The organism is Prosthecobacter sp. (assembly GCF_044227185.1).
Lineage (GTDB): Bacteria > Verrucomicrobiota > Verrucomicrobiia > Verrucomicrobiales > Verrucomicrobiaceae > Prosthecobacter.
In genome coordinates, this window is record NZ_JBGAFO010000008.1 from 173014 (window position 1) to 228299 (window position 55286).

General features: G+C 62.1%; 54 protein-coding genes (2 of these 54 only partly in view). 23 read left to right on the top strand and 31 right to left on the bottom strand.

What is annotated here, in order from left to right:
* From ACILSQ_RS19375 to ACILSQ_RS19385, 3 genes are all read left to right on the top strand, one after another.
* Positions 1-374: the final stretch of a sulfatase-like hydrolase/transferase gene (locus ACILSQ_RS19375; RefSeq protein ID WP_395745302.1), read on the top strand. The gene continues 1162 nt to the left of window position 1, outside the view; 374 of the gene's 1536 nt are visible here — the last part of the coding sequence; its start codon lies beyond the left edge, outside the window; it ends in the stop codon at positions 372-374.
* 1 nt (position 375) lies between these two features.
* Positions 376-1911, top strand: coding sequence for an L-serine ammonia-lyase, iron-sulfur-dependent, subunit alpha (locus ACILSQ_RS19380; RefSeq protein ID WP_395745303.1), 1536 nt, complete (start codon positions 376-378; stop codon positions 1909-1911).
* A 154-nt stretch (positions 1912-2065) separates the two neighbouring features.
* A complete protein-coding gene (locus ACILSQ_RS19385) occupies positions 2066-4423 on the top strand; it encodes a DUF1592 domain-containing protein (protein WP_395745304.1) in 2358 nt (785 codons plus the stop codon).
* 11 nt (positions 4424-4434) lie between these two features.
* On the opposite strand, the gene ACILSQ_RS19390 is transcribed toward ACILSQ_RS19385, so the two are convergent.
* Together ACILSQ_RS19390 and ACILSQ_RS19395 are read right to left on the bottom strand one after the other, a co-directional pair.
* Positions 4435-4740 carry a hypothetical protein gene (locus tag ACILSQ_RS19390; RefSeq protein ID WP_395745305.1) on the bottom strand — a complete coding sequence of 102 codons (306 nt, stop codon included), beginning with the start codon at positions 4738-4740 and terminating at the stop codon, positions 4435-4437.
* Positions 4737-4967, bottom strand: coding sequence for a hypothetical protein (locus ACILSQ_RS19395; protein WP_395745306.1), 231 nt, complete (start codon positions 4965-4967; stop codon positions 4737-4739). The genes ACILSQ_RS19390 and ACILSQ_RS19395 overlap by 4 nt, the downstream gene beginning before the upstream one ends.
* Before the next feature lie 125 nt (positions 4968-5092).
* Here ACILSQ_RS19395 and ACILSQ_RS19400 point away from each other — a divergent pair, with 125 nt between their 5' ends.
* Together ACILSQ_RS19400 and ACILSQ_RS19405 are read left to right on the top strand one after the other, a co-directional pair.
* A complete protein-coding gene (locus tag ACILSQ_RS19400) occupies positions 5093-6193 on the top strand; it encodes an MGDG synthase family glycosyltransferase (protein WP_395745307.1) in 1101 nt (366 codons plus the stop codon).
* 12 nt (positions 6194-6205) lie between these two features.
* Complete coding sequence (locus tag ACILSQ_RS19405) at positions 6206-6601, top strand: (deoxy)nucleoside triphosphate pyrophosphohydrolase (protein ID WP_395745308.1); 396 nt, start codon at positions 6206-6208, stop codon at positions 6599-6601.
* 52 nt (positions 6602-6653) lie between these two features.
* Here the strand turns inward: ACILSQ_RS19405 and ACILSQ_RS19410 are convergent, their stop codons facing one another.
* The 4 genes from ACILSQ_RS19410 to ACILSQ_RS19425 are packed head-to-tail and all read right to left on the bottom strand — an operon-like array spanning position 6654 to position 9638.
* A complete protein-coding gene (locus tag ACILSQ_RS19410; RefSeq protein ID WP_395745309.1) occupies positions 6654-7277 on the bottom strand; it encodes a thermonuclease family protein in 624 nt (207 codons plus the stop codon).
* Positions 7274-7969 carry a 7-carboxy-7-deazaguanine synthase QueE gene (locus ACILSQ_RS19415; protein ID WP_395745310.1) on the bottom strand — a complete coding sequence of 232 codons (696 nt, stop codon included), beginning with the start codon at positions 7967-7969 and terminating at the stop codon, positions 7274-7276. Before ACILSQ_RS19415 ends, ACILSQ_RS19410 begins: the two co-directional genes overlap by 4 nt.
* Entirely contained in the window at positions 7963-9306 is a 1344-nt protein-coding gene (locus ACILSQ_RS19420; protein WP_395745311.1) for an aspartate aminotransferase family protein, read from the bottom strand. The genes ACILSQ_RS19415 and ACILSQ_RS19420 overlap by 7 nt, the downstream gene beginning before the upstream one ends.
* Positions 9307-9329: 23 nt before the next feature.
* Positions 9330-9638 carry a Dabb family protein gene (locus ACILSQ_RS19425; protein WP_395745312.1) on the bottom strand — a complete coding sequence of 103 codons (309 nt, stop codon included), beginning with the start codon at positions 9636-9638 and terminating at the stop codon, positions 9330-9332.
* 280 nt (positions 9639-9918) lie between these two features.
* On the opposite strand from ACILSQ_RS19425, the gene ACILSQ_RS19430 reads away from it, so the two are divergent.
* Together ACILSQ_RS19430 and ACILSQ_RS19435 are read left to right on the top strand one after the other, a co-directional pair.
* Entirely contained in the window at positions 9919-10182 is a 264-nt protein-coding gene (locus tag ACILSQ_RS19430) for a twin-arginine translocase TatA/TatE family subunit (protein ID WP_395745313.1), read from the top strand.
* A gap of 22 nt (positions 10183-10204) precedes the next feature.
* Positions 10205-11128 (top strand): endonuclease/exonuclease/phosphatase family protein, encoded by a 924-nt coding sequence (locus tag ACILSQ_RS19435; RefSeq protein WP_395745314.1) that lies wholly within the window; start codon positions 10205-10207, stop codon positions 11126-11128.
* A gap of 34 nt (positions 11129-11162) precedes the next feature.
* On the opposite strand, the gene ACILSQ_RS19440 is transcribed toward ACILSQ_RS19435, so the two are convergent.
* A complete protein-coding gene (locus tag ACILSQ_RS19440; protein WP_395745315.1) occupies positions 11163-12215 on the bottom strand; it encodes a hypothetical protein in 1053 nt (350 codons plus the stop codon).
* A 37-nt stretch (positions 12216-12252) separates the two neighbouring features.
* A complete protein-coding gene (locus tag ACILSQ_RS19445; RefSeq protein WP_395745316.1) occupies positions 12253-13338 on the bottom strand; it encodes a hypothetical protein in 1086 nt (361 codons plus the stop codon).
* A gap of 123 nt (positions 13339-13461) precedes the next feature.
* Between ACILSQ_RS19445 and ACILSQ_RS19450 the strand changes: the two genes are divergently transcribed.
* Positions 13462-15420 (top strand): sialate O-acetylesterase, encoded by a 1959-nt coding sequence (locus ACILSQ_RS19450; RefSeq protein WP_395745317.1) that lies wholly within the window; start codon positions 13462-13464, stop codon positions 15418-15420.
* Between the two features lie 55 nt (positions 15421-15475).
* On the top strand, positions 15476-16876 hold the full coding sequence (locus ACILSQ_RS19455; protein ID WP_395745318.1) for an MBL fold metallo-hydrolase RNA specificity domain-containing protein: 1401 nt from the start codon (positions 15476-15478) through the stop codon (positions 16874-16876).
* Positions 16877-16939: 63 nt separating this feature from the next.
* Here the strand turns inward: ACILSQ_RS19455 and ACILSQ_RS19460 are convergent, their stop codons facing one another.
* From ACILSQ_RS19460 to ACILSQ_RS19485, 6 genes are all read right to left on the bottom strand, one after another.
* Positions 16940-17638 carry a hypothetical protein gene (locus ACILSQ_RS19460; protein WP_395745319.1) on the bottom strand — a complete coding sequence of 233 codons (699 nt, stop codon included), beginning with the start codon at positions 17636-17638 and terminating at the stop codon, positions 16940-16942.
* A gap of 39 nt (positions 17639-17677) precedes the next feature.
* Positions 17678-18427, bottom strand: coding sequence for a Bax inhibitor-1/YccA family protein (locus ACILSQ_RS19465; RefSeq protein WP_395745320.1), 750 nt, complete (start codon positions 18425-18427; stop codon positions 17678-17680).
* Between the two features lie 302 nt (positions 18428-18729).
* A complete protein-coding gene (locus tag ACILSQ_RS19470; RefSeq protein ID WP_395745321.1) occupies positions 18730-20349 on the bottom strand; it encodes a CTP synthase in 1620 nt (539 codons plus the stop codon).
* Positions 20350-20384: 35 nt separating this feature from the next.
* Positions 20385-21140: a 3-deoxy-manno-octulosonate cytidylyltransferase gene (gene kdsB / locus ACILSQ_RS19475; protein WP_395745322.1), complete on the bottom strand. Its 756-nt coding sequence runs from the start codon at positions 21138-21140 to the stop codon at positions 20385-20387.
* 383 nt (positions 21141-21523) lie between these two features.
* Positions 21524-21805, bottom strand: coding sequence for an SWIB/MDM2 domain-containing protein (locus ACILSQ_RS19480; RefSeq protein WP_395745323.1), 282 nt, complete (start codon positions 21803-21805; stop codon positions 21524-21526).
* A gap of 121 nt (positions 21806-21926) precedes the next feature.
* Entirely contained in the window at positions 21927-23090 is a 1164-nt protein-coding gene (locus tag ACILSQ_RS19485; protein WP_395745324.1) for a nitrogen regulation protein NR(II), read from the bottom strand.
* 12 nt (positions 23091-23102) lie between these two features.
* Between ACILSQ_RS19485 and cutA the strand changes: the two genes are divergently transcribed.
* A complete protein-coding gene (gene cutA / locus ACILSQ_RS19490) occupies positions 23103-23429 on the top strand; it encodes a divalent-cation tolerance protein CutA (RefSeq protein ID WP_395745325.1) in 327 nt (108 codons plus the stop codon).
* A gap of 406 nt (positions 23430-23835) precedes the next feature.
* On the opposite strand, the gene ACILSQ_RS19495 is transcribed toward cutA, so the two are convergent.
* A complete protein-coding gene (locus ACILSQ_RS19495; RefSeq protein ID WP_395745326.1) occupies positions 23836-25158 on the bottom strand; it encodes a glutamate--tRNA ligase in 1323 nt (440 codons plus the stop codon).
* A gap of 117 nt (positions 25159-25275) precedes the next feature.
* Here ACILSQ_RS19495 and ACILSQ_RS19500 point away from each other — a divergent pair, with 117 nt between their 5' ends.
* Positions 25276-26733, top strand: coding sequence for a hypothetical protein (locus ACILSQ_RS19500; RefSeq protein WP_395745327.1), 1458 nt, complete (start codon positions 25276-25278; stop codon positions 26731-26733).
* 75 nt (positions 26734-26808) lie between these two features.
* Here the strand turns inward: ACILSQ_RS19500 and ACILSQ_RS19505 are convergent, their stop codons facing one another.
* Complete coding sequence (locus tag ACILSQ_RS19505; RefSeq protein ID WP_395745328.1) at positions 26809-27555, bottom strand: hypothetical protein; 747 nt, start codon at positions 27553-27555, stop codon at positions 26809-26811.
* Complete coding sequence (locus ACILSQ_RS19510) at positions 27552-28331, bottom strand: hypothetical protein (protein WP_395745329.1); 780 nt, start codon at positions 28329-28331, stop codon at positions 27552-27554. Before ACILSQ_RS19510 ends, ACILSQ_RS19505 begins: the two co-directional genes overlap by 4 nt.
* 275 nt (positions 28332-28606) lie before the next feature.
* On the opposite strand from ACILSQ_RS19510, the gene sppA reads away from it, so the two are divergent.
* A complete protein-coding gene (gene sppA / locus ACILSQ_RS19515) occupies positions 28607-29641 on the top strand; it encodes a signal peptide peptidase SppA (RefSeq protein WP_395745330.1) in 1035 nt (344 codons plus the stop codon).
* A gap of 6 nt (positions 29642-29647) precedes the next feature.
* Positions 29648-30472 (top strand): type II CAAX prenyl endopeptidase Rce1 family protein, encoded by an 825-nt coding sequence (locus tag ACILSQ_RS19520; protein WP_395745331.1) that lies wholly within the window; start codon positions 29648-29650, stop codon positions 30470-30472.
* 54 nt (positions 30473-30526) lie between these two features.
* Here ACILSQ_RS19520 and fabG read toward each other — a convergent pair whose 3' ends face one another.
* Positions 30527-31273, bottom strand: a complete 747-nt coding sequence (fabG, locus tag ACILSQ_RS19525; RefSeq protein WP_395745332.1) for a 3-oxoacyl-[acyl-carrier-protein] reductase — start codon at positions 31271-31273, stop codon at positions 30527-30529.
* 83 nt (positions 31274-31356) lie between these two features.
* Here fabG and ACILSQ_RS19530 point away from each other — a divergent pair, with 83 nt between their 5' ends.
* On the top strand, positions 31357-32331 hold the full coding sequence (locus tag ACILSQ_RS19530; protein WP_395745333.1) for an endonuclease/exonuclease/phosphatase family protein: 975 nt from the start codon (positions 31357-31359) through the stop codon (positions 32329-32331).
* 30 nt (positions 32332-32361) lie between these two features.
* On the opposite strand, the gene ACILSQ_RS19535 is transcribed toward ACILSQ_RS19530, so the two are convergent.
* From ACILSQ_RS19535 to ACILSQ_RS19545, 3 genes are all read right to left on the bottom strand, one after another.
* Positions 32362-33822, bottom strand: coding sequence for a DUF1501 domain-containing protein (locus tag ACILSQ_RS19535; RefSeq protein WP_395745334.1), 1461 nt, complete (start codon positions 33820-33822; stop codon positions 32362-32364).
* Between the two features lie 106 nt (positions 33823-33928).
* Complete coding sequence (locus ACILSQ_RS19540; RefSeq protein WP_395745335.1) at positions 33929-34747, bottom strand: hypothetical protein; 819 nt, start codon at positions 34745-34747, stop codon at positions 33929-33931.
* A 63-nt stretch (positions 34748-34810) separates the two neighbouring features.
* The gene (locus tag ACILSQ_RS19545) at positions 34811-35545 is read right to left on the bottom strand and encodes a hypothetical protein (RefSeq protein ID WP_395745336.1); all 735 of its coding nucleotides are present in this window, start codon (positions 35543-35545) and stop codon (positions 34811-34813) included.
* Positions 35546-35671: 126 nt separating this feature from the next.
* On the opposite strand from ACILSQ_RS19545, the gene ACILSQ_RS19550 reads away from it, so the two are divergent.
* The 3 genes from ACILSQ_RS19550 to ACILSQ_RS19560 all read left to right on the top strand — a co-directional run bounded on the left by ACILSQ_RS19550 (position 35672) and on the right by ACILSQ_RS19560 (position 37973).
* A complete protein-coding gene (locus tag ACILSQ_RS19550; RefSeq protein WP_395745337.1) occupies positions 35672-36955 on the top strand; it encodes a sulfatase in 1284 nt (427 codons plus the stop codon).
* Between the two features lie 4 nt (positions 36956-36959).
* A complete protein-coding gene (locus ACILSQ_RS19555; RefSeq protein WP_395745338.1) occupies positions 36960-37643 on the top strand; it encodes a class I SAM-dependent methyltransferase in 684 nt (227 codons plus the stop codon).
* A 102-nt stretch (positions 37644-37745) separates the two neighbouring features.
* Positions 37746-37973: a hypothetical protein gene (locus ACILSQ_RS19560; RefSeq protein WP_395745339.1), complete on the top strand. Its 228-nt coding sequence runs from the start codon at positions 37746-37748 to the stop codon at positions 37971-37973.
* A 63-nt stretch (positions 37974-38036) separates the two neighbouring features.
* On the opposite strand, the gene ACILSQ_RS19565 is transcribed toward ACILSQ_RS19560, so the two are convergent.
* Genes ACILSQ_RS19565 through ACILSQ_RS19585 form a run of 5 tightly spaced genes read right to left on the bottom strand, consistent with a single transcriptional unit; the run spans position 38037 to position 43224 of the window.
* Complete coding sequence (locus tag ACILSQ_RS19565; protein WP_395745340.1) at positions 38037-40889, bottom strand: DUF1553 domain-containing protein; 2853 nt, start codon at positions 40887-40889, stop codon at positions 38037-38039.
* A gap of 41 nt (positions 40890-40930) precedes the next feature.
* The gene (locus ACILSQ_RS19570; RefSeq protein ID WP_395745492.1) at positions 40931-41476 is read right to left on the bottom strand and encodes a class I SAM-dependent methyltransferase; all 546 of its coding nucleotides are present in this window, start codon (positions 41474-41476) and stop codon (positions 40931-40933) included.
* 30 nt (positions 41477-41506) lie between these two features.
* Positions 41507-41638 (bottom strand): hypothetical protein, encoded by a 132-nt coding sequence (locus ACILSQ_RS19575; RefSeq protein ID WP_395745341.1) that lies wholly within the window; start codon positions 41636-41638, stop codon positions 41507-41509.
* Complete coding sequence (locus ACILSQ_RS19580) at positions 41635-42942, bottom strand: MFS transporter (RefSeq protein WP_395745342.1); 1308 nt, start codon at positions 42940-42942, stop codon at positions 41635-41637. The genes ACILSQ_RS19575 and ACILSQ_RS19580 overlap by 4 nt, the downstream gene beginning before the upstream one ends.
* A 57-nt stretch (positions 42943-42999) precedes the next feature.
* Positions 43000-43224 carry a hypothetical protein gene (locus ACILSQ_RS19585; RefSeq protein ID WP_395745343.1) on the bottom strand — a complete coding sequence of 75 codons (225 nt, stop codon included), beginning with the start codon at positions 43222-43224 and terminating at the stop codon, positions 43000-43002.
* 151 nt (positions 43225-43375) lie between these two features.
* On the opposite strand from ACILSQ_RS19585, the gene ACILSQ_RS19590 reads away from it, so the two are divergent.
* On the top strand, positions 43376-44437 hold the full coding sequence (locus tag ACILSQ_RS19590) for a hypothetical protein (protein WP_395745344.1): 1062 nt from the start codon (positions 43376-43378) through the stop codon (positions 44435-44437).
* A gap of 101 nt (positions 44438-44538) precedes the next feature.
* Here the strand turns inward: ACILSQ_RS19590 and ACILSQ_RS19595 are convergent, their stop codons facing one another.
* Entirely contained in the window at positions 44539-44856 is a 318-nt protein-coding gene (locus ACILSQ_RS19595; protein WP_395745345.1) for a hypothetical protein, read from the bottom strand.
* 201 nt (positions 44857-45057) lie between these two features.
* On the opposite strand from ACILSQ_RS19595, the gene plsX reads away from it, so the two are divergent.
* The 4 genes from plsX (at position 45058) to purU (ending at position 49011) form a co-directional block, all read left to right on the top strand.
* On the top strand, positions 45058-46080 hold the full coding sequence (plsX, locus tag ACILSQ_RS19600) for a phosphate acyltransferase PlsX (protein WP_395745346.1): 1023 nt from the start codon (positions 45058-45060) through the stop codon (positions 46078-46080).
* Positions 46067-47083 (top strand): beta-ketoacyl-ACP synthase III, encoded by a 1017-nt coding sequence (locus ACILSQ_RS19605; RefSeq protein WP_395745347.1) that lies wholly within the window; start codon positions 46067-46069, stop codon positions 47081-47083. Before plsX ends, ACILSQ_RS19605 begins: the two co-directional genes overlap by 14 nt.
* 223 nt (positions 47084-47306) lie before the next feature.
* Entirely contained in the window at positions 47307-48083 is a 777-nt protein-coding gene (proB, locus tag ACILSQ_RS19610; protein ID WP_395745348.1) for a glutamate 5-kinase, read from the top strand.
* A gap of 67 nt (positions 48084-48150) precedes the next feature.
* The gene (gene purU, locus ACILSQ_RS19615; protein ID WP_395745349.1) at positions 48151-49011 is read left to right on the top strand and encodes a formyltetrahydrofolate deformylase; all 861 of its coding nucleotides are present in this window, start codon (positions 48151-48153) and stop codon (positions 49009-49011) included.
* A gap of 196 nt (positions 49012-49207) precedes the next feature.
* Here purU and ACILSQ_RS19620 read toward each other — a convergent pair whose 3' ends face one another.
* From ACILSQ_RS19620 to ACILSQ_RS19630, 3 genes are all read right to left on the bottom strand, one after another.
* Positions 49208-50908, bottom strand: a complete 1701-nt coding sequence (locus tag ACILSQ_RS19620; protein WP_395745350.1) for a prenyltransferase/squalene oxidase repeat-containing protein — start codon at positions 50906-50908, stop codon at positions 49208-49210.
* Positions 50909-50963: 55 nt separating this feature from the next.
* Positions 50964-52385 (bottom strand): M81 family metallopeptidase, encoded by a 1422-nt coding sequence (locus ACILSQ_RS19625; protein ID WP_395745351.1) that lies wholly within the window; start codon positions 52383-52385, stop codon positions 50964-50966.
* Positions 52386-52657: 272 nt separating this feature from the next.
* On the bottom strand, positions 52658-53629 hold the full coding sequence (locus tag ACILSQ_RS19630; RefSeq protein ID WP_395745352.1) for a L,D-transpeptidase: 972 nt from the start codon (positions 53627-53629) through the stop codon (positions 52658-52660).
* 91 nt (positions 53630-53720) lie between these two features.
* Between ACILSQ_RS19630 and ACILSQ_RS19635 the strand changes: the two genes are divergently transcribed.
* Positions 53721-54563, top strand: coding sequence for a class I SAM-dependent methyltransferase (locus ACILSQ_RS19635; protein WP_395745353.1), 843 nt, complete (start codon positions 53721-53723; stop codon positions 54561-54563).
* Positions 54564-54589: 26 nt separating this feature from the next.
* Here the strand turns inward: ACILSQ_RS19635 and ACILSQ_RS19640 are convergent, their stop codons facing one another.
* On the bottom strand, positions 54590-55286 hold the 3' end of the coding sequence (locus ACILSQ_RS19640) for a trypsin-like peptidase domain-containing protein (protein WP_395745354.1). It continues 1532 nt past the right edge of the window; the window shows 697 of its 2229 coding nt (coding positions 1533-2229); its start codon lies beyond the right edge, outside the window — the gene reads right to left on this strand; the stop codon is at positions 54590-54592.

Below are 55286 nucleotides of genomic sequence, written 5' to 3' on the forward strand. Positions count from 1 at the left end.
AGCTGCCACACGATGCGGCAGAAGACAGCTTCAATCTGCTGCCCGTGCTCGAAGGCAAAGCGTCTGCGCCTGTGCGCCCATATCTGCTCATGCAGGCCTTCAGCGGGCAGCGCACGCTTTCCATCCGGCGCGGAAACTGGAAGTACATCGACCATCGAGGCTCCGGTGGAAACAACTATGCAAATGGCGAACTGAAACCGTTTACGCTGCCTGAAGCCGCGCCCGAAGCGCCGGGGCAGCTTTACGATTTGGCGAATGATCCGGGTGAAACTACCAACCTTTATTCGAAGAAACCAGCAATCGCCGCGGAGTTGAAGGCGCTGCTGGAACAATCCAAACGCGAAGACCGCAGCACGGCCCCACCGCAGCCCTGACATGAGCACCGTTTCCATTTTCAATGACGTCATCGGCCCAGTGATGCGCGGGCCATCCAGCTCTCACTGCGCGGCCGCGCTGCGCATTGGCAGGCTGGCCCGGGATTTGATGGAGGGAGACATCGCCGAGGTGCTGGTGGAGTTTGACCGCAGCGGCTCACTGCCCACCACGCATGAGAGCCAGGGGAGTGACATGGGGCTCCTTGGCGGATTGCTCGGCTGGGACGCGGATGATGAGCGGCTGCCGGAGTCTGCGGAGTCGCTGGCAGAGGCAGACATCAAGCTGCGCTTTGAAACGGTGGACGTGGGAGATCCGCATCCGAACACCTATCGGCTGACGCTGCGCAATGCGCGTGAGGAGCACTCGCTCATCGCCATCTCCACGGGTGGCGGAATGATCGAGGTGCTAAGCATCGACGGCACGGCGCTGAGCATGGATGGCGGGTATCATGAGACGCTCATCTGGCTGCCCAAAGCGGTGCAGGCAGAGTTTGAGGCGGACGAGGTAATCCGGCATGATGCGGGAGAATGCCAGCTCATCCAGGTGAAGGCGGCGGCGTTTGTGGAGCATCCTGCTGCGATTGCAGTGAGACGACTCGCCCCTGTGCTGCCGGTGCCCTCGCGCAAAGACATGAGCGTGCCCTTCACCATCTGCGCGGAAATGCTGGCGCATGATGGTGAACGCAAGACGCCGCTCTGGCGGCTCGCGGTGGCGTATGAAATGGCGCGGGGTAGCTTTACAGAGCGCGAAGTCATTGAGAAGATGATCGCCATTGTGCGCATCCTGCGGAAGTCGGTCGCCAGTGGCATTGCGGGGACTCATTATGAAGATCGCGTGTTGGGGCATCAGAGCGGGCGGTTTCAAGAATTGATGCAGGCTGGAAAGCTGCTGGATGGAGGAGCGCTCAACCGCATCGTGCTGTATGTGACTGCGCTCATGGAGGTGAAGAGCTCCATGGGTGTCATCGTTGCCGCGCCCACAGCGGGTGCCTGCGCGGCGCTGCCGGGTGCGGTCATCGGCATGGCGGAGGCGATGGGAAGATCCGAGGAGGAAATGGCGCAAGCGATGCTGGCCAGCGGGCTCATTGGAGTGTTTATCGCCACCCGCTGGACCTTTGCAGCGGAGGTGGGCGGGTGTCAGGCAGAGGGAGGTGCTGCAGCGAGCATGGCGGCTGCGGCGCTGGTAACGTTGGCAGGCGGCACACGGGATCAGGCCATCGCGGCAGCCTCACTGTCGTTTCAGAGCATGCTGGGGCTGATCTGTGATCCCATCGCGAACCGTGTGGAGGCGCCCTGCCTGGGCAAGAACGTGATGGCCGCCAGCAATGCGCTCTCTTGCGCGAACATGGCGCTGGCAGATTTTGATCCGCTCATTCCGCTGGATGAAGTCATCGACGCGGCGAAGAGTGTGGCGGAGAGGATGCCGAGGGAGCACCGCTGTACTTCACTGGGCGGACTGGCGGTGACACCGACATCCTTGGAGATTGAACGAAAGCTGGGGGAGAGGAAGGCGTGCGGTGAGTGTCGGAGTTGCTGAGATTCCGCCTCCTCCTCTGCCTTCCCCGGTCTGGAGTTCCAGCCCCATGTAAGGGAGGAGGAGTAAGAGCAGGAGGAAGAGGAAGATTACTGGCATCCATGAAAGAGGGTTGCGATGAAGAGATTATTCTCTTAGCCAAGTTTCACCCCCATTCATGGCCCGCACATTCCCCCATTCTCTCCTTCCCAGCCTCGCGCTGGGACTGCTCACGGCGTACGCTTCTGCGGCCGCGCCGGCGGAGCATCCTGGTGCCGTGATTTACAAAAAAATGTGCCAGGAGTGCCATGGCGGGAAAGGCCAGGGTGTGAAGGACAAGTATGACGATCCGCTCACGGGAGATCTGACGCTGGACGCCCTGGCGCGCAAGATCGAGCGCACGATGCCGGAGGACAAGGAAGGCACCTGCGTGGGCGAGGATGCGAAGCAGGTGGCGGCTTATATCTACGAGGCGTTTTACTCCGCGGCGGCGCAGGCGCGCAGCCATCCGCCGGATCAGGACCTGAGCCGGCTGACGATTGCGCAGTATCGCACGTCGGTGATGGACCTGATCGGCCGTTTTCGCATGGGGCCGGGGTTTGACCGGCCGGTGAATGCGGAGGCGGGGCTGAAGGGCAACTATCGTGGCGTGGAGCTGCCGAAACCGGGCGAACCTGCCGTGGACACCACGCCGAAAAATGGCATCAAGGCGAAGCGGCCGAACTACAAGTTTGACCGCGTGGACCCGCAGGTGGCCTTCCATTTTGGTGCGGACAGCCCGGACAAGGAGAAGATGGAGGCGGAGCAATTTTCGGACACGTGGGAAGGCAGCGTGGTGGCGGAAGAGACAGGCATGTATGAATTCATGCTCAAGACTGAAAACGGTGCGCGCCTGTGGATCAATGACACCACAGAAAACGATGCGCTGATTGACGCCTGGGTGAGCGCCGGGCCAACGGTGCGTGAAGAGAAGAAGAGCATGTATCTCGTGGGCGGACGCGCGTACCGCCTGAAGCTGGACCACTTCAAATTCAAGGAAAAGTCCGCCTCCATCGAGCTGTGGTGGAAGACGCCGCATGGGGTGATGGAGATCATTCCGCAGCACGCACTGCGCACGGACAGACCGCGCGAACTCATGATCGTGCGCACCAGTTTCCCGGCAGATGACCGCAGCGTGGGCTACGAGCGCGGCACCTCCATTTCCAAAGCCTGGGATCAGGCCACCACGGAGGCCGCCATGGCCACCGCCGAGCATGTGGAGGAAAACCTCAACGAACTCGCGGGCACGAAAGACGGCGCACCAGACCGGGTGGAGAAGCTGAAAAAATTTGCCTTCACGTTTGTCGAGGCCGCCTTCTGCCGACCGCTGACGGAAGAGCAAAAGCAGATTTACGTGGAAAGGCTGTTTGCCTCCGCCAAGAGCCCGGAGCAGGCGGTGAAGCGTGTGGTGCTCTTCACGCTGAAGTCACCCCAGTTTCTCTACCCGGAGCTGCGCGAGATGGAGAAGCCGGACGACTTCGCCTTTGCCTCGCGGCTGGCACTGGCACTGTGGGATTCCATTCCCGACAGGAAGCTCATCCAGGCCGCCACCTCCGGGAAGCTGCACACGCCGGAGCAGATTCGCGCGGAGGCGCAGCGCATGCTGGGCGATGCGCGCACCAAGGCCAAGCTGCACGGCTTCTTCCACCAGTGGCTGGAGCTGGAGCGCGCGGAGGGCAATGCCAAGGACATGAAAATCTTCCCCGGCTTTGATGACAGTGTGCTGGCGGATCTGCGCGAGTCGCTCTTCGCCTTCCTGGATCAGGTGGTGTGGAGCCCGCAGTCAGACTACCGCCAGCTTTTGCAGGCGGATTACCTTCTGCTCAATGACCGCCTCGGCAAATTCTACGGCAAACCCGTGCAAGGCGGCGAATTTCAGCAGGTGGCGTTTGATCCGAAGCAGCGCGCGGGGGTGGTGACGCACCCGTATCTGCTGGCCTCGCTGGCCAGCAGCCGCGCCACCTCGCCAATCCATCGCGGCGTGTTTCTCACGCGCAACATCGTGGGCCTCTCGCTGCGGCCGCCGCCCATGGCGGTGACGTTTGATGAGAGCCACTTCAATCCCAAGCTGACCATGCGCGAGAAGATCACCGAACTCACGCGCAACAAGACCTGCATGTCCTGCCATTCAACGATCAATCCGCTGGGTTTCAGCCTGGAGAACTTCGACGCCATCGGCCGCTGGCGCACGAAGGACAACAACAAACCGGTGAACGCAGATGGAGAATTCGCCGATGACGAAGGCCGCGTGGTGCATCTGACCGGGCCACGCGATATCGTGAACTACGTGGCCGGCAGCCCATACGGGCACCGCGCCTTCATCCGCCAGTTGTTCAATCACTTCGTGAAGCAGCAGCCGCTGGCTTATGGAGCGCAGACGCTGGAGGACCTGCAGAAGACCTTCGCAGCATCCAGCTGCAACGTGCAAAAGCTGCTGGTGGACATCGCGCTGGTGGCGGTGATGAACGGGAAGAATCTGAGCGCCGGATCGCAGTAGAAGACTCTATTTCACGCGAAGGTCGAGAGCAGCTCGCCGAGGACGATGATGATCAGAAGAATGAGCGCGATCCAACGCCAGGTATTGTTGACGTGGGGAATTTTGAGCTTGTGGCCGTTTTCACCGCCGAACTCGCGGGCAACATAGGCGTCGTAATCAAACGGTTCGTCCTCGGGGAGATCCAGGCCGTCCTCGTGGGTGTCGCCGCTCCAGCCGGATTTGGCGCAGGCACCACAGTCGTCGCAGGCGGCGGCTCCCCGGGGCACCCATTCACCACAGACGGGGCACTGGCCGGGGGGCTTGAAGCGTGTGCTCATGGCACCAGGTTCGAAGGTTTCCGGCAGAGAGGCTCGGTGCTCGTGGCAAAGGCGGAGGGAGAGGCGTGCACGCGGTGGAAGGCTGCGGAGTCGGCCATGCCGCCGAGGCTGAGCAGCGGCGTCCACCCCGCCTGGCGGGACGGGCTTTCCACCGGGCCGCGGCGCAGGGGGGAGAGCATGATGAACACCACAGCGAGGATCACGGTGGCGGCGAGCGTCTGGCTCATGGTTCTGGCACGTTGCCGGGTCATGAAGGGATGCCGATTATTAACACATATGAAATAATGTCAACCCACGAGTTTGCCCACCCTTTTTGCTTGTTTTCAGGCGTTTCTCAGCCAGCGATTGCGCCGTGATTTTGATCCTAACCGCAGGTTTTGGCGACGGGCATAACACCGCCGCGCGCTCTGTGGCGGAGGCTCTGACCCGCCTGTGCCCGGAAGAGAAAATCGAGACCAGCGACCTCATCAGCGACGCCCTGCCGCTGATCTCCGATGTGTGCAAAAGCCTGTATCAGTTTGCCATCACCCACTGGCCGGCGGCCTGGCGCATGACGTATGACCTCATGGGCAGGCAGTCCGTCACGGGTCCGGACGCCATGTGGCAGAGCGCCATGGTGAACGCGCTGAAGGACCGGATCGAAAAGCAGAAACCACGCCTCATCATCAGCACCTACCCGCTGTATGCCATCCTGCTGGAGTCTCTGGCAAAGTACCAGGCCGTGCCGCCGCTGTGCACTGTCATCACCGACTCCATCAGTGTGAACCGCGTGTGGGTCATGTCTGGCAGTGACCTTTTCTGCGTGGCGGACGAGGAGACGAAAAAGGTGGTGCTGGGATTTGGCGTGCCTGAGTCCAAAATCCGCGTCACGGGCTTCCCGGTGGACCTGGCCTTCACGGAGCCGCTGCCGCAGCTGCCGCCGGCATCCCAGCCGCGCATTCTTTACCTGCCCTCCACCACTGGCCGCCGTGTGGCCCAGACGCTGGAAGCACTGAAGCCGCTCTTCCGCAGCGGCGTGAAAATGACGCTGCCGGTGGGCAAGCACGACAAGCGCCTCTACCATGTGCTGCGCCGCTTCACGGACTCCATGCCGCCGGGCACGGTGGAAATCATTGGCTGGACCAAGCGCATTCCCGAATTCCTGCGCACACATGACGTGGTGATCTGCAAGGCGGGCGGCGCGATTTTGCATGAGGTGCTGGCGGCGAAGATCCCTGCCGTCATTGACTACGTGGTGCCCGGCCAGGAGGAGGGGAATGCGGAGATGGTGACCAAGCATGACGGCGGCATTGTGACGAAGAGCGCGAAGGAAACCGCAGCCGCTGTGGAAAGCATTCTCACCAACAATGGCGCCGTGGGGCGCCGCATGCGCGCCAGCATGGCGAAGATCAGCATGCCGGATGCAGCGGTGCGCACGGCAAAGGCCGCGCTGACCGTGGCAGGACCTGCCTGAGAGACGAAGCCCATGGAAACGAAGCCGCCCATGCCCGTCGTGTGCGCCATCATCATGCGTGAAGGGCGCATCATGCTCGCCCAACGTCCGCCGGGCAAAAAGCTGGGCGGGATGTGGGAGTTTCCCGGTGGGAAAGTGGAGCCGGGAGAGTCCGCGGAAGCGGCGCTGCATCGGGAACTGGCGGAGGAGCTGGGCTGCAGCGTGCGCGTCACGAAAACGCTCGCACCGTTTGTGCATGCGTATGACTGGGGCAGCATTGAGCTGATTCCGTTTGTGTGTGAGCTTGCGGCTGAGAGCGCCGAGCCGCATCCGCACGAGCATACGGCGCTGGTGTGGGTGGAGCGGGAGGATTTGAAGAGCTATGAGCTGGCGCCGGCGGATGTGCCGCTGTTGGGAGCGTTGGCGTAAGGAGGGGCCGACGCCGCAGAAGAGAGGGCTTCCTTGTTGCACAGCAACAAGGCTACTTGGGGATGCCCCAGGCACCGCGGTGGGCGGCTTTGGCTTCGCGTTCCAGCAGGCGCAGGTGATCTTCGAAGTCGTATTCGCGGCGGCCGTCGGGCATCCAGGTGCCTTTGGTATGGATGCGGCAGAGGCCGGCCCTCACGAGCTTTTCGGAAAGCTCTTCACCATCGGGAAAGAAAACGAGGGCGTAGGAGCGGGCGCTGTCAAACACACGCTCCCAGCGGGTCTGGATGGTGAAAGGCTGCTCATTAAGCAGCCTTTCGGTGAAGACCTTGGCCTCATGGCCCAGAGCGAGCGTCTGCTCAATGCTCAGGCCGCCGAAGTAAGCGGCCTGGTCCTTCAGCCGGTTTTTCACCAGCGCATACTGGCGTTTTTCGGGGCAATCCACGAAGTAAAGACGCAGGACGTGCGCACTGCCTCCGTGCTCGATCTTGAAGCTGTCGCCGTCGTTGCTGGCATCTTCGACAAGCCGGACATCGGTCAGTTTGACAAAGCGGGTCTCCTTTGGCGGCGGGAGTGATGGAGGCTTGTCCCGATAATGATTCCACACCTGCAGCAGCGCGAGGGAGAACCACAGGAGCCACCAGAGAAAACGCGACCCGCTCGACGACCGCCGTTTCATGTGCCGCGCTTGTTGCCAAAGAGATCAATGTGCAGGCGCGGGGAGTAGCGCCAGCCAGTGCGTTTGCACACGTCCACCAGCCAGGATTGCCGCGCGCGCAGCGCCTCCTGCGTGATGCCCTCCGGCATGAGAAGGATTTTTTCTGGAGGCACGGGAACACCGATGGAAGCCACCACGGCGCGCACCTCCTCGACATCGGCCTCGGTGGCGATGACGAATTTGAGCTGATAGTCGTAGCTGCTGCACCAGGCGCGCAGCACCTCGGGCTGGAGGCGGGTGCGCTCGTGCTTCTCCACCCAGGCCTTCCCTGCCCTGGCTTCATCGGGCGTGGAATGGGCGAGCTTTGGGCTGATGGAGGCGAGATCACAGGCCACGCCGTCCGGCGCGATGGTGCCCGCAGTCTCGATGGTGATGTGTTTTCCAGCAGCACGCAGTCCCGCGAGAAGCTCCGGCATGCCTTTGGCCACCATGGGCTCGCCACCGGTGACGACTACGTATCGCGTGGGCTCGCGCTGCACGATGGCCATGATTTCCTCCACGCTCATCTCGGTGCCTTCCGGCTTCCAAGAGGCATAGGGTGTGTCACACCAGGCGCAGCGCAGATTGCAGCCGGAGGTCCGCACAAAGACGGAAGGCACGCCCACGAGCGAGCCTTCGCCCTGAACAGAGTAAAAGGTCTCGGAGATCAGCATGGGGCTTTCCACTCCGCCGCGTGGCGGGCAAAGGCGGGGACGGCGCGGCGCAGGGCTTCATCGATGTCTGCCTGCGTATGGGCGAGGCTGATGAACCACAGGCCGCGTTCGATGGCGCGTACGCCTTCCTCCAGCAGGCAGCGGCGCAGGTGGGCCCAGCGGGGTGCGTCCTGGCGCTGCACGTAGTCGCGGTAGCTGGTGACGGGGCCTGCGGCCGCGCCGGGCTTCAGCATGGTGGCGTGGAAGACGAGGCCGGGCCCCTGGGGCTGCAGCGGAATGTTGTGCTGCGCAGCCAGCTTGCTGAGGCCGGCCATCAGCTGCTCGCCAAGGGCGATCATGCCGGCGGGGTGCTTATCACCCAGGGCGATGACCTGATCGAGGCACCACTTCGCGGCGGAGAGGCAGAGGGGATTGGCATTCAAAGTACCCGCATGCACGACCTCACCGCTCATGATTTTGGCGAACATTTTTTCTTTGCCCACGAGCGCGGCAAAGGGGACACCGCCACCGATAGCCTTGCCCAGGATGGTGAGGTCCGGGGTGAAGCCGTAATGCGTCTGCGCGCAGCCGGCACCAAAGCGGAAGCCGGTGATGGTTTCATCGGCGATCATGACGATGCCGTTTTCATCGCACAACTCGCGGATGGTGTCGAGCATGCCGGGTGCGGCGGGCATGCAGCCGGTGTTGCACAGAACGGGCTCAAAGATGATGGCGGCAATCTGGTTGTGATGTTCAGCCACGCGCTGACGCAGGTGCGCAGGATCATTCCAGCGGGCGACGACGAAGGTGTTCAGCACCTCCGGGATGACGCCCTTGCTGGGGTGCAGGCGCGTGGGGTCGTCCTCCGTGCCCCACTGGTCCGGCGGCGGGGCATAGCCCACCAGGCCTTCATCTCCCCAGCCGTGGTAGTGGCCTTCAAATTTCAAAATCAGCGGCCTGCCCGTGTGGGCGCGCGTCAGGCGCAGGGCGGAGAGCACCACTTCGGTGGCGCTGTTGTTGAAGCGCACGCGTTCGGCGCCGGGAATCATCTTTTGCAGGCGCTCGGCCACGTCGATTTCCAGCTCGCTCTGCGCGGCCCAATGCGTGCCCTTGTGCGCCTGCGCGCCAATGGCATCCGCCATGCCTTCTGGGGCGTGGCCGTAGAGGATGGCCCCCTGCCCGATCTGGAAATCGATGTACTCATTGCCATCGACATCGAAGAGGCGGGAGCCTTTGCCGTGGTCGAAGTAGAGGGGCACGGGCACCTCCATTTTGCGGATGCCGCTGTTCACGCCACCTGCGATGCTGCGCTGCGCACGGGCGAAAAGCTCGGCGGATTTCGGGAAAGTGTAGGACATGGCCGTGGAAGGGTAAGGTAAGATCAGTGGAGGGGCGAGCTGTCGTAAACGGTCACCCGTTCCCAGAAGGTCTTGCAGGTGTCCACGAAGCGTTTGTGCTTGGGGCAGTCCTTCTGGTAGAACTCGTGGTCGGCCATGTCTTTGAAATGAAGGGTCAGCGAGTAGCTGAAGGAGTGGTCGGTCACAGGCCGCTTCTCGGTGGCCGCCGGCTTGCCTGCAAAGGCGTGCACGAGGTAGTCGATTTCGAGCAGATGCATCAGCTCCGTCTCGAAAGTGGCGCGTTGTTCGGCGGAAAGGTCAGGCTTGAGCCAGAAATAAACGTTGTGAATCATGGTGGAGGCATTGGTACGCGAGGAGGGGGCGTGTGCAATCGGCAAAGTCTGGTCCCTGGACTGGACCAGACTGAGGTGGGGCACGCCGAAACAAAATCATCAAAAAAACCCTGCTTTTTTGCTAACCTTCAGGCCCAGGCTGCGTTAGAATAGGCAGAAGACAACACCATGGCGTTCCTGCCGGGTCGTTTTCAACTGCGCAAAGGACGATGGCCCCACTGGGAACGACTTCAAAGTCCGCGTTGCACGTCACCACGAACAATGCAAACCTAGTATCATCATGAACCCCACATCCATCCTTGCCCTCGGTCCTCTCGGAACCCCCGAGATGATCATCATTGCCATCATCATTCTCGTGCTTTTTGGCGCGAAAAAGCTCCCCACCTTTGCCCGCAGCCTGGGCAAGAGCATGAATGAATTCAAAAAGGCCCGCACGGAGTTCGAACAGGAACTTCAGAACGCCCAGGAAGAAGTGGAACGCCCGAAAATTCCGGCGCAGCCGGCGGAAAAACGCCAGCCCGTGGCCAACGTCGAAGATTCCTAGCCGAGTCCCCCCATTGGCAGGCATGCAGCCACTCCTTCAACTCACGCGGCGGGTCCTGGGACCCGCCGTTTTTTTTGCCCTGGCGGCGCTGCTCTCCGCCGCCGAGCCGGAACGCCTGACCTTCTGCTCCTACAATTTGAAGAACTGGCTGACGATGGAGCGGTCTGCCGGCAGGCCCGCCGCACCGAAGCCCGAGACGGAGCGCGCGCAGGTGGTGAAGATGCTGGCCGCTATTCACCCAGACATCCTCGGTGTGTGTGAGATCGGCACGGCCGATGATCTGGCGGAGCTGCAGCAGCGCCTGCAGGCGGCGGGCGTGGATCTGCCGTACACGGAACTGGCTCATGGCGGCGATGAGACCCGCCGCCTGGCCCTGCTCTCCCGGCTGCCGATCAAAACGCGGAATTCGCAGACGGCGCTCAGCTACCACATCGGCGCGCAGACGCTGCCGTTTCAGCGTGGCATTCTGGACGTGACGATCGCCGTGACGCCCACCTTTGACCTGCATCTGCTGGGCGTGCACCTGAAGTCCATGCGCATCGTGACGGAGGCGGACCAGGCCGAGATGCGCCGCAATGAAGCGCGGCTGCTGCGCCAGCACATTGAAGCTATCTTTGCCCAGGAACCCGGGGCCTGCATCCTGGCCTACGGGGACTTCAACTCCCACCGCAACGATCCCGCATTGGCCGAAATCATGGGTGGTGTGCGCGGTGGCGAGACATCTCTCAGCGACGTGCTCCTGCGCGATGCGAATGGCGAGGTATGGACCCATTTCTGGGACGCGGCAGACACCTATTCACGTCTCGACTACTGCTTCACCAGCCGCCTGCTGCGCCCGCACATCGACACGCGAAACTCCCACGTCCACGCAGACCGCGATTTTTACAAGGCGAGCGATCACCGGCCGCTGGTGCTGAAGATCAGCGCGGAGCCGATTTTAAAGTAGTTACGAAGGGAACTCTACCGGTGGCTTCTTCCGCCTACTGCTTCACGATCTTGAGCACGCGGTTGTTGTAGCTGTCGGTGATATAAAGCTCTCCAGTGTCGGGCTTGATGGTGACGCCGTGGGGGCGGGAGAGCTGGCACTGGGCGGGGGTGCCGTTCAGTCCTGCATTGCCCTGCTTTCCGGTGCCGGCAATGCGCTCGATCCTGCCTGTTTTCGGCACATACCGGCGCACGAGGTGGGCTTCCGCGTCAGCGATGATGACGCTGTCGTCCACATCCACACAGAGGTGCTTGGGGCCGTTCATGGTGGCTTCCAGCGCGGGGCCACCATCCCCTTCCCCGCCCTTCTTGCCGCTGGCATTCACGACGGTGCGGATGCGACCGGTTTTATCGACGACACGCAACGCGTTGCCGCCGCGTTCGAGGATGTAGATGTTTCCCTGGCGGTCTGGAGCCACGGCACGTGGGTCGGAGAGCGGGGCCTCAGTAGCCACGGCACCATCCTCGGGTCTGCCTTTTTTGCCATTGCCGGCGACGACGCGGCTCTGGTGGGTGGCGAGGTCGAGCTCGTGCACGCGCAGCAGATCGGCGATGTACAGCTTCGTGCCTTCGAAGTTCAGCGTGATGCAGTAGGGGCCGTTGCCCTTGGCCTTGCCCTCGGGAGCGCGCCAGCCTTCGAGCGTGGAGACGATGCGCGCCTTCACATCCACCACACGCACACGACCGTTCCAGGTGTCCGCGATCAGCACATTGTCATTGGGCAGGATGGCCAGGTTGTGCGGGCCATTGAACTGCGCGCGGATGGCCTGGCCGCCATCCCCGCTGTCCCCAGGCTTCAGTTGTCCGGCCACATGCTGGATGGTGCCGCCGCCATCCACCTGCAGCAGGCGGTTGCCAGAGACCATCTCCACGATCCACATGTGACCACCCGAGTCGAAGGCGGTGCCGAAGGGCTCCTTCAAAACGGCGTCCGTGGCCGCGATGTTCATTTCATCCTGCGTGCCGCCGCCGGCCACGAGGACGATTTGATCTGCGTGCGCGAGAAGAGGCAGGCCGAGGAAAAGAAGGCAGGTACGAAGGGAGATCATGAGCTTGGTGGGAGAGGTTTGGAGGAAACTTAGAATCTTATTTTTTCTTCAGCACGCGCACACGGTGCGCTTCGCTGTCGCCGATGAAAACGGAGCCGTCCGCATCGCAATAGATGCCGTGGAGGCGGGCCATTTTGCATTTCAGCGGATCGCCATCGGGTCCGTCGCCTTTTTCTCCGGTGCCGGCGATGAGCTCAAGGTTGCCGGTTTTCGCATCGATCATACGCACGCTGTGGCTCTCCGTGTCGGCCAGCCAGGCATTGCCTGCGGCGTCGATGGAGATGCCCTTGGGGCCGCTGAGGGTGGCGAGTTTCGCGGGGCCGCCGTTGCCTGTGAAGCCTTTGGCACCGGTGCCGGCCACGTGGTGAATCGTGCCCGCTTTGAGGTCGAATTTGAAGACCTGGTTCCCTTCGCGGGTGGCGAGCCAGAGATTGCCGTCTTTGTCAAAGTCGATGCTGCGCGGGCCTTTGAGCGGCGTGCCGGAGATGGGTGCGCCATCCGGAGTCGCACCGGGTTTGCCGGTGCCGGCAAAGGTGGAGATGGTGCCGGTCTTCATGTCGATCTTGCGGATCACGTGATTGCCGATGTCGCAGACGTAGAGGCTGCCATCCGGGCCAAACTGAATGCTGTGCGGCTGCTTGAACTGCGCCTGCGCCGCGGGGCCGCCATCGCCGCTGTAGCCTGCGACGCCGGTGCCGGCAAAGGTGGTGACGACCTTGGTCTTCATGTCGATCTTGCGCACGACGTGGTTGGTCATGTCCACCACATAGAGGTCTCCATTGGCGTCAAAGCGCAGCTCGTGGGGAAGATTGAAGGTGGCCTGCAGGGCGGGGCCGCCATCGCCGCTGTAGCCTTTTTTGCCCGTGCCGGCGATGGTGCTGATGGTTCCGTCCGGCGCCACGCGGCGGATGCGCTGGCCGGTGTACTCGCAGAACCAGATGGCACCGTCCGGCCCGCGCACGACGCCAAAGGGATTGTCAATCTGCGCGGCGGTTGCGGGACCGCCATCACCGCCGCCGCCTTTGACGCCCGTGCCCGCAAAGGTCGAAATGGTCCACTCGGCAGCGGTGGCGGATTGAACAAGGATGGCGAGGGTGAGGGTGAGGAGGAGGAGGAGGCGCATGGTTGGGAGAGCAGCGAGGATGAAGGACGGCATGACGAATGCCAAGCGGGAAAATGAGTACGCAATCATTCCACCGTTTCAGTGGCGCAATTTCTCAATCCTGCCAGAATCCGCGCACTCACCATGAAATTATTTTCTCTTTGTGCCTGTCTTGCTGCTCTGACCACCGCCCATGCGGCCGTGCAGATGCCCTCCATTTTCACCGACCACATGGTGTTGCAGCGCGAGCTTCCTGTGCCCGTTTGGGGCAAGGCGGCACCGGGGGAAGAGGTCACCGTGGAGTTTGCCGGGCAGAAGAAATCCACGAAGGCGGACGCCAACGGCCGCTGGATGGTGAAGCTGGACCCGCTCACGGCGAATGCAGAGCCGCAGGTGCTGAAGGCAGGCAACGTGACGATCCAGGATGTGCTGGTGGGCGAGGTATGGCTGGCCTCCGGACAATCCAACATGGAATGGGAGATGCAGATGAAGCCGGACAGCGCCGCGGACATTCCGAAGGCCGATCATCCCAATCTCCGCCTTATCGAAGTGCCGAAGACGGTGGCGCTGAGTCCGCAGGACAACGTTCCCACCGCCTGGGCACGCTGCACGCCGGCGAGCGCCGGCCCGTTCTCCTCCGTGGGCTACTACTTTGGACTGCGCCTGCTGGAGGAGCTGAAGGTGCCGGTAGGGGTGATTCAAAGCGCCTGGGGTGGCACACGCATTGAGCCCTGGACGAGCCTGGAGGGCTTTGATGCGGTGCCCGCTTTGAAGGATTTCACCGCCGATGTCCGTGCCAAACTTCCCGGCAGCGATGCCTACCGTGCGGCGAACGAGAAGTATCTGGGAGCCGTCGAAGCCTGGACCAAGACCGCGCGTGCGGCGCTGGAGCAGAAACAGGCCGTGCCCGCCCTCCCCGCGCAGCCAGCGGCCCTGCCGGCCAACCCGGGAACTCCGACCTGTCTGTACAATGCGATGATCCACCCGCTGGTGCCCTTCGCTTTTCGTGGTGCCATCTGGTATCAGGGAGAGTCGAACCATAACGAAGGCTTTGCCTACACAGACAAGACGCGGGCACTGCTGGCCTCCTGGCGCAGCGTGTTTCAGCAGCCAAACCTGCCGTTCTACTTTGTGCAGATCGCCCCATGGCAGTATGGGGCGGAGGATGTGCAGATCCTGCCGCAGTTCTGGCAGGCGCAGCGCGAGTGCCTGGGCATTCCAAACACCGGCATGGCCACCATCTCGGATATCGGGGAAGTGGCTGACATCCACCCCGCGCACAAGAAGGAGGTGGCACGCCGCCTTTCACTCTGGGCGCTGGCCAGAAACTACGGCCACAGCGAGATCGACCCCAATGGCCCGCTGTTCGCTGGCTACGCCGTGGAGGGCAGCACCATCCGCGTGAAATTTGACCACACGGGCGGCGGTCTCGCCTCCCGCGATGGCAAGCCGCTTTCGCATTTTGAGATCGCCGGCAAGGACGGCATTTTTCACCCCGCAGAGGCGAAGATCGACGGCAGCAGCGTGCTCCTCAGCGCCGCCGCAGTGCCGCAGCCGCGTCGTGCGCGCTTTGCCTGGAGCAAGCTGGCCATCCACAATCTGATGAACAAGGAGGGCCTGACCGCCACCGCCTTCCACACACACTGGCCTGTCGATCCCGATCTGGGGGACAACCTGGCCCGCGGCTGCACCTGGGAAAGCAGCGACAAAAACACCTACGGCTGGGACACCGGTCTCACGGACGGCTCGCTCCTGGAGTACCCGCCGAACTGCTACGCCACCAGCAACACAGACAAGTTTCCAAAGCATGTCACGATTGATCTGAAAAAGGCGCAAACGATCAACCTGGTCCGCGTCAGCGTGCCGAACGTCGGCTCGACCAAAACCGTCTCCGTTTCCCTCAGCACGGATGGCAAGGCCTTCCGTGAGGTGGGCAGGCATGCCTTCTCTCTGGCTAAATCTGAAACGGCGGGGCTGACCTTCGCGGATGCCGAAGCGCGCTACCTGCGCATCACGTATCTGGATCATCACGACAAGCTTTCGGGCGAATATCCCAACACGTTCTCCTTCACCACGGAGGTGGAGGCGTATCGGACGAAGTGACAAGCCTCTGCAAACCTCTCCAGTTGCGGCGCAACCGGACCACCCTTTTCCAACCATGAAATTGACTTTCTGCGGTGCCGCGGGCACCACCACCGGATCGAAGCATCTCATCACCGTGAACGGCCGGCGCATCCTGCTGGACTGCGGGCTCTACCAGGGCAGACGGCAGGAGGCTTTTGAGCGCAACCGTGACTTTCCTTTCAATCCGGAGGAGATTGATGTGGTGGTGCTCTCCCATGCGCACATCGACCACAGCGGCAACCTGCCCCACCTGTGCAAGCGAGGTTTCACGGGGAACATCTTTGCCACGCCCGCCACGCGTGACCTGTGCAGCATCATGCTGCCGGACGCGGCGCACATCCATGAAAGCGACATCCGCTGGCTGAACCGGCACCGCAAAGACCAGGATCTGCCGCTTCTCGAAACCAGCTACACCATGGCGGATGCGGAGCGCTGCATGCGGCTGTTTGTCTCAGTGGGGTACCATCGTCCCATGATCATCGCCGACGGCGTGCAGCTCACCTTTATTGACGCCGGGCACGTGCTCGGCTCCGCGCAGGTGGTGCTGGACATTGATGACCGCGAGACAGGCAAAAAATCACGCCTGCTGTTCTCCGGTGACATCGGCCGCCCGGACAATGACCTGCTCAGCGATCCAGAGCCCTGTGAGAATGTGGACCACGTCATCATGGAGAGCACCTATGGCGGCAGGCAGCATGAGCTGGCCACGGATTCAAACGAGCACATCTGCCGCATCATCCGCCGCGTTTTGCAGCAGAAGGGCAAGCTGATCATCCCCGCCTTTGCGGTGGAGCGCACGCAGCAGCTTCTCTACACGCTGGATCAGCTCCGTCATGAAGGTTGCTTTCCTCTGATCCCCACCTTTGTGGACAGCCCCCTGGCGGTGAAGGCCACGGAGATCTTCCGCCTGCATGTGGATGAGCTCAAGCCCACCGTGCACGAGGCTGCGTTCATGCGCGCCGATCCCTTCGGCTTCGAAGGGCTGCAACTGGTGCGGGATGTGAACGAGTCCAAAAACCTCAACAGAGTCAAGGGCCCCGCCATCATCATCTCCGCCTCCGGCATGGCGGAGTCCGGGCGCATCCTGCACCACCTGCGGAACAACGTGGGCAATGACCACAACATCATTCTGTTTGTGGGCTACTGTGCGGAGAACACGCTTGGCTGGAAGCTACGCGAGGGGCACAAGCACGTGAACATCCTCGGCGACGAGTTTGAAGTGCATGCGGAGATTGAAATCCTCGACTCCCTCTCTGGCCATGCGGACCACGATGAACTGCTAGGCTGGTTTGACCGCGTGCATGGCCCGAAGAAAAACGTCTTCCTCGTCCACGGCGAGCCCGAACGCTCCACCGCTCTAAAAACCGCGCTGGATGCCCGCCATCCGGAATGCAGCGTGAAGATTGCGGTGATGAATCAGGCGGTGGAGCTTTAAGCGAAACGCAGCCTTGCGGCTCTGCAGCAAGGCTGCTTTTATTTCACAGGAACAGGACTGCTCTCAATTGTCGCCCTTGAAGAGGCGTTTGAAAAAGTGGCCGACTTCGAGGCCGGTGTCGCCGGTCCATTCCCAGGCGCGGCGGGCGGCGCGTTTGACGTTGTCGGCGGCTCTTTCGCCCTTGGAGCCGGGTTCGGGCGGGGAGACCGGAGCGCCGGGGGTGTTGCTGGCGAGGCCATTGTCCCACTGCTGATGGATGACGGCACCGGTCTCCGCGGAGATGACGATGAAGCCGACTTCATCGCCGCCGTTGTCATTGAGCGCCAGGCCCCACTGGGGCGCTCCGGTCGCGGCGTCCGCGGCGAGCTGGTAGGAGGCGGTGACGAAGTTCGTCTTGGCGAGCACCGCGTTCTGCTGGGCGATTTTGAGCGCGTCCGCGGAACGGAATTTGATCCGGTTGAAAGCAATGGGCTGCGGCGGCACGCGGCTGAGCAGCTTGGGGCCGGCGCCGGCGGCCTTGGGAGCCCAGCCGCCTTTTCCAAAGGTGAGGGCGGCTCGCACGAGTTCGCCGGGGCGGAAGGGATCACGTGCATAGACGGCCCACTGCGTGGGATCACCGGCGGAGGCCGGGGATTGCAGAAGCAGCACCCCTTCGGAAGTGGCCGCACCATATTCCTGATCGATGATGGTGGCGATTTCAGGATTGGCGTGGCCCAGGGAGGCGCCGGCGAGCAGAAGACTGAAGATGAGGGAGGTTTTCATGGCAAAGAGCGGGTTGGAGTGCGCGGAGCAGATGAATGTTCAATCGCGGCTGCGCAGCTTGGCCAGCAGGCGGAGAATCTCGAGGTAGAGCCAGACGAGCGTGACGAGCAGGCCAAAGGCGGCGTACCACTCCATGTGCTTTGGCGCACCGGCGGCGCAGCCGTTTTCGATGAAGTCGAAGTCGAGCACCAGATTCAGCGCGGCGAGGATGACGACGAAGGCGGAGAATGCGATGCCGACCCAGCCGTTGCCAAACAGGCCGGGAATTTGAATGCCAAACATGCCCATCACCCAGGCGGCGAGGTAAAACAGGCAGATGCCCCCGGTGGCGGCGGCGATGCCGAGCTTGAAATTTTCCGTGGGTTTGATCATGCCGGTGCTGTAGGCGGCGAGAAGGGCAAACAGAATGCCGCAGGTGAGCGTGACGGCGGTCAGGACAATGCCGCCAAAGGCCTTCTCATACATGGCGGAGATGAGGCCGATGATGACGCCGTTGCCCAAGGCGTACACCGGGGCAAGCGCCGGCGCCGTCACAGGCTTGAAGGTGATGATGAGCCCCAGCACCACGGGAACGATCCAGCCAAAAGTCAGGGCAGAACCAAACCACGCCGGAGGAGTACCTTCCGCCATGACAATCTTCCAGCTAAAGCTAGCGGAAGTGACCAGCAGCAGGGTGAGGATGGCGGTTTTGAGCACGGTGCCGTTCAGCGTCATGACGCCGTCGGCGGAATTTCCGGTACGGGACCGGTCAAAGACATGGTCATTGAGTGTGGGATTGGAGGTGCGCATGGTGGGTGAGTGTGAGTTCACCCGCAGATTACAAGACATCCAGCGGGGTGGTCAATCAGCGCTTTGGGGCGAATTTTGGAAGAACGCGGCGGGATCGGCGACGATTTTTGCGATTTGGGCGCGCATGAGTGCCTGCGGGACTTTCCAGAACCAGCTCAAGCCGGTGCTACCATCCATCGAGTCAGAGCACGACCGTGCGCCGCACATATGCCCTCGCGAAAACGCGGTGATCAAAGACAGGCCAGCCCCTGCGGCGCGGCGCGCCGGCTTGCCCACCTTGACCTTCTTGACAGTCCCTCCGTTCAGCACACCGGATCCGCCACCGCATGGTGCTGCATGGCGGCGCGGACGAAGCCGTAAAAGAGCGGGTGGGGATTGTTCGGCTTGGAGAGGAACTCGGGGTGGAACTGGCAGCCGACAAAGTAAGGATGCGAGGGCAGCTCGATGATCTCCGCGAGGTCGCCCTTCGGGGACGTGCCGGAGATGAGCATGCCTTTCTGCTCCATGAGCTCCTTGTAGTCGGAATTGAACTCGAAGCGGTGGCGGTGGCGCTCGGTGATGGTGGCGCTGTGGTAGAGCTCGAAGGCTTTGCTGCCGGGGACGAGATCCGTGACCCAGGAGCCAAGGCGCATGGTGCCGCCGAGCTGCTTCACCTTCTTCTGCTCCTCCATGAGGCTGATGACGGGATGCGGGGTGGTCTTGTCAAACTCGGTGCTGGTGGCGCCCTGCAGGCCGCAGACGTTGCGGGCAAACTCGATGACGGCGATCTGCATGCCGAGGCAGATGCCAAAGTAGGGGATGCCCTTCTCGCGGGCGTAGCGGGCTGCGGTCACCTTCCCTTCCGTGCCGCGGTCGCCAAAGCCGCCGGGGATGAGGATGCCCTGCAGGCCGGCGAGATAGAGATCGGGGCCGGCTTTCTCGATGCTCTCCGCATCCACGCGGACGATGTCCACCTTGCAGTCGTGGGAGGCGCCTGCATGGGTCAGGGATTCGTAGATGCTCTTGTAGGCGTCCTGCAGCTCGATGTACTTGCCGACGACGCCGATGCGCACATGGTGCGTGGGGTGGATGACGCGCTGGACGAAGTTGCGCCAGCGGCTGAGATCGGGCGGCTGGGTGTTGAGATTGAGCAGGCGGCAGACATTGTCGTCCAGGCGCTCTTCGTGCAGCTTGAGGGGCACCTCGTAGATGGTGTGCTTCACATCGCGGACTTCGACGACGGACTCGATGGGCACGTTGCCAAAGAGGGAGATTTTCTCGCGCACGTCGAGATCCAGGGGGTGCTCGGTACGGCAGAGGATGATGTGGGGGGCAATACCGATCTCCCGCAGCTTGGCGATGCTCTGCTGCGTGGGCTTGGTCTTGAGCTCCTGCGCGGCCTTGATGTAGGGCACGAGCGTGGCGTGAATGTAGAGGACATTGCCGGTGCCGACCTCATGGCCAAACTGGCGGATGGCCTCCAGGAAGGGCAGGCCCTCGATGTCTCCCACAGTGCCGCCGATTTCGGTGATGATGACGTCGCCGCCCATCTTTTCGGTGACCTCGTGCATGCGGGCCTTGATCTCATTGGTGACGTGCGGGATCACCTGCACGGTGCGGCCCTGGTATTTGCCGGCGCGCTCCTTGTCCAGCACGCTTTGGTACACCTGGCCGGAGGTGAGGTTGTTGAGGCGGGAGAGATTGGTGTGGGTGAAGCGCTCGTAATGGCCGAGGTCGAGGTCCGTCTCGGCGCCGTCGTCGAGCACATAGACCTCCCCGTGCTCGTAGGGGTTCATGGTGCCCGGGTCGATGTTGAGGTACGGGTCAAACTTCTGCATGATGACCTTGAGGCCACGCAGTTCCAGCAGCGTGCCCAGGGAGGAGGCGGCAAGGCCTTTGCCAAGTGAACTGACGACGCCGCCGGTGACAAAAATGTATTTCATGGATGGTGTTCGGTTGGAGGGTGTGGAGGCGCAGTTCAAGAAGATTGTTTTTGAAGATGCTTTTCAATGGCATCTGCCTGCTCCGGGGTGTCCACACCGGGGGAGAGTTCGTCCGTCAGCACCACACGGATGCGGGTGCCGTTTTCCAGGGCGCGGAGCTGCTCCAGGGACTCCGTCTGCTCCAGGCGGGAGGGAGGCCAGGCGACGAACTGGAAGAGGAAGCTGCGCTGGAAGCCGTAGATGCCCAGATGGCGGTAGCTGCGGGGCCAGGCCTCGGGATTGCGCAGGTAGGGCAGCGGGGAGCGGGAGAAGTAGAGGGCGTCTCCGTGGGTGTCGAAGATGACTTTGACGACATTGGGGTCGCTGATCTGCACGGCGTCCTGAATGGGGGCGGCGGCGGTGATCATGCGCACGCTAAGGTCGTCGCGCAGGGTGCGGGCCAGTTCATCGATCAAAGCCGGTGAGATCAGCGGCTCATCCCCCTGGACATTGATGATGACGCGGTGGTCGGGGAAGGCATTGGCGGCCTCGGCAATGCGGTCAGTACCACTTGGGTGGTCCGGCGAGGTGAGGACATATTTGGCCCCAAAAGCGGTGGCCGCCTCGGCAATGCGGGCGTCATCCGTGGCGATGATGACGTCGTCGATCTCCTTGCACTCCCGGCAGCGCTCCCAGACGTGCTGAACGAGGGGTTTTCCGGCGATGAGGTGGAGCGGTTTGCCTGGGAAGCGGGTGGAACCCCAGCGGGCAGGAATGGCTACGAGGGTACGGGAGGAGTCGGTGGTGGCCAAGGCGGTGGTATGACGGGCAGGTTCCCTTGAGATGACGCGGAAGCGAGGGCGATGCAAGGGGGAAATGAGCACCCACTTGAGGGGCCTTCTCTTCGTTTGCAGCGCTTTCTAAAACACGTTTCAGGAAAGCGCAGGCACGGCAACGTTCGGCGGCGCCCCGGGGGCTGCGCTGGCTGGGCCGAAGCCTGTTCGTACTTCGGTCGTTTTGGACGGCAGCAGCGGCTTAGTGGGAGAGAGACTCGAATGTTTCGAGTGGTGGTGCTGTGCGGATGCCCTGGCTGCGGAGAGAGGGCTGAAGACTGAGACCGGGCCGAAGGCGGGCGCGCGGTGTCCGCAGTGATTCCCCTGGGAGGAAGGCCCAGGGGAATCAGCGGAAGGGGGAGTTACTTGACGTGCTGGTTCACCAGTTTGGTCATTTCAAACATGGTCACCTGGCTCTTGCCGCCAAAGACGGCCTTCAGCGCCTCGTCGGCGTTGATGTTGGTCTTCTTGGCCTGATCCTGGAGACCGTGCTGCTTGATGTAGTCCCAGAGCTTCTTGGTCAGCTCCCCACGGGAGAGGGGCTCGGAACCCACAACCTTGGCAAGGACTTCGTCCGGCTGGACGGGCTTGCTGAGGGCGGGATTGGCTTTACGGGCGGGTTTGGAGGTAGGTTGGTCAGACATGGGAGGTAGAGGCTGGCAGCTTAACGAGACTTGGTCAACCTTGGGGATGCACGGGGTTGATTTAAATCGCCAAAAATAGCAAATGGAACCAATTTATATAAAAACCATATAGGCAACGGGCTCAATGTTCGAGCTTTCCTGCTGGTTCTTCCCCGGCTTCGAGCATGCGGACGTTCTTTTCCACCAGGGGGAGCCAGAGGCTGACGCGGGTGCCGAGTCCCTCGCGGCTCTCGATGTCGATCTCGCCGCCGTGCTCGCGGACGATGCGGCGGACGATGAGGAGACCGAGGCCGGTGCCGGTGGTGCGGGTGGTGGAAAAGGGCTGGAAGAGGCGGCCCATCTGCTCGGCATTGATCCCCTTCCCCGTGTCTTCAAAGCTGAGGCGCACCTCGTAGTCGGTGAAGGTGCCGTTGATGGTGAGGGTGCCGCCCTTGGGCATGGCCTGGCAGGCATTGCGGATGAGGTTGTACACGGCCTGCTTCATCTGGCCGGGGTCCAGCGGCATGGCGGGGAGGTCGGGGCGGAGGTCGAGCTTGAGCCGGACGTGGGAGGCTTCAATCTCGGGCTGCAGGAAACGGACGCACTCGTCCAGCAGCTCGCGCAACTGCACGCGCTGGAGCTGGGGCTTGGTGGGGCGGATGGCGGCGAGGAACTGGCCGATGATGAAGTCGAGGCGTTTGATCTCGCCGGTGGCCACGTCCAGGTGCTCGCGCAGGCTGGCTCCTTTGGCCCCCATTTTCTTGAGACGGCGCTCCAGGAGCTGGAGGTGGATGGTGAGAGAATTGAGCGGATTTCCCAGCTCGTGCGCCACACCGGCGGCCAGGAGGGTGAAGGCATTGAGACGCTCGCTTTCGAGCTGCTCCTCGGTGCGCTTGCGGGTCTCGGTGACGTCGCGGATGAGCATGACGAAGCCGAGCGCAGTGTCGTCATCGATGCTGGTGATGTAGAAATTGAGGTAGCGGTTTTCGGGGTAGAAGACCTCCAGGTCGCGGCTGACGACGGTGCCGGGTTTGAGCAGCTCGTTCCAGTCCAGCCCGCGCACGCCCTGGGCCAGGCGGCCGCCCACGACCTGATCTTTTTCAAGACCGAAGAAGGTGCAGGCGGCGCGGTTCACGTAGGTGACCTTGGCTTCCGTATCGAGGAGGATGACGCCCTCCTGCAGGGCCTCGAAGACCTTTTCCTGAAACTTCTTCTCCCGCGCCAGCTCGAGCACGATGCCCTGGACCTCGCCGGGCTCCAGGCGGTCCATGCGTTTGATAAGCTTGTCGATGAACGCAGATCTCATAGGTTGGCGGGAATGAACGACCTCCTCATTGTCCTTTGCACCTTCCCGGATCACGGGAAAGCCCGCGAGACTGGCACGGCGCTGGTGGAATCGCAACTCGCCGCCTGCGTGAATCTCATCCCCGCCGTGGAATCCATCTACCGCTGGGAGGGCAAGGTGGAGACCTCCGCCGAGGTGCTGGCCGTGTTTAAAACCACCCGCGAGGCGTGGCCGAGGTTTGAGCGGCGGCTGAAGGAACTCCACCCGTATGAGGTGCCGGAGATCGTGGCGCTCAGGCCGGAAGAGGTGGGCGCGGAGTATGCGCGGTGGGTGGGGGGAGTGTGTGCGGTGACAGAGTAGAGGCTGGAACGCCGCAGATGAACAGGGTTGGACCGGAATTCAGTGGTGCAACTCGCAAACAATGACAGGAACTACATGTCGTCTGCTCCACTCGGAAGCAAAGTGCCAATAGCTGTCAGGGACATCATTGAGTGAAGTTCGACTCTCTGGTACTGCCAAATGCGGCTGGACTTCTCGTTTCCAGAATTCATAGCACTCATCGAGCGGAATCCAACGCGGCATATCACCCACCTCAACAACGACAAAATGAACCTGGCCAGAGCGCAGCAAGCAAGTGATGTCATCTGCGGTGAGCGATCTGGCACGCGACGCCGTCGTGAATCCGTCGTCACTCCACAACTCTGTGAGTGGCAGCTGAGTTACAACTCTGCGTGTGGCATCCCTGCAGGCTGACCGCTTGATTGAACTACGCTCCCAGCAACTCAGTCAGCGCCCGCTGTATCCGCGCCAGCGTCTTCTCTTTGCCGATGAGGTGCGCGATCGTCGTCACACCCGGGCCGCGGGACTGGCCGCTCAGCGCAAAGCGTAGCAATGGCATCATCGCACCCGGCTTCACGCTGAGGGCTTTCGCAGCGGCTTCGACAGCGTCGTGCACGCTTTGCTCGGTCCAGTCGGTGGACTGGGCGAGATGTTCGGCGGCGGCCTTCAGCAGGCCGGGGTTTTCGGGTTTGGCTTTGAGCTTGGTGACGACATCGGCTTCAAAGGGGTAGTCTTCGCGGAAGAAGTAATGCACCCACTCGGGGAACTCGGTGAGGAGGCTCACCTTTTCGCGCACGCTGTGCACGGCGGCGGCGGCCATGGCGTCGTCGGACCAGGAGAGGCCGGCATCGGTGAGGAAGCGGCGGGCGCTTGCCAGCAGAGCCTCGGGGCTCAGCTCGCGGAGGTACTGGGCGTTGAACCACTGCGCTTTCTTGAGATCAAACTTGGCGTTGCTGCTGTGGATGGCGCTGGCGTCAAAGAGCGCGGTGAGCTGCTCGCGGCTGAGCTTTTCGCTCTCGGCCTTGGGTGTCCAGCCGAGCATGCAGAGGTAGTTGAAGACGGCGTCAGGAAGGAAGCCGGCGTTCATGTAGCTGTGCTCGATGGCACTGCCGGCATCGCGCTTGCTCATCTTGGTGCCGTCCGGGTTGAGGATCAGCGGGATATGAGCGTAGGTGGGCGGCGTGGCACCGAAAGCATTGAAGAGATCGATGTGCTTCCAGGTGTTGGAGAGGTGGTCCTCGCCACGCAGCACGTGGGTCATGCGCATTTCGATATCATCGACGACATTGACGAAGTGGAAGATGTAGCTGCCATCTGGGCGGCGGATGGTCATGTCCGGCTCTTCGGTGGGGGCGAAGGTGACATCGCCACACACGAGGTCGTGCACGGTGATGGCGGTGCGGCTGAACTTGAAACGCTGTGCTCCATCCGGCTCGGCATAGACGCGGCCTGCGTCTTCCAGCTTCTTGAAATAGGCGTCGTAGATGTCCTTGCGCTGGCTTTGGAAATAGGGACCGCAGTCGCCGCCGGCTTCGGGGCCTTCATCCCAGTCAAGCCCCAGCCAGCGCAGGCCTTTGATGATGCCGGCGGCGGCTTCGGCGGTGTTGCGCGCACCATCAGTGTCTTCCACGCGAAGGATGAAGGTGCCGCCCTCCTTGCGGGCCATGAGCCAGTTGAACAGGGCCGTGCGGGCCCCTCCGACGTGAAGATCACCGGTGGGGGAGGGAGCAAAGCGAACGCGGATGGACATGAGAGGAAGACGACGGGTTGGGGAAAAAACAGGGGGAAACGACAATAGCCGGGATTCGGCAATGCAAATTTCAAATCTCAAATTTCAAATCGCGCAGGACTGCTTATGCTCACGGGCATGAAGATCACCCGCATCCTCCTCATTCTTTTCGGTCTTGGGCTGCTCGTGGCCGTGGCGGCGCCGCTGGCCGGCGTGTGGTGGCTGCGCCGGTATGTGAGCCGGGAGCGGCTCACGCTGGAGACGGAGAAAAACATCAATGCCCGCGTCCAGCTTGATGAGGTGAGTCTTTCGATCTTTTCCTGGCCGCCGAGCCTGCGCCTGTCCGGGCTTAAAATCGGCCCGCGTGACCAATACGCCGGGACGCCCGTGGAAGCACGTCCGCCGATGCAGCATGCGCCGGTGAAGATCGAGATGGCCTACCTGGAACTGATGCCCGAGGGGCTGTGGAACCGGCACTTTTATCCACGAGTGCTGCGCATCATCGGCCTGGATATGACGGAGGTCATCAGCCCCCAGGAAGGCAGCTCTTTGCAGAGGCTGTTTCAGCCGCCACCGGAAAAACTGGCGCTGATGCAAATGCAGGACGGGGGGCCTCCAGGGGTGCCACCACAGTCTGCGCCCCCACCCACCGCGGTGCCGGCCCCAGGCGCGCCGCCGCCGGCTTTGACCACGCCGCCTGTGAGTCCGCCTAATGAGCCAAAGTCCGGCCCCGAACGGCTGGCGCTGCAGGAGATCAGCATCGAGCAGGCGCACTTCCGCATCACCAATCAAGGGGTGGATTCACAGTTCAATGCGGACATCAGCAACTTCAGTTTTGCACTGACAGACATCGACATTGATCCGGCGGACCTCACGGCGCACAACCGGCTGCACGCACGCCTGGCCGCCAAGGTGGTGGTGGATGGTGTGGCGCAGATCGGCGGCCAGCCGCGGCAGGTGCGCTTTGCAGACATGGTCATGCATGGCGAGGGCGATGTGAATCCGGTGGATCCGGCCACGCTGCTTTGGTCTCCCGCGGCGGATTTGAAACTCGTCGTCGACCACGGTTCCTCCATCGGTGGAAACATGACCATTGGCGAGACGGCGGGCCAGCATCTGGACAAGCTGATGAAATACGGCATCGATCTCAGCGCCATCCGCATCGGCGGCATGCTGGCGCAGGATGTGAACGTCCACATCCTGTACCGGGAGCAGTCCATGCGGTTTCTGGAGGATGCCCAGTTTGCGCTGCCGGATTATGAGTACACGATCAAGCGTGACTCGTGGATGGACTTTGCCAAAGACCAGCAGGGGCTGCTGACGCGGCTGTCCTGCGGCGAAGCGCTGAAGCAGAGCGTGATGCAGGGCATCGCCAGCCGCGGCATCAACCGGACGGTCTCGCAGCTCATCGTGGAAGGCCTTTCAGACAGCCGCGGCCGTCTGACCTTTGACCTCACCGTCAGCGGTTCGCTGTCCCATCCGGAGGTCAAGCCAGACCTCCAGATCAAGCTGGAGCACCTCCTGGGCAACGACATCGAGGACAAGGCCAAGGGGCTGATCAACACCTTCAAGGGGCTGAAGGGGCTCTTCAAGTAAGCAAGCAAAAGCAAGACCTGCGCCGGAGTGTTTCTGACCACGGCGGCCTTCCAGAGGCCACGCTCGTGCCGCCATTCAGTTGCCGCCGGGTGCCGGCGCGACTTTGACCTCGGCATACACGTTTCCCCTTTCGTCAGGGTCCTTGAAGCGGTTGAGGATCACATACTGCCCAGCACGGATGATGGGATCATCTTTGGACCGTGCGAGCTTTCCCTGGGCGTCGAGCTTTCTGAGAATGAGCGGGAAGTCCGCGCGCAGCAGCTTTCCCAGGGCATTGCCTTCCACGGCGGCCTTGGTGCCGGCATTGCCCGCATAGAGAAGCGCTTTGGGAGGAAGAACGAGATAGAGGCTGTCCCAGCGCTGACCATCCAGGGACAGACCAGCCGCGCCAGCCGGCGGCATGCTGATGCGGCCAAAATAAACCCAGCCGGTGTCATCCGGCCGGGCCCCTTTGGGAATATCGCCCTTCACTGTGCGGGACAGAACGGCCACTGAGAGGCCTTTCTCATTTTGTGCGACGGTGGGAGCCCCCAGCTCGACCAAGGTGGTGCCCACGGCTTCAAGCTTGAAGGGCAGCGTGGCAAGCTCCCCGACCTTGATCCGCGCCGCCTTGGCTTCATCGGGGATGTCCAGCCAGTCAAAACTCTGACTGCCGGTGGCCTGCGTCTTCACGATCATGTTCCCAGACTCGTCCGAGAGGAAATCCACCGTCGCGTTCAGACTGTGGGCATCGCTGGTGATCTCCAAAACCCTGATGTCATTCGCGCAAGCAAAGCCCGCCAGGCCGAGGATGAGAAAGAGGGGGCGAATGAACGGAATCATGGAGGAGCGAGATCTGGATTGGAGGCTACGGGAACGTCCGACGGTACTGAAGAAGGCAGAGAAGGAGGCGGACTGTTTTTGATGTTGGTCGCGTTCACCACCTTCTGAATTTCAGTTTCGAGGTGCTGATTGGCTGCGTCATGGATTTCTTTGGCCTTGGCCTTGAGCTCCATTTCGCTCGCTTTTTGCACGCTCTCAATTTTTTTGTTGGCGGCCACATTGCCCACACCACTGAGAAACATGCTCAGCACCACCGTGGGTCCCGCCACACCATAGGTAAAAATGGTGCGCAGGCGGTTTTCAGCCCAGAAAAAAGCCACGGCCCCGCCGACGAGCGCGGATGAAAAGAGAACGCCAAGAGCGGACCACAGGGTGCCGGGGCCGCTGGTATCGAGCACGCCCGACTGGTCGGGGGTAAGAAACCGGGCAAGCGACATCACGGAAAGCGCCGGCAGCAGCCCCGCCAGTGCGCCCAGCTTGAATGCCGTGCTGTTGCGCACCTTCTCCGGATCAATGTCGTCAAGCGCCGTCAAAGTCACCCATGGGCCCAGACGGTACCACAGTCCCCGGGTCGGCAGTGGCGCACCTGTCTCCGCAGAGGCGGGCGCCGGTAGTATGATGGCCGCAGGGGTGGCAATCGGGGAAACCTCTTCTTGGGAGCCCTGGACAGCCTGTGCGGAAGGCTGCGACGAGATGGGGCCTTCGCGAGGTTTTTCTTCACCCTCGTTTGGGTCAACCACCACCGGGGTGCGTGGGTCTGGGAGAGAGTCACTCATGGCCGGATGTGTGGGTTTGAGACGAAGATTCTACGGACAGTTCTGGCACTAAAAGATACTGCACACCATTTGAGTTAAGTCAGAAGGTTAAGTTTAGTCAATGAATTGTTTAATTCCGGGTTGTTGAAGAGCCATCGCACCCCGTTTTCATTGGCCGATGCCTTGTGCCTCGTTGTGAGGCAAAGGTCTCGGAATTGTAAGATGCTTTAAAAAGGTGGCAGACTATGGCGGGAGTGCTTGGCAAGGCCCGGGGCGCCGCGTAGCATGGCCTCATTATGAGCAACAAATCTTATGGATGTCTGATCGCCCTGCTGCTGCTGGCGCTGGTGGTGAGTCTGGGCCTGAACGTGGGGCAGTTTCTGGGCAAACTGAACATTGATGTGGGCACGGAAGCAGGCATCTCATCCGCACGCCCGAAGCGGCGCCTGCATGAAGTGACCGTGGAGTCGCCGAAGCAGGCCACGCACGACAAGATCGTGCACATTGACCTCGAAGGCGTGATTTCATCGATGCACGTGGGCGGCCTTTTTGCCGAGGCGATGCCGAGCGTGGACACGATCAAGGATTCACTGGAGCAGGCGGTGAATGATAAAAACGTGAAGGCCATCGTCCTGCGGGTGAACTCCCCGGGGGGCGAGGTGACGGCCTCGGACATCATCTACAATGCGGTGAAAAAGGCGGCCAAGGTAAAGCCGGTGGTGGTCTATATGGACGCGATGGCGGCCTCCGGCGGCTATTACGTGGCCTGCGGCGCCAGCAAGATCGTGGCGAGCGAGACGACTCTGACCGCGAGCATCGGCGTGATCATCGAGACGATGAACTACAGCCAGCTCTTTGACAAAGTAGGGCTCTCCATGAACGCCTTCACCAGCGGCGCCTTCAAGGACTCGCTGAGCGGCGCGCGCCCCATGCGCGACGACGAGAAGGCCTATGTGCAAAATCTGGTGACGCAGATGTACGACCGCTTTCTGGGCATCGTGTCCGAGGCGCGCGGCGTGCCGAAAGAGCAGCTCAAGAACACCGTGGCAGACGGCCGGGTGGTGACGGGCCGTGAAGCCCTGAATGCGAAGCTGGTGGACCAGATCGGCTACGTGGAGGACGCCTACGCGCTGGCGCGCACCCTGGGCAAGACGACGGACGCCGGCGTGGTGAAATACCGCCATGAAGTGGGTTTCTTTGAAGTGTTCGGAGGAGCCTCCGCCCAGGCGGCCACACCGCCGGCCAAGGTGCAGCTGGATGTGAGCAGCGGCCTGCTGCCAAAGCTGCTGCCAGGTGTGCCCTATTACCTGCCTCCAAGCTTCGCGCATTAATTGATCATGGTGGATGCCAGCACATTCGGGGTCCTGCATGATCTGTCCATCTTTGTGAGCATCGCCACGGCGCTGTCGCTCGCAGGGTACTACATGATGCGGCACCTGAGGCCCGAAGTTTCGTGGAACCAGGAGGGGCAGGTGCTGTCGCGGCCCTATGGTGCGGCGGATCTTCTGGTGCTCGCAGTCATGGGCCTTGCGTACATCCTGACCATGCAGCCGCGGGAAGCGGACGCTGGAAACGTGACCAGCGAGAGCGGTGTGATCGTGAGCATGGCGTTTCAGCTCATTGTCTGCGTGGGGCTGCTGCTCTACCTGTTTCAGATTCGCGGCCTCAATCTGGCGGAACTTTTCGGCCTGGAGCATCTGCCCTGGCGCTCGCTGCTCCGCACGGTGGCCGTCTTCACCGTGATCATCCTCGTCTCCGTGAATCTGCTTTCCGCGCTCAGCACGGACTGGCTGCGGGACATCTGGCCGAATGTGCAGCCGCAGGACATGGTGAAGGCCTTCAAAGGATCGAGTGGCATCGGCTACAAAATTCTGGTGATCATCGCCGCCGTGGTGATCGCGCCGCTGGCGGAGGAGACGCTGTTTCGCGGCTTTGTGTACGGCGTGCTGAAACGCTACACAGATGCGCCCTTTGCCGCGCTGAGCTCGTCGCTCATGTTTGCCATTATCCACATGCATGTGGGCGCCCTTCTGCCGCTGTGCGCGCTCGCGGTGCTGTTTTGCGTTGCCTACGAACTCACCGGCTGCCTGCTGGTGCCCATGCTGCTGCACGCCATTTTTAACGGCGTGAGCATCACGTGGATGATGTTTGGCGAAAGCTAATCCTAGATGCTGGATGCGGACATCTAGATGCTCGATCCGGAATCCAGCGTCCAGTTACATCACCATGCCGCCATCGACAGCGAGGACCTGGCCGGTCACGTAGCGTGCGGCCGGGCTGGCGAGGTAGAGGGCGGCGGAGGCGATGTCTTCGGCGGCTCCGAGCTCGCCAAGGGGGATCTTCTTGAGGATTTCCGCTTTGAGCGTGTCATTGAGCACATGCGTCATGTCCGTGGCGATGAAGCCCGGGCAGATCGCATTCGCGGTGACGCCGCGGCCGGCAAACTCGCGGGCGAGGGATTTGGTGAAGCCGATGAGGCCGGCCTTGCTGGCGGCGTAGTTGGCCTGCCCGGCATTGCCGATGAGACCGATCACGGAGCTGATATTGATGATGCGCGCGCCCTTCTGCTTCAGGAGGCTGCGCTGGAGGGCCTTCACCATGTTGAAGGCGCCCTTGAGATTGGTGTCCAGCACGGCATCCCAGTCTTCCTCGCTCATGCGCAGCAGCAGGCCGTCCTTGGTGACGCCGGCGTTGTTCACCAGAATGTCCACATGATCGAAGTCGGCGAGGATCTGCTTGCCCACTTCGGCGCAGGCGGCGCCGTCGGCCACATCCAGCGCGTAGGCCTTGGCAGCACCGGGATGGGCGGCATTGATGGCGTCCGCGGCGCTCTGCGCATTGGCCTGTGTACGGCTGACGACGGCCACTTTCGCGCCCTCGGCGGCGAAGGTTTCAGCGATGGCTTTGCCGATGCCGCGTCCGGCGCCGGTGACGACTGCGATCTTGTCTTGAAGGTTACCCATGGCGTCATCCATGAACGGCATGCACCTCCGCGCAAGAAGAAGGTGCATGCCCACCCCTGCATGCGTATGGTTTCACATTGCCAATGACTGACGACGCGCCGCCAGCCGCCCCCCCCCTCCCCCTCAAGCCGTTTGTGTCCATCGGCGGACTCTGCGAGGTCATTGCGTTTTTGTCGCTCGGCTTCACCTGGCTGGGCAGTTTGGGAAGGTATGGCTGGATGTGCGATCTCCTCTCGCACTTCCGCCTCCAGTACGTGGTCGCCTGCGCGGCAGTGCTGCTCTTCGCATTGATACGCCGCCGCTCCTGGCTGGGGCTGGCGGCGCTGATTTCGCTGCTGTGGAATGTACAGATCGTTTATGCCTTCCATCAAACAGCAGACACGACAGGGATGGCGCATGAGAAACCGCTGCGTGTGATGACCTTCAATGTCATGACGGACAATCACAACCCGGTGGCAGCCGTCAGCCATGCGATGCAGTCAGATGCAGACATCATCTGCCTGCCGGAGGTGGATGACACCTGGCGCGTGGCCTTGCAGCCGCTGCGGGTGAAGTACCCGCACCATGTGGAGGAGATGAACAGCGGACATTTTGGCATCGCCTGCTACACGCGCCTGCCGGTGAAGAGTCTTGAAGTGCGCTACTACACCGTCTGGCGGCTGCCCACCATCGTGATGAATCTCGACCACCTCGGCAGGCCGCTCACCTTCATCGGCACCCACCCCATCCCCCCCATGGGAGAACAGGACACGCGGGAATGGCGCGCGCAGTTGTCAGGCATCGCGGCGCTCGTGGCGGGCCTGAGCGGTGAAGTGATCGTGGCGGGTGATTTGAACGCCACCCCGTGGTGCGAAGGCATGCGCCTGCTGCGCAAGAAGGGCGGCGTGGATTTCCATTCACTCGATCCCGTCTGGCCGCCCACCTGGGGCCTGAACCTGCCAATGATGATCCCCATCGACCATGTACTGACCAAAGGCGGACTGACAGTGCAGAAACGCCTCCTCGGACCCGAGATGGGGTCAGACCACCGTTCGGTGACGGTGGAGATTATGCGGTGAGGATGCGGCAGATCTGCGAAGAGTGCTGACTCACGCCAGCACGCCCTTCACCGGCTCATGGTGCTCCACGCCGGTGAGCCGCTGGTCAAGGCCCTGGAATTTGAAGCTGAACTTGCGGTGATCGATGCCCATCAGGTGGAGGATGGTGGCGTTGAGGTCGTTGATGTGCACGGCGTCCTTGACCACGTTGTAGCTGAAGTCATCGGTCTCGCCGTATTCCACCCCGCCTTTGATGCCGCCGCCGGCCATCCACATGGTGAAGCAGCGCGGGTGGTGGTCGCGGCCGTAGTTCTCCTTGGTGAGGGTGCCCTGGGAATAAACGGTACGTCCGAATTCGCCGCCCCACACGACGAGGGTGTCCTGCAGCAGGCCGCGCTGCTTGAGATCCATGATGAGGGCGGCGCAGGCGCGCTCGCTGTCCTCCACCTGGCCGCGCAGGAGCTTGGGCAGGTTGTTGTGCTGGTCCCAGCCGCGGTGGAGGATCTGCACCACGCGCGTGCCGCGCTCGATGAGCCGCCGCGCCATGATGGCGCTGTGGGTGAAGCTGCCGCTGCGGTGCACATCATCCCCATACATCTCCAGCGTGGCCTTGCTCTCCTTGCTCAGGTCCGTGAGCTCCGGCACGCTGGTCTGCATGCGGAAGGCCATTTCGTACTGCGCGATGCGGGTCTGGATCTCGGGATCGCCAATGCGGTCGTGGTTGATGGTGTTGAGCTGGTTCAGCGCATTGAGCATCGTGCGGCGGTCGGTGGGATCCACGCCGGGCGGATTCTTCACATACAGCACGGGGTCGCCCTGGCCGCGCAGCGCCACGCCGGTGTACTTGGTGGGCAGAAAGCCGCTGCTCCACATGCGGGTGAAGAGGGCCTGCGCCTGGCTGGCGGCGGGGAATGTGGGCGTGAAAACCACAAAAGAGGGCAGGTCATTGCTCTCGCTGCCCAGCCCGTAGGAAAGCCAGGAGCCGATGCTCGGCTTGCCGGGCACTTCGCTGCCGGTCATGACAAAGGTGCAGGCCGGATCGTGATTGATGGCGCTGGTGCTGACGCTTTTGATCACCGCGATCTCATCCACGATCTTCGCCGTGTGCGGCAGCAGCTCGCTGACAAAGCGCCCGCACTGGCCGTGCTGGGTGAACTTGAACATGGAAGGCGCCACCGGAAAGCGCGCCTGCCCGCTGGTCATGGTGGTGATGCGCTGGCCGTTGCGGATGCTGTCCGGCAGGTCCTTGTCGTAATGCTGCTGGAGCTGCGGCTTGTGGTCCCACAGATCGAGCTGTGAAGGCGCGCCGTTCATGTGCAGGTAGATAAGGCGCTTGGCCTTCGGCGCAAAGTGCGGCAGGCCGGGCAGGGCCGGCTGTACGAGTGTGGAGGCACCGCTGGCAAACTGATTTCCCAGCATGCTGGCCAGCGCCACACTGCCCATGCGCAGCCCCGTCTGGCCGAAGAACTGGCGGCGGGTCTGGCTGCGGTGATATTCGAGGAAAGGATCCATGATGGAGAGAGAACGCTGTGGAGCGGTGAAGGCTTGCGAAGGAGAAAAAAATGCAGGTTCGGAAACAGCCAGGCCGGCCGCTGAGCCAGCGGGAATACCCTGGCTCTCAGCGTGTCTTTTCCTGCCGCAGCTTGCCATCAGCCGTAAATGGAGGGGGATATTTGAACCGCGGCCCTGAAGGAAAGTAATCCTCCTTCGTTCCAGAACAGGACAGGGTGCGCTTCACAAAGTTCAGCACCGCCCCTTCATCCCGGCTCTTCGGCCCAGTTAACTGAACGTCTGTGATGAAAATACGGGCCGGCTCGAGCAGCACCGCATCCGCCCCAGGCCCGCGGTAGTGGATGGCGGATGCACTCATTCGATAGGAACCGTCAGGCGTGATGACGGTAATCCAGGCGTTTTTTGCTTTGGCGAGAAGCACCGGACCGTCTTTTTCTCCGCGGGTATAGCGGATGTCATCGCCCTGCAGCATCACAAAAGGAGTTTCTCGAAGAATCAGCCGCCGCTGCGGTGTGGAGGGCTTCACCCGCCACGGATCGTTCATGATCCAGGTGAAAGGGTCCGCCCAGGACAGGGTATTGGTCAGACCATCCACGATGGCGGAAGCTCCGTTGCCCACGAGTGTTCCAGGCCGTGACGCATTGCGCCCGCCGTTCGCGACAGACAGCTCCGCGTCCATGACCCGCATGCCGGGAGGGATGGGCTGATTTTCGCGCACTTTCAGTGCAGGCCCTTGCTTCGCCTGCCATTCCTTGAGCTGTGGCGTCGGCGGCTTGTTGTTCCGCTCATCCCTGTGCGTGACCTCATTATGCACACTATCCACCACCGCCGCCGACCAGATGCCCACGCACGACGTCAGCCCCAGGAAGGAAAGCAGGCATACCGCGAACACGACCAGAAAACGGCGGAGGTTCCCTCTCTTCATGGGCCGAGGATCACGTTCCAGCCCGCGAAGCGCAAGCCTGCATTTGGGTCCAGCCCCGAGCGATCAACGAAACAGCTTCTTCTCCACCACCGGCCCGTTCACCAGCACCTTTCTCTTTGCGAAGTCCAGGATCATGAGAGCGTCGGGCTTCGCGCCTTTGATGTGCTGCTGGCCGGACTGCACGGTGGGGTCGCCTTCGAGAACCACTTCGGATGAGGAGCTGCGGAAGTGGATGCGCTGGGCGATGCCAAAGAAGGTGCCGTCCTTGGTGATGACGGTGATCTTGCTGCGGTTGCTGGCGCGCGCCAGCCTGGGCCAGGGCTGCTTTTCCTGCTTCACGTACACCAGGTCCTCCCCCTGCAGGAGCACGAAGGGAAATTCGTTGAGGGCGAGCTGGCGGCGCGTGTCGTCGATGGAGCCCAGCTTGCCATCCGAATGAGAACCGGCGGCGATGGCGAGGAGGGAGGTGACCATTCCCATGAGATCCCCTGCCCTGCCGGTGATGCCCGAGCTGGCCCGCCGGGCCTTGGGCGAGCCTTTTGGCAGTTCGGCATCCGTGATAAAAAGACTGCGCGAGACGAGCCTGTTTCCCTGCACCTCCAGCATGGGTCCGGGCAGCGCCGCCCACTGCTTCAGGTCCGGAAAGGGCAGATAGTCCAGCGTCTCTGAGGTGAGCGGCTGCGTCATGCCGCGAAAGGCTTTATGCGCCAGTGAACCCACGTGCATCCTGCACGACGAAAGAGAAAGCACGCAGAGGGTGAGCGCCAGCAGCCAGTGCCGGAGGTTTTTCCAAATCATGGCCCTAGGCTGTCGCTCCCGCGTGGCTCTGCAAGCGTGGATTGTACTCATCCTTGTGTGGAGAGCTCGGCGGCGGCTGATTTTGTCCGGCAAGATGATCGGGAGGGCCGGCGTTTTCATGCGCCCATGATGCGCCGACTCTTTCTCTCACTGCTCGCCCTGCCCTGCTTTCTCGCCGCCGCTGATGCACCGCCGAACATTGTACTGATCATCTCGGATGACCACCTGTGGAGCGACTACGGTTTCATGGGCAGTCCCGTCGTGCAGACGCCGAATCTCGACAGGCTGGCGTCGGAGAGCCTGACTTTCACGCGCGGCTATGTGCCATGCAGCCTGTGCTGCCCGAGCCTGGCCACGATGATCACCGGCCTGTACCCGCACCAGCACAAGGTGACGAGCAATGACCCGCCCATTCCCGCCGGCATGAAGCCGAAGGCATTTTCGGGCAGCCCGCAGTTTGAAGAAGGGCGCGAGGTCATGAGCAAGCACCTGGAAGAAGCAGGCACGCTGCCGACGATGCTGAAACAAAAGGGCTACCTGAGCCTGCAAACGGGCAAATGGTGGCAGAAGAGCTATGAGCGCGGCGGCTTCACCCACGGCATGACGCACGGCGGCCGCCACGGGGACGAGGGCCTTAACATCGGCCGCAAGACCATGCAGCCCGTCTATGATTTCATCAGCGAAGCCAAAAAGCAGCAGAAGCCGTTTTTCGTGTGGTATGCGCCCATGATGCCGCACGACCCGCACACGCCGCCGCAGCGCCTGTTTGACAAGTACAAGGACAAGACACCGAGCGAACACGTGGCCAAATACTGGGCCATGGTGGAGTGGTTTGACGAAACCTGCGGCGAGCTGATCAAGCACATCGACGACCAGGGCCTGAAGGAGAACACCATCTTTGTCTATCTCAGCGACAACGGCTGGATCACGAACCCCAAGAGCGGCCGCTACGCGGAGAAGTCCAAGCAAAGCCAGTATGACGGCGGCCTGCGCACGCCCATCCTGATCCGCTGGCCCGGCCATGTGCAGCCGAAAAAGAGTGAGGAGCTGGCGCAGTCCATCGACATCGTGCCCACGCTGCTGAAGGTGACGGGCATTGCGCCAACGAAGACCTTCCCGGGCATCGACCTTTTGGACGCCGCCGCCGTCAGCGCACGCAAAACCCTCTACGGCGAATGCTTCACGCACAATTTCGTGGACCTCAACGTGCCCGCCGCCAGCCTGCGCTGGCGCTGGGTGATCGATGGCCATGACAAGCTGATCGTGCCTGACAAAAAGAACCAGCCCGATGACGTGGTGGAGCTTTACGAGCTGAAAGACGACCCTTCCGAAGAGAAGAATCTGGCCGCCGAAAACGCCGAAAAAGTGAAGGCACTGAACGCGAAGCTGGACGCGTGGTGGAAGCCGTGAGAGGATGACCACGCCAGACTGTGACAATCCGCTCCTTGAGCCTGACGGCGAAATTTTGACTGCGCTCAGAGATCATGAGTTTGACCTGAACTATCCGGAGCACATCCGCGCACAGTCCGAATGCCACTGGACCCCCGTGGATGTGTGCGAGATGGCGGCGGCATGGCTGGTGGAGAAACCGGGAACGCGGGTGCTGGACATTGGCTGCGGCCCCGGAAAATTCTGCGCGATCGGCGCCGCCACGACGCAGGGTGTCTTTACCGGAGTGGAGCAGCGCGGCAGGCTGGTGGAAGCGGCGCGTGAAATGCTGGAGCACCGGTGCATCACAGGCGTGGAGATCGTGTATGGCAACATCACAACCGTGTCATTTGCGGCCTTCGATGCCTTTTACCTCTTCAATCCCTTTGAAGAAAACATCCTGCCCATGCTGCGGATTGATCGCGAGGTGGAGATGGAGGCGCGGCTCTATGATGACTACACGCTGCATGTGCAGACGGAGCTGGAGCGGAAGCCGCTGGGCACGCGGGTGGTCACTTACTACGGCAGCTGTGCGGAGGTGCCAGACTGCTATGAGTGCGTGAAAACGGCGGATGGCGGCATGCTGAAGCTGTGGGTGAAGACACGCGTGGAGGTGGCAGACGATGACGTCAAGGACCCGGGGCCGTGCCGCTTTCCACATCTGATATAGCGCGCCTGCCTGCACCGCAGGAACAGAGCTACTTTTCTTGATGCGCGCTTGCAGGCGTGGTAGGTGGAGGCACACCTCCCCCAAAAAACACGACCCACTTCTATGATCGGCTGGCTGATTGCCCTCATCAATTTCGCGATCGGACTTTTCAACATCAGTCTCCTCAAGGGCTGGCTGCTGGTGCATCCACTTGATGCGGAGTACTCGGAGGCGTGGATCAAGAAGCATCGAACTTCCACTCTAATCATCGCCATCCTCTCCACAGGGGGAAGCATTGTCTGCGTGCTTCAGATGCTTGGGGTGGTCCGGCTGCCTGTGTTGGTGAAGTAGCCGGAGCGGGCTCCATGAGCGTTTGCAATAGCGCTGACCGAGGGGCATGAGCGCCCTTGAACTTCAATCCAGAAAACGAAACTCCGGCGTGGACCAGAGGGTCTGGATGAAGCGGGCCCAGAGGTCGCGGATGTCTTCGGCCGTGGCATTGCCAGAAAGGCTGGACTCAAGGTAGTCACGAACGTGGTCCTGTTCTTTTTCCGTGGGCGGACGCTGCAGGGAGTTCTGGAAGGCGGTGCTGATGCGCTTGTCGGTGTCAGGAGACGACTTGATCACGAGGTCGGCGGCGCTGCGGGCCTGCTCGATGACCTTCGGCGAGTTCATGAGGAAGAGGGCCTGCGTGGCCACGGTGCTGGTGGTGCGCTGGGCGATGGGCTGGTTGATGTCGGCGAAGTCGAAGACTTCAAACAACGGATGGCGCACATTGCGGAAGGCGGCGGTGTAGAGGCTGCGGCGGGTGTCCAGGAACTGGTAGCCGTATTCAATATTCTGAATCTTCTGATCGTTGGCATCGATCGTTTTGACATCGCTGACACCCGGGCCGCCGAAGGTTCGGTCTAGGGTGCCCGCCGCACTAAGCATGGCATCACGCAGACACTCGGCATCGAGGCGCTTGCGGTTCATGTGGCTGAGCAGGCGGTTGTCAGGATCCAGCGCATGCTGCTCCGCGGAGGCGGCGTTCGTGGAGGACATGCGGTAGGCGCGGCTCATGACCATCTGCTTGATCAGATGCTTCAGGCTCCAGCCGTCCTCGACGAACTTGATCGCCAGATGGTCGAGCAGCTCGGGATGGCTGGGTGCTTCACCTGTGGAGCCAAAATTGTCCGTGGTGCGCACGATGCCCGCGCCAAACAGCCAGTGCCACACGCGGTTGACCATGATGCGCGCGGTAAGCGGGTTGTCGCGGGAGGTGATCCACTGCGCGAGCTGCAGACGGCCGCTGGCATCCGCCGGCATGGCGGGCGCGGCGCCATGCAGGGCAGCCTGGATGAAGCCGCGCGGCACGGTGGCGCCCAGATTGCGGATGCTGCCGCGGATGTGAATCTTCGCGTCTTCAGGCGCCGTGTCATCAGCCACGGACATGGCCTCGGGGCGGTCCGGCTGGTCCTTCTGCAAAGCTTTAAGGTCCTTCTCCAGTTCGGAGAGCTGGCGCTTGAGCTTGATGGCGGTGGGAGATTCCTTTTCCTGCTTCGGCATCTCGGGAAGCGTTTCGTCCGCCGGCAGGAACTGCACCGCATCCACGGTGACGTAGCCCTGCGAGTTCGCGTTGGAGACGAGCACAAAGCCCTGGCCGTTCGCCTCAAAACGATAGGTGCCCAGAGAGGCAAACTGCAGGCCCTTGAGGCTGTCCGTGACCATCTTCACGCCCTTCAGTTCCTCACCGTCCGCATGCAGGATGGTGACGGTGGCGCTCTCCGCGCGGTTGGGCCCCGCATTGAAGGCGATGCGCACTTCGTATCGCCCCGTCTTCGGAATTTTGGGCGTGAAGGAAACCGTCTTTTCGCCTTTGCCATCGTTGTTGTCGCTGAGATAACCCGCGCCGATGTAAGGGGCGTAGCTGGTGGACTGCTTCCAGGTGCCCACCTTCTGCGCGGCGCTGTCATCCACCACGATGCCGGGCAGATCGCCCAGAGCGATGGTCTTGCGCGCGCGCAGGTCGGCGCTGCCGGCATCCCGCAGGCTGTCTTTGAGCGCGGCGATCTGCTCCTTGATCGCATTGACCTGCTTCTCATGCTTTTGCAGCGTGACTTCCGCCTCGCCATCCAGCGGCAGGGGCGTGTCGATCCAGTGAGCGACGTTGTCGGTGTAGTTTCTCAGCGTCTTGGTGCTGCGCAGAATGCCCGCCAGGGCGTAGTAGTCGCGGGCGGAGATGGGGTCAAACTTGTGATCATGGCAGCGGGCGCAGCCGATGGTAAGGCCCAGGAAGGCGCGGCCCATGGTGTCGAGCTGCTCGTCCACGATGTCCATGCGCAGCATGCCTTTGTCCTGCTCCTCGTAGTTCGTGGGACCGAGCGCGAGGAAACCGGTGGCGGTGACCTGACGGCGACGGGCAGTGGAGTCTGCGGCAGGCAGGAGGTCCCCGGCCAGGTGCTCGGTGATCATGCGGTCCAGCGGCACATTGTCACGGATGGATTCGATGACGTAATCGCGGAAGCGCCAGGCATCTTTAAAAGGCAGCGAGCGGCCGCCACCGGAGGATTCGGCAAAGCGGGAGATGTCCAGCCAGTGCGAGGCAAAACGCTCAGCAAAGGCGCTGGAGGCGAGCAGTTCATCCACCTTTTTCTCGTAAGCCTGGTCCGAGAGCGCGGATGAAGTCACCTGGTCAGGCGGAAGGCCGGTAAGGTCAAAGGCCAGACGGCGCTGCAGGATTGCAGGGCTGGCATCGGGTGCCGGGGTCAGCTTGTTTTCCTCCAGCTTGGCGAGGATGAAGCGGTCGATGTCATTCGCGGGCCATGCGGTGTTTTTCACCACTGGTGGCGGTGTGGCCTTCGGCGGCTGGAAAGACCAGAAGCTGGCATCGGCACGGGCCGTTTTGGATTTGCCTGCGGTGCCGGCCACTTCCTCACGCGGATCCGGTGCGCCGGATTCGATCCACAGCTTGAGATCGGTGATCTCGCTCTCCTTGAGCTTGCGCTTGGGAGGCATCTTGAGATCGCGGTCCGCATAGGTCACCGCCTGCCAGAGCTTGCTCTCGGCGATCTTGCCAGGGACCAGCGCCGGGCCGGAGTCACCGCCCGTCTGCCAGCCGGCGCGGGAATCCAGGCGCAGGCCGCCTTTCTGCTTGTCAGGGCCGTGGCAGTCGATGCAGTTCGCGATGAGCAGCGGGCGGATGCGCTGCTCAAAATGCGTCATGTCCGCGGCACCGGCGGCGGCGGCGGCGGAGAAAGAGGCGAGAAAGAGGACGCGGCGGATCATTCAGGGGGTGGAAGGCAAACGAGACGCGTCTGAAACCTCTTTCAGGCGGTGAACCGCAGAATGCAGTGCCGCTGAAACTGGCCGATGAGCTGCGGCGCGGAGAGTCCGGCCTGCTTTGCCATGAGGGTGAGATCGGCCACGGTTTCGGGAAAGTCGTAGGCCGAGACGTGGGCGCAGGCTTCATCGAGATGCTCCGGGTGCACTTCCGTCCACTGGGTGCGCATGAAGTTCAGGTAGCCATCGAGATACTGCTCGCGCGTCTGGCCTTCCTCCCGCACCACATCCACCAGGATGAACTCTCCGCCCGGGGCCAGATGCTCGGCGCAGGCGGTGAAGAGGCGCTGCTTGCCTGCGGCATCCAGATGATGCACGGCAAAGCCGCTGAAAATGACGTCAAAGGCCGAGTCCGTCTCCTCCACGGCCTGCAGCATGTCCTTGTGGTGCAGCGCGGTGCCGGAGATGCCCTTCAAATACGTGCGCGCTTCTTCCAGAGCGGAGGGGGAAAGGTCCACCCCATCATAGCTGGCGGGCGGTGCGGCCTGCAGGCAGGGCGCCAGAAAGCGCGCATTCCCACAGCCGAGATCCAGGAGGTGGTAAGGCCCCTGGGCGCTGCGCTGCTACAGCAGCCCGGTCACGTGCGCGTAGATCTCACGATGGAACATGTAGTTTTTCTCGGAGATGGCGTCGTAGAGCGTCCAGGCTTTGCGAAAGAGGGCGGTGTTGTCTTCTTGGGAGAGGGGAAGGCTCATGTTTTGCGGGGGGCGCTACGGGTGCGGCTGTAAAGAACCGCCACCGCGCTGATGACGAGCGCAGCGGCGATGCCGTTGAGCGCCATGCCCATGTCGTACTTCTTTTTCAAATACGCAACCATCTCCGGACTGAAGTGGCCGGCGAGGTTGCCCAGCGAATTGATCAGGGCGATGCCGGCCGCCGCCGCGGTGCCGGAGAGGATGGAAGTGGGCAGCGCCCAGAAACAAGCAGCGGCGGACATGACGGCCGTGATGGCGACGGCCAGCGCCACCATGATCCACACGGGCGGCAGTCCCGGCAGCCCGCTGATGGCAAAGCCCGCGGCAGACACCAGCGCTGACAGGCTCACATGCCAGCGGCGCTCCCCAGTGCGGTCTGAGTGCCGCCCCACCAGCACCATGCCGATGGCGGCACAGCTCCAGGGAATGGCGCAGTAGAGGCCCACGACCCACTGGTTCTCAGAGAAGGTGCTTTTGACTATCTGCGGCAGCCAGAACGACGCCCCGTAAATGCCAACAACAATGCAAAAGTAGATGAGGCTGCACAGCCAGACCTGGGGTGACTTGAAGGCATCCAGTGCGCGGTGGTTTTGGTGGCCCTCGCCAGCCTTGGCCTGCTCATCGGCCTCCAGGCGGCTTTGCAGCAGGCGCTTTTCCTCGTCCGTAAGCCAGGTGGCCTGCGCGGGCCTGTCCGTCAGCAGAAAGGGTACCGTGCAGCCCACGAGAATGCTGGGCAGACCCTCGATGATGAACAGCCACTGCCACGACTTCAGGCCGAACCAGCCATGGGACGTCTCCAGCAGCCAGCCCGAGAGCGGCGAGCCAAACACCCCCGCCAGCGCGATGGCCGACATGAACAGCGCCACCATGCGCGCCCGGTGCTCCCGCGGAAACCAGTAGGTGAGGTAGAGGATGATGCCGGGGAAGAACCCAGCCTCGGCAATGCCGAGCACGAAGCGCATCGTGTAAAACGAGGCCGGGCTGGAGCAGGTGCACATCAGTGCGGAAACCACGCCCCAGCCGATCATGATGCGCGCGATCCACAGCCGTGCGCCCACGCGGTGCAGCATGATGTTTCCCGGCACCTCAAACAGGAAGTACCCGATGAAAAAGATGCCGGAGCCGGTGGCAAACACCGCCTCCGAAAACCACGGCTCCGTCTGCATGCCCAGCTTGGCAAAGCCCACGTTCACCCGGTCCAGATAGGCCAGGATGTAGCAGACAAAGAGGAAGGGAATGAGCCGCCACGCCACCTTGCGGTAGGTGGCGGCGGAGACGGCGGCATCAGCGGCGGGTTCGGGCATGCGGGCCGCACGAGAGCATCAGTCAGCCCGCACGCCAGCGTTCGCTTGGAGCGAGGCTCAATAAGGCCGCGGGACGATGATGTGGCCGCCGCCATGCGGGCGATACCACACGCCACGATGGTGGTAGTACCGCACGCCGCCGTGATAGTAGGGGCGCGCGCCACCTGGCAGAATGACCGGGCCGCCGACCGGCCGGACCGGGCGGGGATAAGCGGGGCCGACGTAGCAGGAGGTCAACGTGAACAAAACAACGGCGGAGCAGAACAGATGCTTAAGTTTCATGGGTGTTGATTGGGTTGCGATGATAAACTGACCCCCTTTTGACGGAAGACACTGAAATTTTTTTCACGGCTGTTGCGCGAAAGTCTGAGATTTCCACTTTCGTTTACTGCCGCCCTTTTCACAGTCCCGCCCCCATCCCCCCGCCCCGTCCATGACTCCAGCCGAAGCCAAAACCCAACTCGACACCCAGGTCCGCGAAATCATCAACTGGCACTTCTCGCCAGAAACCGGCTGCCCCTTCTGGCTGGACTGGGCGAAAAAGAACTTCGACCCGCGCGGCAAGGTGAACAGCTATGAGGACATCCTGGCCCAGTTCCCCCACTTCCAGGATGAATGGCTGCGCGATCAGCAGCCCGAGGTCTGGGTCCCGGCCGCCTTCAAAGGCAAGCCCTTCAACATCTTCGAAACCGGCGGCACCACCGGCATGCCCAAGCAGCGCATCGGCTGGAACGACTTCCGCGTTGATTACGAAGAGTTCAGCCACAAGCTGGAAGACAAGCACTTCCCGCCGGGTGAATCTTGGATCATGGTCGGCCCCACCGGCCCCCGCCGCCTGCGCCTCGCCGTGGAGCATCTGGCCAACTACCGCGGCAGTTCCTGCTACTTTGTGGATCTGGACCCCCGCTTCGTAAAGAAGCTCATCTCCAACAAGCAGGGCGATGTGGCCCGCCAGTACATGGACCATGTGGTGGACCAGGCCGTGCTGCTGCTGAAGAACCGCAAGATTTCCGCCATCTTCACCACGCCGAAGCTTCTGGAAGCCCTGGCTGAAAAGGTGGACCTCTACGACGCCGGCATCCGCGGCTGCTTCGTGGGCGGCACCACCATGACGCCGCAGTACGTGCGCTTCATCGTGGAGGAGGTGCTGGAGAACCGCATCGGCTTCTACCCCACCTACGGCAACACCCTCATGGGCCTGGCCGCCAGCGTGCCGCTGACCCCGGAAGACAATTTCTCCGTGAGCTACTACGCCCCGCAGCCCCGCGCCGTCCTGCGCGTGGTGGACCCCAAGAACACGGACACCACCGTCGAGTACGACGCCTGGGGCCGCGTGGAGCTCACCACCCTGACCAAGGAGTTCTTCATGCCCCGCTTCCTGGAGCGTGACGAAGCCATGCGCCGCCGCCCCCGCGCCCCCTATGCCTGGGACGGCGTGGCCGATGTGCGCCCCTTCGGCGCGATGGAGAAAACCATCGTGGAAGGCGTGTATTAAGCGCCCTGCCAGGACCTGCTTTTTTCAACCGGGGGTGCCGTAGTGGCAGCCCCGGTTTTTTATGATCTGCTTAGGCGGTGAAATGCCGAATTACCTTGCTGCTACCAAGGCCTGGCATCCCTTAGCAAGAGGGTGGAGGAAGTTTCCTTGCAGGCCCAGAAGCAGTCCGTCCCGACAGTAATGCCCTGCTCTTGAGAGCTGACAAAGGATGTCGCGCCGGAGTCCAGCATTTGTTTCATAGCTTGATCGTTGCCCACGATCTGCTCTGCTTCGGAGTTTAACGGCGTTAGCCTGAAGAGGTAACAGGGCGGTTCTATGGACAAAAAATCCAGGCGGAACATCGGCATGGAGTCCAACGTCAGCACCCATCCTTTGGCATGCTCAGAAAGACGCTGCTCCGAGAGTTTTTCGATGCTCATTTGAAAGAGTGGAATGCTGCATCCGAACAAGAAACCACGCAAGGCCCTCAATTCTAAGCCTCCCTTGCTTTGGCGACCTCCTCTGCTGACCCCCGGTTTCTTTTTGCCCTCATGGGCAAAAACTCCCGTTTGCATTCCCGGCTCCGCACGCTTTAAGACTCGTCTCCCGATACTCTTGAAGACTCTCACGCAACCGCAGGAATGAAGATCGCACTGGATGTCATGGGGGGCGATTTCGCCCCGCAAAATCCCATGGGCGGCGTCAAACTCGCCCTCGAGTCGCTGCCTGCCATCACGAAGCTGTTTCTGGTGGGCGTGCCTGACGCCATCGAGAAGGAAATGAAGGCCCAGGGCATCTCCAGCCCGAAGCTGGAAATCGTCCCGGCCACCCAGGTCGTGGACATGGCCGACAGCGGCCTGGACGCTGTGCGGAAAAAGAAGGACAGCTCCATCAGCGTGGCAGTGGACCTGGTGAAGGCCGGCAAGGCGGACGCCGTGGTCAGCGCCGGGCATACCGGGGCGGCTGTGACGGCCTCCCTGATCAAAATGCGCACCCTGGCGCACATCGAGCGTCCGGCCATCGCCTCCATCATGCCCTCCCTGACCAGGCACTGGGTCTTGATCGACGCCGGGGCCAATCCAGACAGCGAGCCTGCGCATCTGGTGCAGAACGCCATCATGGGCAGCGCCTTTGCCCGCCATGTGCTGGGTCGTGAGAACCCGACCGTGGGCCTCATGTCCAACGGCACCGAGGAGGAAAAGGGCAACGCCTTGTGCAAGGAGACCAGCAAGCTCCTGCGCCACACCGCCGGCATCCATTTCATCGGCAATGTGGAAGGCCACGACGTCTGGGACACGCCGCCGGACGTGGTGGTGTGCGACGGCTTCACCGGCAATGTCATCCTCAAAAACGCCGAGGCCCTCTCCCACGCCATCTTCAGCATGGTGAAGAGCGAAATTAAGAGCGGCTTCTGGACCAAGATCGGCGGCCTGCTGGCCAAGCCCGCCTTCAAGCGCGTGCACCACCGCACCAATCCCGACGAGGTCGGCGGCATGCCGCTGCTGGGCCTGCGGGGCATCACCATCATCTCCCACGGCAGCGCATCTCCGTTTGCCATGAAGAACGCCATACGGCAGGCTTGCGAAGCCATCCAACACCAGGTGGGGCCGCACATCGAGGCCGCCGCCACCGCCCACTCCATTTCCCTCCATGCCCGCTCCTAGCTCCCAGCCCTTTTGCGCCTCCAGCATCATTGGCACAGGCAGTTACATGCCTGAAAAAGTGCTGACCAACGACGATCTGTCCAAGATCGTTGACACCTCCGACGAATGGATCACCACGCGCACCGGTATCAAGGAGCGCCGTATCGCCGCCGCCGACCAGGCCACCAGCGACCTGGCCTCCGAGGCCGCCCGGCGTGCCATGGAGAGTGCCGGGGTGTCTCCGGAGGAGATCCAGCTCATCATCGTGGCCACCGTCACGGCGGACATGTTCTTCCCCTCCACGGCCTGCTTTGTGCAGAAGAAGATCGGCGCCAGCAATGCCGTGTGCTTTGACATTGCCGCGGCCTGCTCCGGCTTTCTGTATGCGCTGCAAGTGGCGCGCCACTTCATCAACACCGGCAACCGCACCACCGCCCTCGTCATCGGCGCGGAGAAACTCAGCAGCCTGATCAACTGGAAGGACCGCAACACCTGCGTGCTGTTTGGCGACGGCGCAGGCGCCGTGGTCATCCGCCGTGCTGAAGAATCCGTGGATGCTCCTGGCCGCGTGCTTTCCACCGTGATGGGCACGGACGGCACCCTGGCGGACGTGCTGAAAGTCCCCGGCGGCGGCTCCGCCTGCCCGATCACCCCGGAGAATGTGGGGACCTACCCCAACACCATTCACATGGAGGGGCGCGAGACCTTCAAGCACGCCGTCACCCGCATGCTGGAGGCCTCCCAGCAGGCGCTGGAAATCGCCGGCCTGACCGCCGCGGATGTGGCGCTGGTCATTCCGCACCAGGCGAATGCGCGCATCATCGGCGCCATCGCCGAACGGCTGAACCTGCCGCTGGACCGTGTTTTCATGAATCTGGACAAATACGGCAATACCAGCGCCGCCACCATCCCCGTGGCCCTCGACGAGGCGAACAAGGCCGGACGCCTCAAAAAAGGCGATGTCGTGCTGCTCGTCGCCTTCGGCGGCGGCTTCACCTGGGCCAGCTCGGTGGTGCGGTGGTAAGGTAGTCAAGAGCTTCAGCTCGGTCTGGAAAAGCTCGGGAACCAGCCAGCACGGGCTGGTTTCCAGACCGTGCTTGCAGCGTACGGGCACGCCTCGCCTGTGATTTTCGCCTGCACTGGAGCCTGTGACCGCCCCCCCAGAACGAGCTAAAGCTCATGACTACTTTCACTTTCCCCTTCGCGGCAGCCCGCCATATTCGCCGCCCCCTTCGTCCCCTTCCCTCATGGCATCCAAGCGCATCGTCCTTAAATTTGGCTCCGGCATCCTCACCCGCAAAGATGCGCCGGAGCCTGATCCCGTGCAGTTGCGCAAGCTGGTGGAAGCCGTCGCTCTGCTGAAGCGTGCGGGCCATGCCGTGGTGGTGGTGAGCAGCGGTGCCGTGGCCTCCGGCCTGAAGCCGCTGGATTTCAAACAGCGCCCGTCAGACGTGACGACCCTCCAGGCCCTCGCCGCCGTCGGCCAGACGCATCTCATGCACGCCTACGAGTCCCTGCTGCGCGATCACGGCCTGCACGTCGCGCAGCTTCTCGTCACCCATGAGGACTTCGAAAACGCCGACCGCGCCCCTCGCGTGAAGGCCGTGCTGGACCGGTTGATGGAGTTCACCCAGGTGGTGCCGGTCATCAATGAAAACGACTCCGTGGCCATCGAAGAGCTCCGCTATGGCGACAATGACAAGCTCTCCTCCCGCGTGGCGCGCTTCTGGGGTGCGGATGTGCTCATCGTCCTCACCAGCGCCCCCGGCCTGCTGCGCGACATGAAGAAGCCAGAGGAAGGGCCCATCCCCGTCGTCCACGATGTGGATGAAGTCATCCACCACGCCGAGGAAGAAAAATCCACCCTCGGCACCGGCGGCATGATCTCCAAACTGCGCGCCGTGCAGGACGCGGTGCACGGCGGCGTGGAGTGCATCATCGCCTCCGGCCGTCATGCCGAACAAATCCCCTCGCTGATCAATGGTGAAGGCGTTTGCACCCGCTTTCCCGCCGCACGTTCGTAACAAAACAAGGTGCCACCTCCGCCCTCCATTCGTCATTCCTCATTCTGGTTTCGTCATTTCTCCCGCCATGGCTTCTCAAGACATCGCCACCCTGCTTATTCACTGCCCGGACCGTCCGGGCCTCGTGCATGATGTGACCGGTTTCATCTTCTCCCATCAGGGCAACATCATCGACCTGCAGCAGCACATCGACTCGGAGCAGAACGCCTTCTTCATGCGTTTGGAGTGGAGCCTGGAAAACTTCACGCTGGAAAATGAGGAGATCGAATCCCGCCTGCAGCCCATCGCGCGCCGTCATGAGATGCAGATGCGACTGAGCTTCGCCAGCCAGCGCAAACGCATCGCGCTCTTTGTCACCAAGGAGAACCACTGCCTCTACGACCTGCTGGCCCGTCATGAATCCGGCGACCTCCCCGTGGACATCCCGCTCATCGTCGCCAATCACGAGACGCTGCGCCCCGCCGCGGAGCGCTTCGGCATTCCGTTCCACTACTTTCCCATCACCAAGGAAAACAAGCTGGCGCAGGAGGCCGCGCAGATCGAACTGCTGCGTCAGCACCGCATCGACACCGTCGTGCTGGCGCGCTACATGCAGATCATCAGTCCGGCCATGATCACGGAGTTTCCGCATCGCATCCTGAACATCCACCACAGCTTCCTGCCCGCCTTTGTGGGGGCCAAGCCCTACCATCAGGCCTTTCAGCGTGGCGTGAAGATCATCGGCGCCACCAGCCACTACGTCACCGCCGATCTCGACGAAGGCCCCATCATTCATCAGGACGTCATGCGCGTCAGCCACGAGGACAGCGTGCAGGATCTCGTCCGCCTCGGCCGTGACCTGGAGAAAACCGTGCTCGCCAAAGCCCTCTGGTGGCACGTACGCGACCGCGTGCTGGTCTTCAAAAACAAGACGGTGGTGTTTGAATGATAGGTACGATGGGCACTCTTGCCTGTCGCTCAGCGCTCTCACCAGCACCCATCAATCCCAAGCCGCCCACGATAACGCCCCATCAACGGCATGGGATTCGCAACGCGTCCATCTGCGGTAAATCGTGAGCTTGGAACGCTAAGCGACGGCCATGAGAGCCGAGGCTTTGCGAGACAGGCAAAGCCAACCCATCGTACTACTTCTCAAACACTGACTGCTCCGCACGATCCGCGACTTTGAGATACCGGAAATACACCTCGAGCTGCAGCGTGCATAGGCACTGGCGGTAAATCGCATCCGCTGCATCTCCGGCGGGCCAGTTGGGGCGGCCGCGTTTGAAGGAACCGTCCGCCTGCTGCGCGCCGAGGATCTGCGGCAGGAACTGCGCATTGTAAAATTTCCAGTCGTCACCGCCGGCCTGGAAGAAGGCCTGGGTGTAGTAGTACCAGCAGTAGAGGTTGCAGTTGCGCTCCCAGTTCAGCGGCTCGCTGGTCAGGAACTCGCGCAGAAAGCGGATGCCTTTTTTCACCGGAGTCGCCTTGTTGTGCGCCAGTGTTTGCAGGCCTAGAACGCCGCAGCCGGTGAGGCTCCACTGGTTGTAGTGCTCGTCGCGGTTCGTTTTGCCAAAGCCGCCGTCCTTCGTCTGCTTGGACTCCAGGTAGTCGCAGCATTTTTTGATGGCTGAATCGAGACCCGCGATCTTCAATCCGGTATGCCTGGCCGCTTTGAGCGCCTGAAACTGCCAGCCGCTCACAGACAGATCCTCGCCGCGGCTGTCCTTGGTGTAGGCGTAGGGCAGGCCCGCGTCCTTGCCACCGTAAGTCCACGCACCCTGCGGGTTCTGCTGGTCGATGATCACCTGCACGCCTTTTTCAAAGGCCTCGCGCAAACCGGGCAGGCTGGTGTTTCCCAGCCGGTAGAACGAATACATCTCCCCCAGCGCATAGGTGGCGATGCCGTGCTCATACGTGGCGGAGTTCGAGAGCGGCTGTTCCGCGACGATGCCGTGCGGATTTTTTCGCGCCAGCTCCACCAGGTAGAGCATGCCATTGCGCACATTGTCGCCAAAGAACACGGAATCCGGTGTCTCGCAGCGGCCGAGATAGCAAAGCAGCGTGAGGCCGGTCATGGCCGCTTTGTTGGTGCGGCCCCAGGAGCCGTCCGCATTCTGCTGCGACTTCAGCCACGCCAGCGAGCGCGACACCGCCGCCTCACACTCCGGTGTGCCGCCGTTTTGCCGCAGCTTCTCCAGCCGGCTCTGCGAGGAGCAGCGTGCCTCAAACGTACCAGGCAGCTTCGTGATAAACGCCGGCGTTGCGGTGCCATTCAACCCAGGACCGCTCCTCGAACCATTGTTAAAGCACGCATTGCTCAGTCTGACACCCGGTGCCCCCATTGCCTCACCCGTTTCAGGAAGCAGCGGCGTCTCGGCATCTGGCAAGTTGTACAAGCTGGGTCCATTCACCGCAATGCGTGCCTGCGGCTGCCGTCTGGCGATGGCGGCCTGATGACTCCGGCTCACCTGATATTCCAGTTTGCGAGATGCTTCGATGCCCGCCTCAGTCTGGCCCGCAGGAATGAAATCCGGCGGAGGTTTCGCGACCTGTGTGCCGATGATGATCACACCCGCCAGCAGAAGCAGGCCCGCATGCACCGCAATGCTCAGCATCAGCGAGCCTGCGCCCATCTGCCGCCACATTCGCCCCAATGCGGAAACACGCGGCTGCGATGGTGCTGACGCAGGCAGAGGCGCGGCAGCGGGCATCACAGGAGTTTCTTCCACGACCACCACCTCCAGGACTGGCTCCACCACCGGGGGCGCTTGAAATCTCTCCCAACCCGGTGGCACTGAATAACCCGGAGACTGCGGCGGCTGATGCGGATCGTGCGTGTTCATGACGGTGTGAATTCACACCGCATGACGCCGGGCTCGAAATCCTCTTGGGGTGAATTTACCGCACGCGTTGAAGATGTTTGTACGGCAGCGTCTTCAAATTGCTGCTGCATGGTCCCGGTGTGTCCACCCAGAACATGTGGGCGGCGATCTTGTCATACGCGCGGCGGTGGGCCACGGCGGCTTTGACGGCGACGACCGAGAGCTTTTCCACGCTGATGCCCTGGCTGTGCCACTGACCGAGATCAAAGGGCGGCGTCTTCACGCTGGTGATGAGGATGGTGAGCCCTCCATGTTTGACCACGGCGCAGCGGCCCATGTCAAAAACATCGCCGCACATGCTGGCGAGGTGGCTGTTTTTATCCTCGAGCTCGAAGCGTCCATCGTTGAGGGCGACGAGTTCGACCTCGAGTTCAAGCGGGCCGGGATCGAGGCGGCTGCCTTTGCCCCCGAGCCTGATCGTGCGCTCGCCAGCTTCGAGCTGGCTCACGGACTGCGGATCATTGAGGCAGATGGCGGCATTGCGCACGCCATGATGAATGAGGGCGCGCAGGAGCCCGGTGCCATCGCCCGGAGCGCCGCCGCCGATGTTGTCGGCAGGCTCCACCAGCACCGTCAGTCCAGATGGCAACGGTTGAAGTTGGTCGAGCACTTCATCCGCAGTGGGATCTGTGATCTGGCCCAGCGGAGCCAGCGCGCGGGCCCTCTCCTCCAGCTCCTGCAACTGCGGCGTGGCATCTCCCGTGGTGCAGGCGACAAAGCTGACGCCGGTGTCCGGTGTGTCTGCAAAGCTGAAGCCCGCCACGATGTTCATGGCCCACAGCGACTTGTCCGCTTCCTCAAATTCGCGCGCCATGGATTCCAGGCTGAGCATCGGATCTGCGGCCGTGCCGGTGCCTGTCGGCGGCCACAGGATGCCGGGCTGCTGGAGCTGCATGTGCGGCCTGCGCCCGGTGGTGAGGCAGCGGTGCAGCAGGCGCGCGGCAACGAGCCCGGCCTCCCGTGCATCGGTATGAGGGTTTTCGCGGTAGCCCACCAGGCAGTCCGCCAGCCGCGCCATCTGCGGAGAGAAATTGGCATGCAGATCGAAGACGCCAAAGATCGGCACAGGGGTGATTTTACGCAGGCGGCGGAGGACTTCCCCTTCCACATCCAGAATGGTCTGCGAGACCATGGCGCCATGCAGCACCAGGTAAACGGCGTCGTAGTCGGCCTTGTCAGCGGCGGCAGAGAGGTCGCTCCAGAACTGCTCCACCACCTCGTCCGCCACCGTGGCGGAGGGTTGCGCGCGGTAGTCCGCGGCAGGCAGCATCTGCCAGCCAAATTCATCCGCCAGCTCCAGGACGCCGCCGAGGGGGGACGCGTCGCCCTTGCTGACCCAAAGTTCGTTTCCACGCCGGACCTGAAAGTCAGAAAGCGGGGTAAGGCCGTCGAGAAAGGTGTGGGTCTCGTGGAAAAGACCGGCGATGAGAATGCGCATGAGAGGAGAGAAACGCGGAAGGAGAAGGAGTTTGTGCGCTTTTTAGGAAGCTAGCTGGAGGGGCAATGACGAAACCAGAGCCGAGCGAAGTGAGACAGACGACTGAAAGGAGCCCGGAGGGTGAGCGGAGCGAATCAATGTCGAATGAGGAATGAAGCTCGAATGATAAAATTCGCGATCCCCGAACAAGGACCGGTTTGTCACGCCCCGCTTAGTGCTTGGTCATTCGACATTCATTCGTCATTCCTCATTCTGGTTTCGTCATTTCTTCCTCACCTCACAATGACTCGCGTTCCTGGCCGGATAAGCTGCGGCAAGCGGATGGCGTCCCAGTTGGCAAAGCGCACACAGCCCGCGCTGCGAGTGCGGCCAATGGTGCGCGGCATGGCCGTGCCGTGCAGGCCGATGCCGGACTTGCTCAGCCCGCACCAGATGACACCGATGGGGCTGTTCGGCCCGGGCGGAATTTGAAAGGCCTCCTCGCCTCGCACGCCCTCTTCCAGGAACTGCTTGTCATAGCGGAAGGTGGGCGTGGCCATCATGGTCATCACCTTCCACGTGCCCACGGGAATGAACTGCGGCTTTCCAGGGGTGATGGGAAAGGCGGCCAGCATCATTTCCTTGTCGCTGTAAACGGCGGCCATGCGCTCCGTGGTGTCCACCACGATGGTGTGGCTGCTGAGCATGGCATCGGTTTTGAAGCTCTGCATGGGCTTGATGTCCTCGATGCGGAAGGACTTCACATTTGGCACCACGATGATGTCCCCGGGCTTCAGCGCGGCCAGGTTCTTGCCGGGGTTGATGGCGGCAAGAAACGTCTCATCCGTATGGAAGCGCTCGGCCACCAGCTCCAGCATGCTGCGGTAGGCCATGAAGGGAAAGGCGGCGGCCTTCTCATAGTCCTCGGGCAGGTCGGCGGTGACATAGCGCGTGAGAATCGGCTGGATCTTGAAGGCGGCGAAAACGATGGGAATCTCCTCCTCCGCAGCGGCCTGGATGCGCGCCCAGTTGTAGAGGTCCTTGTGACCGTGGGCGTAGTTGTAGTTCACCACGGCCTTGTAGGTGAACTCGCCGATGGCGCCATCCAGCTTGCCGGGGCCGAAGAGGTTTTTGTCCAGGAAGATCTGGATGCGCAGCACGGTGTCGCGATCCCTGGGCACGGAAGGGTCGTCTTTGGCCGGCCCCAGGTCCTGAGCGGGGGCCGCGAGCGCGAGCAGGCAGAGCAGAAGGAGGTGTTTCAGCATTCGAGCCGCATGCTAATCCGCCTTCGGCAATGAGCAAGAGAGTGCGAGTTTCTTGCCTGTGACGCATCTGGCGCTTAGCTTTCCGGCACGCATGCCCGTCACCGTCACTGAAACCCGCACCCCGGAACAGCTCCGCCAGCACTATGAGGTGGAGCGCGAGCTGGCGGACCGGCTGCGCCGTGCCTCCAAGGAGCAGCGCCGCACCCTCTACTCAGAAGTGTATGACGAGCTCTTCAAACGCGTGCCGCAGCACCCGCAGCACACGAACGAGGCCTCCCCCGAACGACTGGCGGCAGACGTGGCGGAGAAAATGGAAATCGTGGCCCCCTTTCTGAAGCCGCAGACCGTCTTCCTTGAGGTCGGCCCCGGCGACTGCGAGTTTGCCAAGGCCGTCGCCGCCAAAGTGGCGCAGGTGCTGGCCGTGGATGTGTCGGATGAGATCACCCGGAAACGCGTGCTGCCGGAGAATCTGAAGGTCGTGCTTTCAGACGGCAGCACCATCCCCGTGCCGCCCGGCAGCGTGAACGTGGCCTACAGCAATCAGCTCATGGAGCACCTGCACCCGGACGATGCCGTGGAGCAGCTCCGCCACCTGCATGCCGCGCTGGCCCCGGGCGGCGTGTATCTCTGCATCACCCCCAGCCGCCTCACCGGCCCGCATGACATCAGCGGCGTCTTTGACCGCGAGGCCACCGGCTTCCACCTGAAGGAGTACACCGTGGGGGACCTCTCCGCCCTCTTCCGCGAGGTCGGTTTCTCCAAAGTCTGCATCGTCTTCGGCGGGCGTGGCAAATTCACCCTGCTGCCTACCTGGCCGGCGGTGGCGTGCGAGAAGCTGCTGGACCTGCTGCCGCATGGCCTGCGCAAGGCCATCGCGCTGAAGCCTCCTTTCCGCTGGCTGTTTGGCGTGCGGCTGGCGGGGTTTAAAAAGTAGTCCAGTTGCGGCGCACCGGGTCAACTTTACTCCCGCAGCGACTGCAGCCAGCGATCAAGCTGCTGCATCAGCTCCGGCGGACCATCGGCGGGAAAGTTGTCGATGAGCCAGCTCACGTCTTCACGGGCGCCGGCCTTTTCGCCGAGGCGCTGGCGCATCTGCGCGCGGGTGAGGCGTTCGGCGGCGGACTGTGGATCGATGGCGAGGACGAGGTTCAAATACGGCAGCGATTCGCGCAACGAGCGGCTGTCATCAAACACGCTGCTCATGAGATTGCGCAGCATGCGCAGGAGGATGGCCTGCTTTGTCGTGGGAGAGAGCGCCCCTTCCGGAAAATGCCCGTCCTCTGTTAAATCCATCGCGGCCTGCTCAACGGTGACGAGCTTGCCATGCTCAAAGACATCCACGAGCTGAAGTTCGCCCTCGGGTCCGTCGCGATACCCCACCATGAACTTGCCGGGCAGCGGCACGCCAAACACACCCTGCACGCCCAGTGCTGAAGCGAGCTCCACGTACAGCACGCTGAGCGTGATGGGCAGCCCTTCGCGGTCGTCGATGACCTCGTTGAGGTAGCTGTTGGAGCGGCTGCCGTAGTCGCCGCGGCTGCCGTGAAACCCGTTTTCTTCAAAGAGGTAGCGGTTCAGGCGCTTGACGGCGGAAATCGTCCCCTGCTTGATCTCGGGATCGTCCTTGAGATCCAGCACCATGGCCTTGAAGCTGTTG

Coding starts and splice junctions, on each gene's coding strand:
- ACILSQ_RS19465 (WP_395745320.1), bottom strand. CDS start 18,427: ATGCGCACCTCCAATCCCACACTCAATGACCATGTCTTTGACCGGTCC.
- ACILSQ_RS19500 (WP_395745327.1), top strand. CDS start 25,276: ATGAAGATCACCCGCATCCTCCTCATTCTTTTCGGTCTTGGGCTGCTC.
- ACILSQ_RS19620 (WP_395745350.1), bottom strand. CDS start 50,908: ATGAACACGCACGATCCGCATCAGCCGCCGCAGTCTCCGGGTTATTCA.
- ACILSQ_RS19445 (WP_395745316.1), bottom strand. CDS start 13,338: ATGCGCCTCCTCCTCCTCCTCACCCTCACCCTCGCCATCCTTGTTCAA.
- ACILSQ_RS19535 (WP_395745334.1), bottom strand. CDS start 33,822: ATGGATCCTTTCCTCGAATATCACCGCAGCCAGACCCGCCGCCAGTTC.
- ACILSQ_RS19605 (WP_395745347.1), top strand. CDS start 46,067: ATGCCCGCTCCTAGCTCCCAGCCCTTTTGCGCCTCCAGCATCATTGGC.
- ACILSQ_RS19470 (WP_395745321.1), bottom strand. CDS start 20,349: ATGAAATACATTTTTGTCACCGGCGGCGTCGTCAGTTCACTTGGCAAA.
- ACILSQ_RS19550 (WP_395745337.1), top strand. CDS start 35,672: ATGATGCGCCGACTCTTTCTCTCACTGCTCGCCCTGCCCTGCTTTCTC.
- ACILSQ_RS19630 (WP_395745352.1), bottom strand. CDS start 53,629: ATGCTGAAACACCTCCTTCTGCTCTGCCTGCTCGCGCTCGCGGCCCCC.
- ACILSQ_RS19440 (WP_395745315.1), bottom strand. CDS start 12,215: ATGATCTCCCTTCGTACCTGCCTTCTTTTCCTCGGCCTGCCTCTTCTC.
- ACILSQ_RS19545 (WP_395745336.1), bottom strand. CDS start 35,545: ATGATTTGGAAAAACCTCCGGCACTGGCTGCTGGCGCTCACCCTCTGC.
- ACILSQ_RS19625 (WP_395745351.1), bottom strand. CDS start 52,385: ATGCGCATTCTCATCGCCGGTCTTTTCCACGAGACCCACACCTTTCTC.
- ACILSQ_RS19380 (WP_395745303.1), top strand. CDS start 376: ATGAGCACCGTTTCCATTTTCAATGACGTCATCGGCCCAGTGATGCGC.
- ACILSQ_RS19430 (WP_395745313.1), top strand. CDS start 9,919: ATGAACCCCACATCCATCCTTGCCCTCGGTCCTCTCGGAACCCCCGAG.
- ACILSQ_RS19575 (WP_395745341.1), bottom strand. CDS start 41,638: ATGAGCCTTCCCCTCTCCCAAGAAGACAACACCGCCCTCTTTCGCAAA.
- fabG (WP_395745332.1), bottom strand. CDS start 31,273: ATGGGTAACCTTCAAGACAAGATCGCAGTCGTCACCGGCGCCGGACGC.
- ACILSQ_RS19425 (WP_395745312.1), bottom strand. CDS start 9,638: ATGATTCACAACGTTTATTTCTGGCTCAAGCCTGACCTTTCCGCCGAA.
- ACILSQ_RS19510 (WP_395745329.1), bottom strand. CDS start 28,331: ATGAGTGACTCTCTCCCAGACCCACGCACCCCGGTGGTGGTTGACCCA.
- ACILSQ_RS19480 (WP_395745323.1), bottom strand. CDS start 21,805: ATGTCTGACCAACCTACCTCCAAACCCGCCCGTAAAGCCAATCCCGCC.
- ACILSQ_RS19580 (WP_395745342.1), bottom strand. CDS start 42,942: ATGCCCGAACCCGCCGCTGATGCCGCCGTCTCCGCCGCCACCTACCGC.
- ACILSQ_RS19540 (WP_395745335.1), bottom strand. CDS start 34,747: ATGAAGAGAGGGAACCTCCGCCGTTTTCTGGTCGTGTTCGCGGTATGC.
- ACILSQ_RS19560 (WP_395745339.1), top strand. CDS start 37,746: ATGATCGGCTGGCTGATTGCCCTCATCAATTTCGCGATCGGACTTTTC.
- ACILSQ_RS19565 (WP_395745340.1), bottom strand. CDS start 40,889: ATGATCCGCCGCGTCCTCTTTCTCGCCTCTTTCTCCGCCGCCGCCGCC.
- ACILSQ_RS19405 (WP_395745308.1), top strand. CDS start 6,206: ATGGAAACGAAGCCGCCCATGCCCGTCGTGTGCGCCATCATCATGCGT.
- ACILSQ_RS19505 (WP_395745328.1), bottom strand. CDS start 27,555: ATGATTCCGTTCATTCGCCCCCTCTTTCTCATCCTCGGCCTGGCGGGC.
- cutA (WP_395745325.1), top strand. CDS start 23,103: ATGAACGACCTCCTCATTGTCCTTTGCACCTTCCCGGATCACGGGAAA.
- ACILSQ_RS19530 (WP_395745333.1), top strand. CDS start 31,357: ATGACTGACGACGCGCCGCCAGCCGCCCCCCCCCTCCCCCTCAAGCCG.
- ACILSQ_RS19520 (WP_395745331.1), top strand. CDS start 29,648: ATGGTGGATGCCAGCACATTCGGGGTCCTGCATGATCTGTCCATCTTT.
- ACILSQ_RS19555 (WP_395745338.1), top strand. CDS start 36,960: ATGACCACGCCAGACTGTGACAATCCGCTCCTTGAGCCTGACGGCGAA.
- ACILSQ_RS19460 (WP_395745319.1), bottom strand. CDS start 17,638: ATGAAAACCTCCCTCATCTTCAGTCTTCTGCTCGCCGGCGCCTCCCTG.
- ACILSQ_RS19415 (WP_395745310.1), bottom strand. CDS start 7,969: ATGCTGATCTCCGAGACCTTTTACTCTGTTCAGGGCGAAGGCTCGCTC.
- ACILSQ_RS19385 (WP_395745304.1), top strand. CDS start 2,066: ATGGCCCGCACATTCCCCCATTCTCTCCTTCCCAGCCTCGCGCTGGGA.
- ACILSQ_RS19595 (WP_395745345.1), bottom strand. CDS start 44,856: ATGAGCATCGAAAAACTCTCGGAGCAGCGTCTTTCTGAGCATGCCAAA.
- ACILSQ_RS19435 (WP_395745314.1), top strand. CDS start 10,205: ATGCAGCCACTCCTTCAACTCACGCGGCGGGTCCTGGGACCCGCCGTT.
- ACILSQ_RS19495 (WP_395745326.1), bottom strand. CDS start 25,158: ATGTCCATCCGCGTTCGCTTTGCTCCCTCCCCCACCGGTGATCTTCAC.
- sppA (WP_395745330.1), top strand. CDS start 28,607: ATGAGCAACAAATCTTATGGATGTCTGATCGCCCTGCTGCTGCTGGCG.
- purU (WP_395745349.1), top strand. CDS start 48,151: ATGGCTTCTCAAGACATCGCCACCCTGCTTATTCACTGCCCGGACCGT.
- ACILSQ_RS19410 (WP_395745309.1), bottom strand. CDS start 7,277: ATGAAACGGCGGTCGTCGAGCGGGTCGCGTTTTCTCTGGTGGCTCCTG.
- ACILSQ_RS19590 (WP_395745344.1), top strand. CDS start 43,376: ATGACTCCAGCCGAAGCCAAAACCCAACTCGACACCCAGGTCCGCGAA.
- ACILSQ_RS19420 (WP_395745311.1), bottom strand. CDS start 9,306: ATGTCCTACACTTTCCCGAAATCCGCCGAGCTTTTCGCCCGTGCGCAG.
- ACILSQ_RS19395 (WP_395745306.1), bottom strand. CDS start 4,967: ATGAGCCAGACGCTCGCCGCCACCGTGATCCTCGCTGTGGTGTTCATC.
- ACILSQ_RS19455 (WP_395745318.1), top strand. CDS start 15,476: ATGAAATTGACTTTCTGCGGTGCCGCGGGCACCACCACCGGATCGAAG.
- ACILSQ_RS19585 (WP_395745343.1), bottom strand. CDS start 43,224: ATGAAACTTAAGCATCTGTTCTGCTCCGCCGTTGTTTTGTTCACGTTG.
- ACILSQ_RS19485 (WP_395745324.1), bottom strand. CDS start 23,090: ATGAGATCTGCGTTCATCGACAAGCTTATCAAACGCATGGACCGCCTG.
- ACILSQ_RS19635 (WP_395745353.1), top strand. CDS start 53,721: ATGCCCGTCACCGTCACTGAAACCCGCACCCCGGAACAGCTCCGCCAG.
- ACILSQ_RS19450 (WP_395745317.1), top strand. CDS start 13,462: ATGAAATTATTTTCTCTTTGTGCCTGTCTTGCTGCTCTGACCACCGCC.
- ACILSQ_RS19390 (WP_395745305.1), bottom strand. CDS start 4,740: ATGAGCACACGCTTCAAGCCCCCCGGCCAGTGCCCCGTCTGTGGTGAA.
- plsX (WP_395745346.1), top strand. CDS start 45,058: ATGAAGATCGCACTGGATGTCATGGGGGGCGATTTCGCCCCGCAAAAT.
- proB (WP_395745348.1), top strand. CDS start 47,307: ATGGCATCCAAGCGCATCGTCCTTAAATTTGGCTCCGGCATCCTCACC.